Here is a 52,202-nt window from a genome sequence, read left to right as displayed (position 1 = left end):
TCAGATGAAAAACAAAAAAATATTCATAAATACAAGGCTATATCAAAGAATTAAATGCTATTAATTGATTGTATAAGTATTCTAAAAAGTGATTTTTACGGTAAAAAAGCAACATTAAGTTCACAATATTCGATTTTACTTTAATCTAAATAAAATTTATTTTTAAGAATTAAATTTCGAATCAATGTAAGCTGAACAGTATAATAATTTAAAAATTTGAATTTTACAGCTTGAGTGGGTTTTCACCATTTATGAGGATATAAGAAAATACCTCTTTATGGGTGTAATCATTAAAAAATGGGAAGCAGCGAACTACACAAAGCAGTTCGCCTTTAAAGAATAAGCTGGATTAAGAAATCAACTTGATAATTGGATAAGATATAATTTGATTAATTCTGACGTGCTGCTGTTAAATCATTGAACATAATGCCTTGCATTTCATGCCAGATGGTTCCGCTTTCTTTACCATAATTACGTACGCATTCCATGATTTTATCGTAGGCTTCTTCCCGACACAGTACGCTCAGTTGTTGATAGAAATTCAGCGCCAGTTTCCGGGCCTCTGGGTTCGAAAAGTAATAACGGCCCACACGAGTATAAAGCCCTTTTAATCCGTTAATGATCAACCCATAAATAGGATTTCCTGACGCAAATGCTAAGCCACGGAAAATATCATAATCCACAGAACTGAAAGACTCCGCAGTATCTTCTGCTTTATCTTTTTCAGCCAGAACTTCCAGTGCTTTTTCCGGATTATGTCTGAATGCAGTGCGGATAAAGATGGCCGCAATATTTGTACGCACTGACAGTAAATTATCGACCAGCTGAGGCACACGATCATGATCTAAACGTGCCAGGGTTTCCAGAATATTAAGACCTGATGTTTCCCAGAAATTATTGACCTTTGTTGGTTTTCCATGCTGAATAGTCAACCAGCCATCACGAGCAAGACGCTGCAATACTTCACGCAAAGTGGTACGAGTGACACCGATTAATTCAGATAATTCACGCTCTGCTGGCAGAATGGAGCCTGGTGGAAAACGATTATTCCATATACTTTCAATGATATACTCTTCCGCAAAACTCGCAGGACTCTGAGCCTTAATTACCATATTTAAACTATTCCAAAACTGTTTTCTTGGCTAATAATAGGTACTGATCATACCAGAATGCGCCAGATCGACATAGTTACATAATAAATAAACCATGAAAGAGTGAAAGAGGTCATAAAAAAATATAATTATTACCCAATTAATTATGAGATTATCCCCTTAAATTACCACCAGTTAGAGCGTACGATACTCTATGTATTTCGAGTTGCATCAAGACGGTCGGGAAGCGTCTCCCAGAGGGATAATCGCTATATGACTGGATGACTGGAATAAGCGAGCGCAACCAACAGAGAGGTAACTGGAAAAACAACGGGTATGTTGTGCTTTAGAAATGTCCCATGTATCCACAGAAGAGGAATATTAATAATAATGGAAATCAGTATCCGACGTGCAGTGGTGAAAAACTTTCTCGGCAATTCGCCGGATTGGTACAAATTGGCTATCATTGTTTTTCTTATCATCAATCCACTGGTTTTTTTCTATGTCAGCCCCTTCGTTGCAGGCTGGATGCTCGTTGTGGAATTTATCTTCACACTGGCAATGGCGTTAAAATGCTATCCATTGCAACCGGGAGGCTTACTTGCTATTGAGGCGGTGCTTATCGGCATGACCTCACCAAAACAGATAGGGCATGAAATCAGCAATAATCTGGAAGTTATCCTGCTGCTGATTTTCATGGTTGCCGGCATTTACTTCATGAAGCAACTTCTGCTATTTGTTTTCACTAAACTACTCTTGAGCATTCGTTCCAAAAAAATGCTGGCACTGGCCTTCTGTCTGGCGAGTGCATTCTTATCTGCTTTTCTTGATGCCCTGACAGTTATAGCTGTTGTTATCAGCGTATCTGTTGGCTTTTATTCTATTTATCATCGTTATCTTTCCAGCCAGAATAATAGCAGTACAGATCTTAACGATGATCAATTTATTGATAGTGAAGATAAAAGACAAACACTGGATCAATTCCGGGCATTTCTGCGCAGCCTGATGATGCATGCCGGAGTCGGTACAGCATTAGGTGGTGTGATGACGATGGTCGGTGAACCACAGAACCTGATCATCGCAAAACACGTTGGCTGGGATTTCGTGACATTCTTTATCCGTATGTCTCCTGTCACCGTACCTGTTTTTATCTGCGGGCTACTGGTTTGTCTGTTGGTTGAACATTTCAAACTGTTTGGTTACGGTGCCGAACTACCTGAGCGTGTCCGCTCTGTTTTGGAAGACTATGCGAAAAAAGCCGGTGAAAAACGTACCCGTCAGGAAAAAGCTCAGCTTGTTGTTCAGGCTTTAATCGGTATCTGGCTGATTGTGGCTTTGGCATTCCACCTAGCTGAAGTCGGGTTGATTGGCCTGTCAGTGATTATTATGGCTACTGCTTTTTGTGGTATCACTGAAGAACATGCTCTGGGTAAAGCCTTTGAGGAAGCCTTACCGTTTACTGCATTACTGACTGTCTTCTTTTCTGTGGTTGCAGTCATTATTGATCAACAGCTATTTACCCCGTTTATTCAGTTTGTACTGCAATCCTCACCAGCGTCACAGCTTTCCCTGTTTTATCTGTTTAATGGTTTGCTTTCCGCAGTATCTGACAACGTATTTGTAGGTACTGTTTATATCAATGAAGCTCTGACTGCACTTAAAAGTGGTCTTATTTCGCAGCAGCAATATGAATTTTTAGCTGTAGCCATTAATACAGGGACCAACCTGCCATCAGTCGCGACACCAAACGGACAGGCTGCTTTCCTGTTCCTGCTGACATCTGCGCTATCGCCACTGATCCGCCTGTCTTATGGGCGTATGGTGCTCATGGCTCTACCTTACACCATTGTGATGACCCTTGTGGGTCTGCTGTGTGTTGAATTTTGGCTACTGCCTGCTACTGAATATCTGGTAAAACTTGGCTGGGTTATCCCACAATAATCCCTTATATTTATTATTAAGGAATTCTGCCGGATAGGGTGTAAAATCCCCCTATCCGGTTTTTTTATCCCTTCGAATATCTAATCGATTTCATGTTTCCTCCGGCGGCAAAGGAACGAATTTGCACCGTCAACAAAAAAGCAATTTGAAAGAGGAAGGGTATAATTTAAAAAAACAACACAATTGACCTTAAATTGATTCTTTTGTGATTTAAGAAACGGCAGAATAAACGGCTACCTATATATACGATACGGGAAGAAGAAGAATGTTACATTTTCTAAAATGGAGTTCCCAAGGGCGAAGCGCATGGTTGTTAATGGCGTTAACTGCTCTTTTACTGGAGTTTGTTGCTCTTTACTTTCAACATGTTATGCAGTTACAGCCCTGTGTAATGTGTATTTATGAGCGTGTTGCTCTGTTCGGTATTTTCGGGGCTGCTCTGCTGGGAGCTATCGCCCCCAAAACCCCGCTGCGCTGGCTGGCTATTTTACTTTGGCTTTATAGCTCATGGCACGGATTACAACTGGCATGGGATCATACCATGATGCAGTTATACCCCAGCCCTTTTAATACCTGTGAATTTTTTGTCAGATTTCCGTCATGGCTGCCGTTAAATGAATGGCTGCCTTCCGTGTTTCAGGCTTTTGGCGATTGTTCAATAAAACAATGGTCATTTCTGACACTGGATATGCCGCAATGGCTAATTGGTGTTTTTGCTGCTTATTTATTAGTGGGTGTTCTGGTTCTGATCAGCCAGTTTTTCCGGCTGAAATATAAGTATTAAGAACAAAAAGGCTGTCTTTCCTGCGCAGGGAAAGCAGCCTTTTTCGCTAACTCTAATTGATAATCCCTTTCTATCCGCTATTATTGTTTCCTTTTCATGTTCTCCGCCATAAAATCATCGTAATTTTTTAAGGGCCTTTAGTCGAACAGCCATCAGAAACAATAAAGAACAACCAGAAATGAATACTCAAAAAGAACAGTATAATTTTAATAAATTACAAAAGCGCCTGCGTCGTGATGTCGGGCAAGCCATTGCAGATTTTAATATGATCGAAGAAGGCGATCGCATTATGGTCTGCCTTTCTGGTGGCAAAGACAGCTACACCCTGCTGTCTATTTTGCAGAACCTGCAAAAAAGTGCCCCGATTAACTTTTCTCTTATTGCCGTCAATCTGGATCAAAAACAACCGGGTTTTCCTGAGCACATCCTTCCGGCTTATCTGGATGAACTGGGCGTCGAGTATAAGATCGTTGAAGAAAATACCTACGGTATTGTCAAAGAAAAAATTCCGGAAGGAAAAACAACCTGCTCTCTGTGCTCCCGACTGCGCCGTGGTATTTTATACCGCACCGCTACTGAACTGGGCGCAACCAAAATCGCTCTGGGGCATCATCGTGATGATATCCTGCAAACTGTTTTTCTGAATATGTTTTACGGCGGCAAATTAAAAGGTATGCCACCTAAACTGATCAGTGATGATGGTAAACACATTGTTATACGCCCGCTGGCTTACTGCCGGGAAAAAGATATCGAACGCTACGCAGAAGCGAAAGCATTTCCCATTATCCCTTGTAATTTGTGTGGATCACAGCCAAATCTGCAACGTCAGGTTATCAAGGATATGCTACGCGACTGGGACAAACGCTATCCCGGACGCATTGAAACTATGTTCCGGGCGGTACAGAACGTGGTTCCATCACATCTCAGCGATTTTAATCTGTTCGACTTCAAAAGCATTAATCACGACAGCGAAATTATTGCTGGAGGGGATCTGGCTTTTGATCGGGAAGAATTACCCGTACAACCTGCTATTGACCCTGATGAACAAATTGATTTTCAGGCAGATCGGCTGGATGTTATCGAAATAAAGTAATAAAAAAATAGCCGATGCTAAGGATTTTAGTATCGGCATAATGTCAATTTTAATCGGTATAAAACTCAATATGAGAAACACTACAATCATGGAGCACAACGTTCATCGCTCAACGTTGTATTCACCTGCAGAGTTATAGTGCCTCAACTTGAGATACTGATTATTGATATATCTCAAATCCGAATGAAATTAACCATCAGATTCAATGAACATTCGGTTCAGAATTCACGACTATCACAGTTTTCCCTATAACCACTTACTTCGCTTTAACCACCATGCGAACCCCGCTATCAATAACGACAGCAGCAGGCTGAATAAACCAAAGCCAAAGTCATCCTTATTTCCGGGGATCCCACCAAGGTTAACGCCAAATAAGCCGGTTAAAAAAGTACTTGGTAAGAATATCATTGTTAACAATGACATCATGTAAATACGCCGGTTCATCGCATCCGCCATAATGGAAGTAATCTCATCGGCAAGAACCGCTGTCCTTGCGATACAGCTATCCAAATCATCCAGCCCACGCCCCAGACGATCAGAGACTTCCTGAATCAGATGACGAGCCTCATCACTCATCCAGGGTAACTTCTCACTGGACAGCCGTGTCAAAACATCTCGCTGGGGTGCCATATACCGACGAAGAACAATCAATTGTTTACGTAATAACACTAACTCACCTCGTCCGGGGATCTTCTGCTCCAGAATGTTATCCTCAAACTCAATCAGATTGTCATGTAACTCTTCAATAAAATCGTTCACTTCGTCGGTAATAGCATCGGCGATTTCAACCAGCCAGTGCCCTGTATTTTTTGCTCCTACGCCATTATTTAAATCAGCCAGAACCTGCTCAACCGAATAAACTTTTCTATGGCTACTGGAAATAATTATCTTGTCATTAATGTAGATGCGAAATGATACCAAGTGATCAGAGCGGGCATTGTCATTACGATTAATGGTCCGCAACATAATCATCGCCCCTTCACCGGTACGAATGAGTTTGGGCCGAATACTCTCACCCACCAGCCCTTCTTTTACCGGAACTGGTAGTTGGTTAGTTTTCATAATCCATTGATAACTTCCCTGATTTTTATAATCAAGATGCTGCCAGAATGGTTGCCCTGCCGTTGCAGATACATTTTCGCTAAAACCTGTAGTACCACCCTTCCCGTTCAATTGGCAGGCATACACAGCATTTGAATCTTTAAATGCTGAGCCATAAATCGTTTCCACATCCGCTCCTGTTCAACATTTAATGTTTTTTAATGATATACATAGTATGGCTATAAGCCACATCTTCAGGATTGGTGATCGGGTATCCTTTTAACCATTTTTTGATTAACCGACCATTAGTGTACTGATAAATAGGAACAATCGGAGCCTGTTCTTCAATCATTTTTTCAGCCTGATTATAATCCCTGTTTCTGGCGTCATCGTCTGTTTCCAGACTAGCCTCTTTTAACAAAGCGTCATAAGCTGGGTTATAAAATTTGGCCAGATTTCCGCTGTGCGTTGAGGTCAAAAGTGATAAGAAACTTGATGGTTCATTATAATCTCCGGTCCATGATGCCCGGACTACATCAAAATTACCGGTATTTCGATTATCAACGTAAGTTTTCCATTCCTGATTGACTAACTTCACCTCAACGCCCAGTTTTTTCTTCCACTCTGAACTGACTGCAATGGCAATACGTTGATTATTTTCTAAATTATTATAGAGCAAAGAAAGTTTTAACGGATGATCAGGGCCATAACCCGCCTCTTTGAGCAGCAATCTTGCTCTCCTATCTCTTTCCTGCTGAGTTATCATCTGTTGCTGACTTTTTTCCGGATGAAAACCGGCTGTAACGTCAGGTGTAAAATGCCATGCAGGTTTTTCGCCTGTGCCTAATATCTTTTCTGCAACCAGATTCTTATTGATGGTCATGGCAAGTGCCTGCCGGACACGGATATCATTAGTCGGTGCCCGCTGAGTATTAAATGCGTAGTAGTACGTCCCCAGTTGATCCGGAGTGAACACCTCTCCCGGGATATCATGCCGTAACTTGTGGTACATATTCTTAGGGAAAGATTCAGTAATATCCAAATCCCCTGCCAGATAGCGGTTAACCGCATGAGATTCCTGATTGATTGGTACAAACGTCACTTTCTTCAGTACTGTTTTCTCGTGATCCCAGTAATAAGGATTAGGCGACAGAACAATTTTTTCATTGACTACACGCCCCGTCAGCATGAAAGCGCCATTACCCACCAAATGACCTACTTTGGTCCAGTCATTACCGTATTTTTCAACGCTCTGTTTATTCACCGGATAAAGGCTAAAGTGAGTAGTCATATTGGGGAAATAAGGCACTGGGCGATCCAGCGTAACTTTTACTGTATAAGCATCAAGAGCTTCAACACCTAATTTTTCCGGAGGTAATTTACCATCTATAATCTTTTGGGCATTCTGAATTCCTGCCAGAGCAGCAAACCAAGAAAATGAAGAGGCATTTTTAGGATTAACCAGCCTCTGCCAGCTATATACAAAATCAGAGGCTGTGACTTTGTCGCCATTAGACCAGCGGGCATCCTGTCGTAGCGTAAATATCCATGTTTTGTTATCTGTCGTCTTCCAGTTAATCGCAACTCCCGGAACAGGCTTACCATAGGCATCCTGATTGACGAGACCTTCCAGTAAATCACGCAACACCTGCGCTTCTATTAAACCGAAGGACTTAATCGGGTCAAGTGATGCTGGTTCATCTTTCAAATGGCGAACCAGCTCCTGATGAGTGTCTAACTGAGTTCCTACAGGAACATCAGCAGCATAAACAGAAAGAGGTAAGGAAAGCCCTGTCATCAGTAATACAGAAGGGAACGAGGTAAAGTTATACATAAATATTTACTCTTTTGGTCTAATAATTATCCTAAAATAAATTATAAGACACTGTTAATTAAACAATAGATGAGTATTTATAAATATTACAGCTATTTTTGTGGGCAAGATCGCACTATTCCATTACACTGGCACCGCAGTTTACTTATATAGAGGGATAAAACCATGACACAAACCGTCAAGTTCCAAGGTAGCGATATCACCGTAGCTGGGCATTTTCCACAAGCAGGTGAAACAGCAAAAGAATTTACGCTGGTAGCTAAAGATCTTACTGACGTGGCACTGAGCCAGTATGTAGGGAAACGTAAGGTACTCAATATATTCCCAAGTATTGACACCGGCGTTTGTGCAACTTCTGTACGTAAATTTAACCAACATGCCGGTGAACTGAACAATACTGTCGTACTTTGCATTTCAGCAGACCTGCCTTTTGCACAATCCCGTTTTTGTGGCTCTGAAGGCCTTTCGAATGTTGTCACTCTATCAACACTGCGTGGTGGTGAGTTTCAGGAAAATTACGGTGTAGCCATTAGCCAGGGTCCATTAGGTGGATTGACTGCACGTGCTGTCATTGTTCTGGATGAAAACAATAATGTTATTTATAGCCAGCTCGTAGATGAAATTACTAACGAGCCTGATTATGACAGCGCATTAGCAGCACTGAAATAATTCGTTATAAAGAACTTCTGGCGGTAATTATTATGTTGTTACCGCCAATTTTATCTTTCCTTTCCCCACCTTCTCTCTCTATTCTTATTTTAAAATATATTAAATATAACCCAAACAGATAATAGCAGCCTATTACACTCATCGCTCTCGTTGCCTTCAAATTTATCACTTTGTTAACTTTATCTTTTTATTTATTAGATATAACACATTAAGTTAAACGATAAAAAAATTATCAGTAATTTTTCTTTTTAAGATTATCTTAAATATAGATACATCAGCTTAATTTAATTAACCATATTTTATGGTATTAGAAAAAAGTTTACCCCGGTATAACTCATTAATTTAATATAGTTACTTATAATTTCCTATTTAAGTAATATAGGATTATTTTACACAACAAAAACAAAACAATGCATAAAGTGATATCTTTATATCAAGGTAAATTATAAACGCAAGTTATATATTCCTTAAATAAACCATCCTCTGGTGATTACACATTCTGACTATTGTGCTTAACTCAATATCAGAAACCAACAGCTATATACTTATATATCCGAGAATGCCTCACAACAGTAAGTTCCACCAGCTATCATATATTCCCGCATCCAGCCGGAATAGGCGGTAGCTTTGCATAAAAGCGAGTCCATATTATGGAAAGACAGTTTATCGCACATACTTCATCCGGCGAAGAGTTATACTTTAAATCACTTAAAGGAATAGAAAGATTATCGGAACCTTATGAATTTGAGATCGAATTACTGAGTAAAAATAGATTATCTGATCCTATATCTCTTCATAATACTGTACTCACCGTAGAAATAAAAACCCCATCAAAACAAACAAGATATTTAAGTGGTTATATAGAAAAAATTTCTTATTCGCCATTTTATAAATATGATGACAGGCTTTATTTATATACTGCTACAGTAAGACCTAAGCTTTCGGAATTAAAAAAGAAATCCGGTTATAGTATCTGGCAGGAAAAAACTGTACCTGAGATTGTCACTACAGTATTACAGGGTGCCAATGTTAATTTTGAGGATAATCTCATAGAGAACTATCGCCCATGGGAATATTGCGTTAAATATAACGAAACTGATTTCGATTTCATTCATCGTCTAATGGCTCATGAAGGTATTTATTATTACTTTAAACATGAGAATGGTAACCACACTATGGTATTAGTCGATATGCCCCAAATGCATTATCCAATGCCGGGGTATGACACGATTAAATATTTCAGTGTCGGTAGCATATTCAGGAAATTAGACCAAGAATATATCTATACTTGGAATATTAGCAGTTCGACTATCCCCAACAGTTTCAGTACTGATGACTACGATTTTCGTAAGCCCCGGGCCAAATTGCAGTCTCTCACTCAAACATCGCTCAGTTCTGTTGATAGTACAGAGATATTTATGTGGCCGGGACGCTTTATAAAAGGTGATCAGGGGCAATTTTATGTCCGTATACTTCAACAGGCCTCAGAAGCACAAAGTGAGCTGATTAATGGGGAAGGCAATGTATTGGGAATGGCTCCGGGCCACACTTTCACACTCTCTCTGCCTAATAGTATCAAAGGGGATGATTACAATGATTATCTGATTACCGGGGCGCAATATTCATTTTATGAATCCGATTATGGCTCAGTCTTCGAGTATGATAGTGATGACGATGATTGTGATGATGATAACCCTGACAAGAATATTGTTCAGTTTGAAGCTATCCCCTCCAATGTCCATTGGAAACCACAAGCCATCACGCTCTGGCCAAAAGCAACCGGTGTTGAAACTGCGGTCGTAACAGGCCCTAAAAATAAACCGATATGGACTGATAAGTATGGCCGGATAAAAGTGAAATTCCGTTGGGATAAAACCGATAAAAAAGACGATACCAGTTCCTGCTGGATACGTGTGGCAACGCGTTGGGCTGGCTGGCGTTACGGCAGTATCAACGTTCCCCGTGTGGGAGAAGAAGTTGTTATCAGTTTTGTCAATGGCGACCCGGATAAACCTTTTGTTATCGGTAGTACTTATAACAATGAAAATATGCCACCGTGGGAACTTCCCAAACATGAAACTCGCAGTGGTGTGATGTCAAATACCAAAAATGGTAAGCATGATCAGGCTAACTATCTTTTTATGGATGATGAACCGGATAAGGAGTTATTTGATCTGCACGCAGAGCGGGATATGAATATCTCCGTTGAAAAAGATAAGACGGTCAAAATTGATGGGAAGCGTACTACGGAAATTAAAAAAGAACAAACAGATACGGTGACAGGTAAAGCGAATTTCACCTACAAAGATAATCGGGATACGACTGTCAACGGCAAAGATACCTTAACGATTGATAAGGGGCAGCAACGAACCATTAAAAAAGGTCGAAACACCGAAATCGATGGTGGAGATACTTACAAACTCACAGGCAATTTAACTGCCAAAATTGATGGAAACTGGACTCAAAATATTACCGGAACAACGCTAATCAACAGCCCTAGTCTCATTACACTCAAAAGTGATACTAATATTGTGATGGATTGCCCAACGTCTATATTTTCTTCCAGTATAGGCAAAATAAGTGCCACAGGATTTAGTATTTCTGCCACGGGTTTTCAGGCGTCCACCACTCACACTAGTGCCTCAGCTAATGAGCTTGTTACATCCGTCACAGGAATTTCCGTCGGTGTTACTGTAATCAATCTAAGTAAAACAGGAGTAGATATTGCAAAAAATGATGTCAAAGTAGCCGCAAACACACTTGCTGTTGCACAATCAAACATCCGACTCATTGCTTCCTCCCTACATTTGTTTGTCTGATATTTTAACAGTCAATATTTCAATGAAAATCATCAAACCACTACGCTTAAGTATGCTTTATCGGCCTTATCGCTGGATGCAGAAAAATCACCTCGGAGTCGCTGTAATGGCACTGGCTGATATGGGGCCAATCCCCCGTCTGCGTCCTGAACCTGAGCTTTGGCAACTGGCAGAAAAAGAACTGAAAACCTGTAATGGTATTATTGACCTTGCCATGCCTAAATCCTGTGCTGAATTTCTGGCAACTGGGTATGCCTATACCCATCATCAGACTGATAAAACCGCCTGTAATGTGCGTATTAAAGTTGATCAATTAGAAAAAAAACTGGCTGTTTTTGGTGATCGTTACTGGGTGGGTGATACTTCTTCAAAACCTCAGGCTTTTGAACAAATGCGACTGGACTGGAGTCGGGCTTTTGGAGGGGAAAGTTATGATGATAATCCACACGGCATTGGCTTCAAGCCGGAAATACTGGAAAACGGCAATAAAATTCATCGGTTACCTAATATTGAAGCTTTCCATAAACAGTTGTTATCCCCGGAAGATACCCCTGAACCGGCCAGTTTTTGCCCGCTGGATTTTACATGGCCACGCCGGTTTGAACGCATCGGTAAGCAATATGATAAGGAATGGCTGGAAAACGAATTTCCGGGATATGCCCATGATATTGACTGGCGGTTATTTAATGCCGCGCCACAGGATCAGTGGTGGGAGCAACTGCCTGCCCTGCCGGTGAAAGCTGCATGGCGGATTGAGAACATGCACCCGAAAAAACCGGTACAGGAAGGCCACCTGCCAGCATGGAATGCCCGCTGCTTTATCAGACGGTTACGTCTTAATGAAGAGATTGACGAAGAAATTGTCATGCGCCAGACAACCGTGTGGTTTTTCCCTCATCTGGAGCAAATGCTCCTGATATGGCATGGAAGTACACGGATAAATGAAGATGATGCAGCCGATGTCTTACAGATGATATCCGCGCTGGAACAACAGGATAGCCCGCTACCCGCCAGTCATTATCTGGAAGTTGCCAGACAGCGCATGGACAAAGAAAAAGGTGTGTTGTACACGTTCAGGGAAAAAGATCTTATTTCTGAGGACATTATCGGCCCGTGGATAGATACAGAGTCCTCAATAGAAAGCAGCCCGATACAGGAGTCGATACAAAGGCGTCAAAAGCTTCTCCATGAACAGCAAGCAGCACGTTTGGCTGAACAGGGCCATGATATCAATACGATTATCCCATCCACTTCTCCGGTCGCAGTACCTTCAACCAATCCCCGACTGGATGAACTACCAGAATTCGTGGAAAAAATCGAACAGGAGGCCAATCAAAAAAAAGCTGAAGCCGAGCTGAAACAAGCAGAGATAACTACCAAAGCAAAAGAACAGGGTATCGATACGTATTTATCTCTTCCGGAGAGTAATACCAAAGGACCGGAAAGAATTTATTCAACACGGGATATATTGCGTAAGCAACAGCAGCACACCGGATTGAACGATCAAGAACTGGTACAAATTGAACAGTCGCTACGTAATGCGTATTTTTTGACGGTGCAATCCCAGAGTCCTGCTTTGCGACTGAAGGGTGAGTTATCAGAAATCATCCGCAAACGGGCACAAAAAATTATGGCACAAGGTGGAAATTTCAGTGGCATGGATTTTACTGGTGCAGATTTATCCAACATGGATCTACGTGGCGCAAACTTTTCCCGCGCATTATTGGAAAGTGCCTGTTTTAATCACAGCCAACTGGATAAAGCGGATTTCAGTGAAGCAATGCTGGCCAGAGCAGAATTCTGCCATACTTCCCTGTCTGGCGTGAAACTGGATAAAGCGAATCTGGTACTGGCTAAATGTGAGCGGAGTGACTTTTCCAATACCGATTTCAAAGAGGTCCAATTGCAGGAAGCCCTATTTGATCACTGTCAATTCAGCCACTCCACATTCACCGATCTTTTACTGAGACAGGTCTTTATTACACATTGTGATTTTCACTCTTCACAATGGAATAACTGCACACTGACAGAACTGGAATTACCCGCTCTCAGCTTTAATCACGCAACGCTGAATAAAGTCATTTTTCTTAAGTGTAAACTGGAACAAGCCGTTTTTGATGAAGCACAATGTGAAGGTTGTTCATGGGTAGAAACGGAAGTCAATCACATCCGGTTCTGTTCAGCAAGCCTGTTGAATTGTGCTTTTGTGATGAACACTACACTTAATCAGGCGGATTTTACTCAGGCAACACTAACTGAGTGTAATTTGCGCCAGATGCCGTTGGTTCAGGCTCGATTTCATTCTGCGACGCTGAATAACAGCGATTTGAGTGAAGCTGACTGCCGGTCAGCAGATATGCAACATCTGAATGCAACAAAAAGTATTTTCATCAGAACAGATTTTCGGGAAGCTCTGTTAAATAATGCCAGCCTGATGGGTGCTCTGATGCAGAAATGTAGTTTGCATGGTACTGATTTACGCGGTGCGAATTTATTTCGGGCCGATATGTCTCAGTCTGTCATTGATGATTCAACCCAGTTTGAAGGCGCCTATCTGCAAGGTATCAAAACCTTGCCTAAACGCGATAAGGAAGTGATATGAATTCACTGTCAGCAGATGAACTGATCGCAAAAATCAAACAGGGTGACATCATTGAAAAAGTCAGTCTGGCACATATCTCACTAGCTCAGCGGAATTTAACCGACGGAATATTCAAAGAAGTCGATTTCACCGGCGCTGATCTTTCCCACGCTCAACTGAAAGATACCATTTTTACCGCCTGTCAGTTCAAAGAGGCAACATTTGATTCCGCCCTCTTCGAACAAAGTGTTTTTGAACAGTGCAGTCTGGCGAGTGCCACCTTCGATAAAAGTCACATAACCAACAGCCTGTTTAATCAGTGTGATTTAAAGAAAACCCGCTTTACAGAAACAATACAAAACGACTCTCAATTTACCTCAAGTATTCTGCAAGAGGCCGATTTCAGTCACAGCGATCTTAAGCGAATTGCCTTTATTGACTCATCGCTTGATCAGGCACGCATCACTTCCAGCGATCTTTTTCTGGTTACCTTTTTTCGCCAGAATTTACGGAAAACGCACTTTTCTGCCAGTAAATTCACGAAAGCGGTTTTTTTTGAATGTGATCTGCGTGGTCAGGACTATCAACAACAACAATTTCAGGAATGTCAGTTTACCGGTTGTCAGCTTGAAGCCGTGAATTTCAGCCATGCCAGATTAACCAACTGTAACTTCAAAGGAGCGGGTTTACAGGGGGCAGTATTATCCAATGTTAACGCGACCCAATCCCTATTTATCGAAGCGGATTTGACTCGGGCACATTGCAGCAACAGCTTATTTATCCAGTCTATTTTTATCAGTGCCTGTCTCGAATCCGCTGATTTCAGACAAAGCCAGCTAACACAGGCCATTATGCACAAAGTTCATGCCGTCAATGCCCAGTTTACCGGTGCTGACATGACCTATGCCGATCTTTCCTACGCCAATGTCAGCAACAGTGATTTTCGTACCACGCATTTTATGCGAACACTTTTTCATCGTGCTGAACAGGCTGGGGCATTGTTCTCCGATCGTAATGGCATTCTGGAAAATGATCCTGAACTGTTTGCCGCCGAAGAGTGGGAGCAACAACGCAAGATTTAATCAGGAGAACTAAAATGTCAGAACTTTCTTACGCGTCCTATACACTTTCTTCGCCTTTACTTACGGATGAACCTTCACAACAGGTTGCCGGACAGGTTATCAACCGCCTTCAGGATGGTAGCTTGATGGTGGAAAGCCACAGCCGGGGATGGCATTGCCGACGGGCTGCCAGTTGTTTACTGACACCTGAACTGGGTGATACCGTATTACTCACAAAAGTAGAGGGACAACTCTGGGTGCTGGCTATATTAGAACGCCCTGAACAACAACAATCGGCAGAAATCAGCGTATCCGGTGATTTGACTATTGCGCCTCAGGGCAATTTACATTTAAACAGCGAAGGATTGCATATTGATGCCAACGATGGGCAATGCCATATCAAGAAAATGCAATACACGGGTGAATCTCTCTCTGCATGGGTGTCAGTGACCCAATTGATTGGCAATAAACTTGAGTCAGTCTGGCAGACCGTCACGCAACTCAGTCACCGCCTGTTTCGTCATACCACACAGACAGAGCAAGTACGGGCGGGTCAGTTAGATATGCAGGCTGAAAACTACTTGCGCATGCATGCCCAAAATACCATGATGTCAGCAAAAGCCATTACCAAAATAGATGCTGAACAAATTCATATTGGTTAAGGAGATATTATGTTTGCCAATACTCAAAGCGGGGGAATGGATCTGGCTACCCCTGATGTCTGTATGACTCCCCCTTTTTCCACACCTATACCGTATCCCAATATGGCTCAGGGACCTACCGGTATTACAAATGCCATGAACATCTTATTTGCAGGAGCACCAGCCCATAATCTGATGACAATCTATCCCATGACTATGGGCGATAACGCCGGCGTTAATACTGGTGTGGCTTCCGGTACGGTGATGGGACCAGCACGGCATACATTAGGGGCGAATACTCTGTTAATCAAAGGCGCTCCCGTGACGCGGCTAACCAGCATGTCAATGCAGAACTCGACCAACTCTGTCGGCTGTCGTATTACGCCAAGCCAAACCAAGGTGCTGATTTTATCAGCCTGATACCCAACTTTTCTTTTATTCCATACTGACTATACTAAAAATATTAATAATTCATGAAATTTATTACCTTATATTTTGTACTGAAAAAACGAAAGATTTTAATAAAAAATTTGTATTCAATTGGTTGTATTCAATTAACTGTTGGGTGATAACTGCTGGATGACGAAAAGAATTTTATTAACGTTTCTATTAATCATGGCAGGCTGCTCATCACAGCAGCCAGAAAAATTACCTCCTTACCAATTAGTTTTTAATATTGCACCAAATGTTAATGATTCAGCTCCACTGAAGATTGACGTTATGCTATTGAAATCAAAAGAAGAGTTTATGTCGGCAGACTTTTTTTCGCTTCAGGGCAACGCGAAAGCAGCGCTGGGTGATAAATTAGTCAATGAGGATCGGTTTTTTATCCTCCCTACCGAACATGTCCGTCATCTACTGGAACAGAATCAGCCAGAAATTCAATACATTGGAATTGTTGCCGAATACAGGCAACTAGATGGAAAGAAATGGCGTATTGCTCTTCCGGTATCGGTACCAGCAAAGCCTCCGTTTTACAAATTCTGGCGTTCTGCACCTGACAAACTACAGGTGTGCATTAAAGTTACTGGCTCTGGTTTAACTCCTGACTTAACTTGTGCTGCATGAACTGAAGAAAATCATGAATAAATCTGAAAAAGTCATTTGGACAGAAGGGATGTTCTTACGCCCTCATCACTTCCAGCAAGCTGAAAGCTATCTGGAAGCCTATGTCCGTGATTGGGGGAAAGCCCAACTGCCTTATTATTGGGGTTTTCTGACTCTCGAACTGAATCAGGAATTTCTCAATCAGGGGAAAATTATGCTTTCCTCTGCGAGCGGTATTTTTCCGGATGGAACTCCGTTCAGTTTTGATGGCGCTGACGCACCAGAACCTTTACAACTCTCTGAAAATCAGACCGATATTAATGTCATGCTGGCGCTTCCCCACTTTCGGCGGGGCAGAGAAGAAGTCATTTTCAGTGAGCAGAAAAATTCGCTGGCGCGTTTCATCAGTTTTGAAACCGAAGTCAATGACTTTAATGCTATGTCAGTGGGCAGTGCTGCTTTACAATTCGGCAAAATGCGCCTGCGCCTGATGGCGGAATCTGATTTAACACCAGAATGGACGGCATTGAAGATTGTTCACGTAGTGAATAGAACCAGTGATAATAAAATATATCTTGATCAACAGTTCATTCCTCCCTTACTCAACTGTTATGCCAGCCCGCAGGTGGCCGGGTTTGTAACCGATATTCAGGGGTTACTGGAACAGCGCCGCCAGCAGATAAGCCAGCGTTTATTACAACTGGGACGACATAATGACTCGGAAATCATGGATTTTCTCTTACTGTCCCTTGTCAATCGCTACAGTGGTCAGGTAAACCACGCACACAATTTATCATTATTGCATCCGGAAAGATTATTCAGCGAATGGCTGCAATTTGCCACTGAACTGGCGACATTCTCCCAAAGTCGTGTTCCTGATGAAAATCTTCCTCTCTATGATCATGACAATCTGACCCTGAGTTTTAATCAGCTTATGTTCCATCTGCGTCAGGGGCTGTCCATCATTCTGGAAGAACACGCTATTCAGTTACCACTCACCGAATACTCTCATGGTCTGAATATCGCCACACTACCTCATGCCAATATGGTGAATACATTCAGCTTTATTCTGGCTGTCCATGCTGAAACCACTAATGAAACCCTGATGAGTCACTTCCCGGCTCAGATGAAAATTGCCCCTGTCGGGCGTATCCGTGAATTAGTGCAGTTGCAGTTACCCGGTATTGCAATACGAGCCTTGCCATCCGTACCGAGGCAAATTCCCTGGCACTCAGGATATGTCTATTTCGAACTAGAAAAAGAGGGTGATTTGTGGAAACAAATGGATAAAGCCGGTGGCTTTGCATTGCACCTGGCGGGTGAGTTTCCCGGTTTAAATATGGAGTTTTGGGCTGTCCGTAACCAGCCTAAACAACCTAAACAGAGGTAACGACGCCTATGATGAGACAAGAAGCTCTTCATACTGATCAGATATGGCTTGCTGATGACACCCGTGAGAATCCGTTGGTGGCTGCGGCCAATCCTCTGCTGAATACGATCCCCAAAATCCGGCATACCACCTCCCACCCGGATCCCGCAAATTTACGGCAGCATCTGATCGATGAAATACGACGCTTTGAAGTCGCATGTCAACAGGCAAACCAGCCCTATGAAGTTATTATCGGGGCGCGTTACTGTTTGTGCACCGCCTTAGATGAAGCGGCCGCACTGACTCCATGGGGAAGCCGTAGTGTCTGGTCAGGTAGTGGGTTACTGGTCACGTTTCATAATGAAACCTGGGGAGGTGAAAAATTCTTTCAGCTTCTGGCTAAACTATCACAAAACCCCAAAGAGAATTTATTTCTGCTGGAATTGATTAATTTTTGTCTCCAGCTCGGGTTTGAAGGGCGCTACCGCATCATGGATAACGGTCGTTCTCAGCTGGAAACACTAAAACAACGTCTGTACCAGTTGATCCATTCAATCCGGGGCAATTATCCGGCCGAGCTGTCACCTAATTTGCAGTTGCTCAAAAAGCCCAATAAAGCCTGGAAACCTTTTTTACCTATGTGGGTTTGTCTGCTATTTCTGTGTTTTTTGGGCTGTATCCTGTATATCAGCCTGAACTGGCGACTGGGTAATATCACTACCCCGGTTTTATCCTCTATCTACCAGACCAGTCTGCCCAATGTGCCCGACAGAAAAATATCACCGCCACCACCTCCTGCGCCAGTACCAGTAAAAGAGGAAAAGCTGAATCTAAGAAGCCGATTACAACCTGAAATATCTGCCGGACTGTTAACCGTATCCGTGAATGATAAGAATGTGATTACACTGAAGGGTGATGGTGTATTCAGATCTGGTTCATCTCGCATCAAGAAAAACTATTTATATGTTATCAAACGTATTGCAGAAGAGATGAATCATTACAAAGGTGAAATTCTGGTGGTCGGATATACCGACAATATACCCATTTATTCATCATCTTTTGCCTCTAATTACGCGTTATCGCTGGCCAGAGCCAAATCTGTCCAAAAAGAACTCCAGCGCTATCTGGATCAGCCGGGACGCGTCAAAACAGAGGGAAAAGGTGCAAGCGATCCTCTGGTACCCAATAACACCCCCGCTAACCGGGCTAAAAACAGACGAGTAGAAATCACGCTGTTAGTTTCTCCTGATGCTCAAATAAAGTGAGGAAACTAAGATGTTGAATGTGCTCCTTTCCATTATCACCAGCAGACTGACATGGAGTTTTATCGGAATAACGATACTTGCTTGCATTATCGGTTTCTGGGGGCCCATTATTTCTGTTGGTGATGTTGTACCATTTAAATCATTTATAATACGGGTAGCCACCATTATCGCTCTTTACTTTTTTTGGGTTTTTAGTTTACTCGTCCCTCACTTATACCGGACTTGGCTGAATAAAAAACTGGCTAATCAGCTGAATATTATCAAAGGCAGCGAATCCGAAAAAGCGCAGGAAAAACAACAAAATGAACAACACCTGTCCCTGTCAGAACGTTTTTCTGATGCTGTAAAATTATTAAGAAAGGCTTATTTTTCCGGCCTGAATGGTAAAAATAAACCCACCCTGAGAAGTTTTTTCAGCCGCCAGTATCTGTACCAATTACCCTGGTATCTGGTCATCGGGGCGCCGGGTTCAGGTAAAACAACTGCGCTATCGAATTCCGGTCTGAATTTTCCACTATTAGATTATTTCGGCAGAGCTGCCCTGCACAGCATGCAGGACAGTAATAGCTGTAACTGGTGGTTCACGACTAATGCCGTTCTGCTGGATACCGCCGGGCGCTATACGATTCAGGATAACACTGTCCAAAAATCCAATTTCAGGGAATGGAAAACATTTATCAAGCTGTTGAAGAAATACCGCACACGTCAGCCTATTAATGGAGTTATCCTGACCCTCAGTGTGGAGGATCTGCTGAATCCATCGACAGAAGCCCGTGATAACCACGCCTATATGCTTCGCAAGCGCTTATCGGAATTACATGAAAAATTTAAGATCCAATTTCCTGTCTATCTTTTTATTACTAAAACCGACTTGTTAAAAGGCTTCACTGCCTATTTTACGCACCTTGATAAAGCATCACGCCAGCAAATTTGGGGACTGACCTTTCCACAGAACGAAAAAATGGATTGGAACATCAATGCTACCTTTGACGAACAATTCCGTCAGTTACAACGGCGGCTGGATGCTGAATTACCCTATATTCTGCTGAATGAATCCAATCCACAACAATCTGCTGAAAGTTATCTGTTTCCCCAAGAGTTTGCTGCCCTGCATCCGTATATTGCCCAGTATCTTGAGATAATTTTCGCCCGATCCGGATTTGAAGCTCCCAGTTATCCCAGAGGGCTTTATTTCACCAGCGGTAAACAGGAAGGAATTCCGTTTGATTCTGTGATGGAAAAATTTAATCAAAATGTCCAGTTACCGACTGATAACAACAGTATTTCGATGTCATGGGGCAATGGTGAAGATAAAGGAATGCACTATCCCTCTCAGGCCCAGCAGCCGTACTTTCTGAAAAACTTACTGGAAGGCATTTTTCAGGAAGCCGGGCTTGCCAGTTATAACCGTTGGTGGATATACAAGAATCGTCTGGTTAACTGGTTAGGTTATATGACACTGATAGCGATCCTGATCGCGGTAACCACCTTATTTCTGACCAGTTATCACAATAATGAAAATTATCTTGCTGAAATTCAGGCAAAAATGCCGTCGATTACGAAACTGGGCGATGAGTTAAAGCAAAACACGAATAATGCTAATGAAGCAAATAATATCTATAACTTATTACCGATGTTGAACACGCTGGCCAATCTGGCCCAAAGTCAGCATTTTTCGCTGGACGATCCGCCGATATCTTATCGCATGGGCTTGTACACAGGTGAACTGGTCAACGATGCCGGACATGACCTGTATACGAAAGCACTACAATCATTACTGCTGCCACATGTAGCAAGGCTTATCACCGATCAGCTAAAACAGGTCAGTAATAATGATATCGATAAAACATATAGTGCATTAAAGGCCTATCAGATGTTATATCAACCCGACCATTATGATGGTAAGTTTCTGCGTAACTGGGTAATGCAGTATCTGGAGGCACAATTAGCACCCGATACTCCTGAGATACAATTCAAACAGCTGGACTGGCACCTCGGCCAGCTACTGGATAATCAGCCGGTTACATCACCCTATGTCTTTGATAGCTCACTGGTTGAAAGCAGGCAGGCGTTCATCAGCAGTACACCTCTCGCAGTACGAACCTACGCCAGACTACAAAGCACTCTGCTGAACAATCCCGATTTAGAACCGGTCAATTTAGTTACCCTCGCCGGTCCACAGGCTGATCTGGCTTTTTCTCATATCAGTAATGAACCAATAACCATTGGAGTTCCTGGGCTGTTTACGCCAGCAGGTTATCATAAAATCATCAAAGATATGGAACCGTTGATTGCCAATTCCTATATACAAGACAGTTGGGTGCTGGGTTCTTACGCCAAAAAACAGCCAGTTAAACTAGTTGAACAATCTGTCCGGCAAATTTATGTTAATGACTATATTTATCAATGGGATAAATTTCTGGGTGATATTCGTTTAAACCATATCGATGATTTAACGCAGCGGGCTAACACTGCGCGCTTACTTTCATCTTCAGTTTCACCCTTGCGTCTTCTTCTGATCAATATCAGTAAAAATCTAACCTTGAATGATCCGCTCAATAGCCTGATGAATAAAGGCAAGAATATTGCAAAACTGGGTAGCCTAAGCAGTAAGACCAGTAATTTAGCTAATAAAGCCAATAGGTTGGCTAACCTGGCTCCCCAACAGATGATTTTGCAAAATAACGGGCAACCCTCACCGGAAAATATGTTAGAAGCACATTTTGCGCAAATTACCGATTTAGCGAAAAATCCGGATGGAAAAAACCCGCAAATACCTTTCGATGATATTTTGAAAAAAATCGGTGACTTATACCAATACCTGACTTCAGTACAAAATGCCGTGAATACCGGTTCAACTTTTCCTCCCAATAATATTATCACTCAACTACAGACCGCATCAGAGCGACTGCCTATGCCGTTCAGGGATATGATCACCTCACTGGCAATCGGTGCCAGCAGTGATGCACAAATCAGCGATATGAGAAGTGTCGGTAAACAGCTCAGCTCTGAAATCGGCGGGTTTTGCAACCAAGCCATCACAAACCGTTATCCGCTGGTCGCTACGGCACATGTCGATATTAAACCAGATGATATGGCTCGCATGTTTGCCCCCGAAAAAGGGATGATGGACAGTTTTTACAAAAAGAACTTAGAGGGAAAAGTCGATACATCCCAGCCCCAATGGCGCTTTATGCCGGGTGTGGATGGCAAACCTCTGCCGGGAGGAACAAGATTACTCCGGCCTTTCCAACAGGCTAAGATCATCAGTGATACGTTCTTTGGGAACGGTACTCCTACCCCGTCATTTACTGTCATGGTTCAGCCGATCAGTATGGGTAACCAAATATTGAGCATGGTTCTGAATGTCGGAGGGCAACAATTGCAGTACAGCCACGGCCCTCAGGTCTCACAACTCATCAACTGGCCGGGGTCTACCGGGGTTAATCAGGCCAGTATTCAACTAAACCTAGTTGATGGCACAACCGCCACCTTATCCGCTTCCGGACCCTGGGCACTGAACCGATTGCTGGATAAAGCAAAACAAGTCTCGCATAGCAGCTCTGCCCATCATGATGATTCGGCTCTACAGGCCACGTTTAATATCCAAGGCCATACTGTTGTACTGGCATTTACACCAAGCAGTATTTTCAGTCCGTTTAAACTGCCTGCATTCTCCTGCCCGAATATGAAGAGCATATAAACGCCATGAGCCATGAAAACAGTACGAATATCGATGCGTTACTTGCGCCAATAAGCAGCGAGTCTCCTTGCGGAGAGAATCTCGAATACGATGATGATTTTCTGCTATTAGAACAAAGTCTCGTTGGCAAAACAGAGCAGCAGTTTGGTGATTTCCTGATCCCGGCTGAACCCCCTAACTGGCTGGAAGTAGAAAAACAGGCCACAAACCTACTGCTGTCCCGGACGAAAGATCTGCGTATTATCATCGCCCTGATGCATTCATGGGTAGAAGCGCGGGGATTATCCGGGTATGCAGATGGTCTGTCTCTCCTTAGACAAACACTGGAACGCTATTGGGATGAGGTGTGGCCAAAACTGGAGTTTGACGGTGAATACGACCCTTTATTCCGTCTCAATACGCTGGCAGACATTGAAGATGGCTCTCCTCTGACCCTGAAAGTACAGAATTCCATTCTGCTGAAAAACGTTTTGCAGGAGTTATCATTCCGTGATGTCTACTCACTGCTCGACGGGTCAATAACCGAAATTAGTGGCTATACAGGAGGGCGTACACGTTTATTAAAGGAGTTAAAACAAGAATCGAGCAGCCCGGAAATATCTATACTGGTGGTTATTCGTGATCACGTCACAGCCCTGACTGAACTGATTAACCAGCACTTATCTGCCAGCCATTCACCTGAATTTTCGCTGCTGTTAAAACACCTGAATACAGTTATTGAGTTCAGTCTGTTAAAACCACCAGCCTCAGCAGAAGCACCTATGACTGATGGCGATAAAGCCGCTTCTGAATCTGAATCAGTGAGTAAACCGGCATCCACTTCAGTAAAAAATACAGTAATCCCCGTATCATCAGCAGACTTATCCTCATTCGACTGGTACGAAGTGGAAGCTCACAATCGTGAAGAAGTACGTATGCTGTTGGAAAAAGTGAAACTTTATTTCATCACACATGAACCGAGCCACCCTGCTCCGATGATGATTGACCGCATTCAACAGCTGATTGATCGTAATTTTGTCGACATTATTTCTAATCTTGCACCAGAAGGGTTACATCAGCTCGCCATCATTTTTGGCTATGCTGATAATCCCGGTACAGATACAGATGATATCCACTAACCGCTTATAACCTCTATTCAGAGATTCAACGCATTATTTACTCACCCCTTAATCTATCTAGCCAGTATTGGAGAATTTGTCATGAAATCCAGCGGACAAAAATTTATAGCTCGAAATCGCGCTCCCCGTGTCCAGATTGAATACGATGTCGAGCTTTATGGCTCAGAAAAAGTGGTTCAACTGCCGTTTGTCATGGGGGTTATGGCTGATTTGGCAGGGAAATCCACAGAAGCCCAGCCAGAAATTCCTGATCGGAAATTTCTGGAAATCGATGTTGATAACTTTGACGAACGCATGAAGTCAATCAAACCCCGGGCTGCCTTTCAGGTTGATAACACCCTGACAGGTGATGGCAAACTGAATGTTGAACTGGTTTTTGAAAGAATGGAGGATTTTCAGCCAGATGCTATCGCTAAAAAGGTAGAGCCTTTGGCTAATCTGTTGGAAGCACGTACCCAACTGGCGAACCTGCTGTCTTATATGGATGGCAAAACGGGTGCAGAACAACTGATTGCCGAAATACTGCAAAACCCGGCCCTGTTGAAATCACTGGCGGAAGCGCCAAAACCTGAAGACAGCATTTCATCTGAAGACAACACGCCAGGATCAGATGAAAACGCTGAAAATAAGGAGTAATTGATGAGCACGACCGAACAAGAAACCTTGTCTCAACAAGAGCAGACGCTGAAAGAATACACGGCTGATGAGTTAAGTGTATTGCTCGGTAAGGAATTCCGTCCGCAAAGTGATCAGACCCGTAGTGCCGTTGAAAATGCGGTCAAAACACTGGCGCAGCAGGCACTGGAAAATACAGTGACGCTCTCTGGTGATACCTATCGTACCATCCAGTCACTGATAGCCGAAATTGATACCAAAATCTCACAGCAAATGAACCATATCCTGCACCATGATGAGTTCCAGACTCTGGAAGGCGCATGGCGGGGGCTGCATTATCTGATTAATAACACGGAAACGGATGAAATGCTGAAAATCCGTGTGATGTGTCTGTCCAAAAAAGAACTCCGTAACACCTTAAAACGCTTTAAGGGTATCAGCTGGGATCAAAGCCCACTGTTTAAGAAAATCTATGAAGCGGAATATGGCCAGTTTGGTGGTGAACCTTTCGGCTGTCTGGTGGGAGATTACTATTTTGACCACACGGCACCGGACGTTGAACTATTGCGCCAAATATCGCAAATCAGCGCCTCAGCACACTGCCCGTTTATTGCCGGAGCCGCACCCAGTGTGATGCAGATGAACTCCTGGCAGGAGCTGGCTAATCCACGGGATCTCACCAAAATCTTCCAGAATACGGAATACGCCCCCTGGCGGAGTTTACGTGAATCAGAAGACGTCCGTTACATCGGATTAGCATTACCGCGTTTTCTGTCCCGTTTACCTTATGGTGCTCTGACAAATCCCGTTGATAACTTCAATTTTGAAGAGAATACCGATGGGCCTACCCACGAAAATTATACCTGGGCGAATGCAGCTTATGCGATGGCCGTTAATATCAACCGCTCATTTAAACTGTATGGCTGGTGTACCTCTATCCGTGGCGTAGAATCCGGCGGCATTGTGGAAAACCTGCCCTGTTATACTTTCCCCTCTGATGACGGCGGTGTGGATATGAAATGCCCCACCGAAATTGCCATCAGTGACCGCCGTGAGGCTGAATTAGCCAAAAATGGCTTTATTCCGCTCCTGCACCGCAAAAACACCGATATGGCCGCCTTTATTGGAGCGCAATCACTACAAAAACCCTCAGAATATTATGATCCTGATGCAACTGCGAATGCCAACCTTTCGGCTCGTCTGCCCTATTTGTTTGCTTGCTGCCGCTTTGCCCATTATCTGAAATGTATCGTCCGTGACAAGATCGGGACATTTCAGGAGCGCAGTGATATGGAACGCTGGCTGAATGAGTGGATCACAAATTATGTCGATGGTGACCCAGTCAATTCAACACCGTTCACTAAAGCCAAGAAACCACTGGCAGCCGCAGAAGTTCAGGTCGAAGAGATTGAGAGCAACCCGGGATACTATCAGGCTAAATTTTTCCTGCGGCCTCACTATCAATTAGAAGGCCTGACAGTTTCTCTACGCCTGGTTTCAAAATTACCCTCACTAAAAGGAGCATGATACTAATCAATTATTTTTCAACACAAAACCCAATATCACTACTTTAGTTATCTTTATGTAGCAGTACCCTTCCCTCTATATGTGTATCCCAATAAACATCGATGGGATGCCAATGTTACATACAATTCCTTCATTAAACTTTAATTAAGATTAAGGCGAAAAATTATGTCTACTCTTCCAACGCCCGATGCGTATATTTTCTTCACTGATATTAAAGGTGAATCAGGTGATGAAAAACATAAAGACTGGACAGCCGTCCATTCCTTTAAAATAGATCTGATGAACGATGTCACTAAATCTAATCAAGGGACTGGTTTGGGTGCAGGCATCGTTCAAGTTAGCCAACTCCATTTAAATCTTCTGTTTGATAAATCATCCATAACCTTGCGCAAATACGTTGCTTCAGGGAAACATATTAAGGAAGTTAAACTCAATGTTCGTCGGCAAGGCGGAACACAAGAGTCCTGGTATGAACTGACCCTGACACAAGCTGTGGTCGCAGACGCCAGACTTGTATACGGAGATGGTAATTTCTATTGTGACGTTCAGCTTGCCTTCCAAAAACATAAAGAAAGCTACTTCCCACAAGACTTCCAGGGTAAAAAAGGTGCTGAAATTACCTACACCTGGGATTCCTACACTAATAAACTGGAATAATACACCGTGGATTTTACTGATAACCTCCTTGAAACAAGGAGGTTATCCTCATCCACATTATCCTTATCAACAATAAGGATCCACGCTTATGCGATTCACCATTGTTAAAAACAACAGTACAAGCCAGCCAACACAACTGAGTTATGAATTCTCTCCTCCGGGAGGAACTATCGGCCACTGTAAAGATAATAGTTGGGTTTTACCTGATGCTGAGCAGGGCATTGCCCGTGTTCAGGCTATTGTATCCATCAATACAGATGGCAAATGTCGGATCACCAATCTGGGTTCTGCAACTGAGCTTTTGCTGAATACAATCCCTGTGGCTCCGAATCGTCAGGTTGAAATCCGCGATGGTGACGTACTGAATATTGGCAGTTATCAGATTCAGGTCATTGATCCCTACCAAAATGCACAATTACAAACTGATATTTCCGCTACCAGTGTACCCTCTGAATCGGATACGCAGGGTATTCCCAGTGAAGTCTGGGATGGCCTTGAAAAAATTTTCACGATCCCTGATACTCCGACATCCTCTGACAAGCATCAGGTATCATCAGATGGAAATGACCATAACCCGCTGTTTCCCTCCAGCCAACAAGAAAACGATGAACGTAATCCCATTGATCCATTAGCAAAAATCAAAACAACTGCTGATCTGGATACACTACAGCTACGAGCGAAAGATCCTGTGACTATGTTCAACACGGATCCCCTCTTCCGGCAGGAAGATATTCTTAATAACAATACGCCGACAACCTTATTCCAGAATGATAAAGAATATGAACTTGAGCACAATGATAAGGAAGGTGAAGTCGATCCACTGGCGTTATTTTCTGACCATAATGTTAGACAGAAACAAAATACTAAAAATGAAGACCCTCTGGATTTGATGTTAGGCACTGCCGCGCCACTAACATCTCCTGATCATCCCAAAATTGCCGAACCTAAATCGGTTTCTGTCACACAATCTGCATCTGATCATAATACACAATCAGAAGCTCAATTCTCTCCTTTACCTCCGCTCTTCACAACAGAAGAGCTATCCAGAGAAATAAACCAAGATTTAGTCACAAACCAGTTCGACACAGAAACAGAAGAAACAGAGGGAGAAGATATCTTCTTTATCCCGCCCGATAGGCAGACTGATCAGCCTTATATTAATCAGCAGATTAAGCAACTTAACACACCACCACATATCAGCGATGATGACCCTATTTATGAACGACTGAATATCGATCCAATCAGCTATAAGTCCGATGAACATGTCACAGAGGGTGTCAAGCTCGAAGGAAAATTACTGGCAGCCCTACTAGAAGGTATGGGACTCAAAAATCTTCGCCAGCCACAGTTTGATGAACACCGTATGTATCAGTTAGGCCAACTTATCAGCCAGTTATCTCAGGGACTTGTTGCACTTAATACTTCACGTACCCTACTGAAACGGGAAGCCGAAGCCGGAATAACCCAAATGTTACCAGATACCAATAATCCCTTTAAATTATTACCTTCTGGTCAATCGGTACTGGTTCAGATGTTCGGTGATCATATGCCGGGATTTATGTCTATTGAGCAGGCAACCCGCGATATTTTAATCGAATTACAAGCGCATCAACTGGGAATGATTGCCGGGATGCGAGCCATTACGGTAGATATCCTGCAACTCTTCCACCCCACTATTCTTGAGCAAAAAGCACGGGACGAAGGCGGCATGCCGCGTTTGTCATTATCATCAACCTACAAAGCATCATTATGGGAGTTTCTTACTAAGCATTATCAAAAAACAGCCAGTGAATTTGAGCACAATTCCGGTCTGTTTGGTAAGAACTTCCTGTTGGCCTATGAAAACGAAGTAAATAGCTATAAAAATTCCCAGAAAAAAATAAAAAAACAGACCGGATAAAACCATCACCCCCTCAGATACAAATACCCGTGAATTTCAGCTTATAACCTGAAAGACAGCGGGAACAAACCTTTCAGCATATCGACCCTATTGCCCATAGTGATCTTAGTTATCTATATATCATCACTGCTAATAATTAATAGGCTTCTCATGAATAACAATACAACTTTGATAAATAGTGGTTATCATCGTCCGGGTAATACCAGACACATCACTGCCAGAGACAAAATGCGGCCTTCCCTACTGGACAGGCTCACCGATAATGAACCCGATAAGAAAAAAGAGGCAACCAGTAATCATCTGATATCACATAGTATATTACGCCAGAATCTTCTGCGGGATTTACAGTGGCTACTCAATAGTATCAACGGCGAATCCGAACAGAATCTTTCCCCTTTCCCGGAAATCCGTCGCTCCGTCTATAACTTTGGCCTGGAGCCTCTGGCTGGTAAGCTCATGTCTGAAATCGAATGGGAGGATATCCAGCATAAGATCATTAAAGCGATACATATCTTTGAACCCCGCATTATTCCCGACGGTCTTGAAGTTAATTGTGTTTCGGATACCCACTCACTGACTTTATATAACAGATTATCCATCGAGATCAGAGGGTTTTTATGGTGTGTTCCCTGGCCACTTGAGTTCCTGTTTCACAGTGATATTGATTTAGAAAACGGCTATTTCACTATTAAAGAAGCTGGGTAAGCCGGCAAAAAACGGGAGAATACATTTTGGATAGCAAACTGCTTGAATACTACAATCGTGAACTGATCTATTTACGTGAGATGGGCAAAGAATTTGCCGAGCGTTATCCGAAAGTCGCCAACCGGTTGGGGATGCATGGCATTGATGTGACCGACCCTTACGTTGAACGGCTGATGGAAGGTTTCGCTTTTCTGACCTCCCGTATTCAGTTGAAAATGGATGCGGAGTTTCCGAACTTTTCCCAACAATTACTGGAGATGCTGTGCCCCAATTATCTGGCTCCCACACCGTCAATGTCGATTGCCGAACTCCAGCCCGATACCAGTAAAGGGGATATCAGCCACGGATTTTTAGTACCACGCGGGACTATCATGCATTGTCAGTCGCTGAAAAAAGACGGCATTACGCTTCAGTACAGCACGGCACAGGATGTTATTCTACAACCCCTGCACTTACAAAAAGTTGAACTGGGAAAAATTCCGGCCAATATTCCGCTGGCATCTTTAAATCTTCATCAGTGCGGTGCAGTGAGTGCGTTACGTATTCATCTCACCTGCCAAGGAAAATTCTTCCTCAGTGAGCTGGAACTCAATAAACTGATCTTTTTTCTTTCCGGGCCAGATATTCAGGCTCAGCAATTGCAGGAACTGCTGATGGAACATTGCGTCGGAATGATCTGTCAGACTCTCGGTGATACCCCCCAGTATCAGGTATTACCTGATATCTCCCCGCATCACGAAGGGTTTGATGATGAACAGTCATTATTACCCAATGATCCACGCACGTTCAGCGGTTACCGACAGTTGCATGAATATTTTGCTTTTCCGGCTCGTTTTCAGTTCTTCAGCATTAGTGGTATGCAATCTTTGCTGGAAGAGACTAAAAAAGAGAGTGAGTTTGAACTGATCCTACTTTTGGACAAAATTGATGAGGATTTAGAGCATCTGGTTGATGCCTCTTACTTAGCCCTGAACAGTACTCCTGTCATTAACCTGTTTCCTAAACTGACTGAACGGGTCACGCTAAAAGAGAGCACTAATGAGTACCATTTAGTGGTTGATAATACCCGACCACTGGATTACGAAATTTTTTCAGTACAACGCCTGCACGGTGCAGATATTAAGCGACGGGAAACTCAGATCTTCCGACCTTTTTGGTCAACTTTCAGTGATGATAAAGGAAATTATGGCGCCTATTTTTCCCTTCGTCGTGATCCCCGTATTCTGTCTGAGCACTCCCTGCATTATGGAACCCGAACCAGCTACCTCGGTACGGAATCATTTGTTTCCATTGTTGATGAACAACACTCACCCTGGCCGAATGAACTCAAATTTCTGACTGCGGATGTGATGTGCACCAACCGTGATTTATCTGCGATGTTGCGGCAACAGGATATAGACAGTTTTGTCATGCTTGATTCCATTCCAATCAACCAGATTGTATTTCTTAAAAGGCCGACCATACCACATCCGGCTCTGGCACAGGGTTCAGCTTCCTGGAAATTAATCAGTCAGTTACAGCTCAATTACCTGAATTTCATGGATAAGGATGATGAACAGGGCACTCAGGCATTACGGCAATTGCTGAGCCTTTATGCCAATCTTTCAGAACCGGCCACCGCCCGTCAGATTAATGGTATTCGCCATTGTTCACTGAAGACAATTCATCGCAGAGTACCAGAACCCGGCCCAATCGTTTTTGCCCGTGGTGTCGGAATTGAGCTGGAAGTCGATGAGCAGGAGTTTGCCGGAACCAGCCCTTGGTTACTGGGTAGTGTTCTGGAACGACTCTTCTCTCATTTGGTTACCATGAACTCCTTCACTGAAATGACGCTCTATAGCCAGCAACGCGGCAAAATCGGTTACTGGCCGGCCCGAATGGGTAAAAAACAGCTGTTATAATGGGGGAAATGACGATGAGTGAAACAGGTGCCGTTGCTATTCACAGCATAAGCCGTCTACCTGATAATTTCTGGCAAGAACTCACCCAGACGCCGTGGCAGTTCGATCTGTTCCAGACCCTGCGGCGAATAGATGCACAGTCCGGGGAATATTATATGCTGGGTTCATCCCCATTACCGCGATACGACCTACTGCGGTTAGGGCAAAAGGCATCAATGATATTCGCCCCTTGTACTATCTCTGAAGCCAAACAACGGAAAAACTCAAAACAGTATGACGTACTGATTTACAGTTTTGGTCTATTCGGGCCAAACGGACCACTACCCACTCACATTACCGAATATACCTATGCCCGACAGTATAACTATCAGGATCCAACGCTGACCGCGTTCGCTAATTTATTTCACAATAGGTTAATACAATTATTTTATCGGGCCTGGGCAAATGCGCAGTCTACAGTATCGCTGGATCGTCAGGATAATCAGCGTTTCTGCCATTATCTGGCCTGTCTGGTTGGTATGGGTTTACCTGCCCAGAAAAACGCAGATTCTATTAATGAACATGCCCGCTATTTATTATCAGGCCATTTGTCCCGTCAGGGACATAGTGCAGAAGGTCTGGAAAAAATACTGTTCACCTACTTCAATATTCCGTTAAAAATCAAACAAAATATTCCGCAATGGCTGGATGTTGAGATTCAGGATCAGGCCCGGTTAAAAGCCGGACGTAACATGCCACGTTTAGGACAGTCAGCCTTTTTGGGGACTGCGTTATATGATGTTCAGTATAAATTCCGCATCAAACTTGGCCCACTGACAATATCAGAGTATGAAGACTTCCTGCCAAACCAGCCAAAGTCACAACAATTACGTGACTGGGTACGTCAATATCTTGGGATTGAATATGCATGGGATATCCAGCTGGTACTTCATCGTACAGATATACAGAGTATCCATCTGTCTGATCCGGTAAAACTAGGGCTAAGTAGTTGGCTTGGGAAGATGGAACAGAAAATCCATCGTGATGATTTAATCTACAATCCCTAGTTTTGCTCACATGCTCCCGACCAGCATACCTCTTCCTGCCTTTTGCTCTCTAATAACGGGTTGTTATCTAACCACTCGTTATTACTTACGTACCTAAACATTATCAACGACAACATCACGGATTACATGCTATGTCAGAAATCAGCCGTTCCGTACTTTTTGGTAAGCTCAACCCGACCCTGTTCACATCATTAGAAGGTGCCACTGCTTTCTGTAAGTTACGTGGTAACCCTTATGTTGAACTGGTTCATTGGCTACACCAAATCATGCAACAACAAAACAGTGATTTACAGAAACTTATCCACCATTTAGGGCTGGATGAATCTGCATTGACCAAAGATATTGTTGCTGCGCTGGATCGCCTGCCCCGTGGTGCCAGTGCCATTTCTGATCTCTCAGAACATATTGACAATGCCGTAGAGCGAGCCTGGGTTTACGGCTCGCTGAAATTTGGTGTTGCTCAGATCCGTAGTTCGCATTTACTGATAGGTATATTAAAAACTTTCAATCTTCGCAATGCACTGAAAGCTATTTCTCCCCTGTTTGATCATATCAATGCCGATACCCTGATCGATAATTTCAACAATATATTTGATGGCAGTGATGAAGCTCAGGAAAGCATAATATCATCAACCGAAACTCAGGGAGCAGCCCCACAGACTGCAACAGGCTCAGCTTTGCAACAATACGGACAGGAGTTAACAGCCCGGGCCCGTAATGGTGAAATTGACCCTGTATCAGGACGCGATGAAGAAATCCGCCAGATTATCGATATTCTGATGCGCCGCCGGCAAAACAATCCATTACTGACTGGTGAGGCTGGTGTTGGTAAGACTGCGGTCATTGAAGGTCTGGCTTTGAGAATTGTGGCCGGTGAAGTTCCTCCCCCGCTGAAGAACGTTCAGCTTTGGCTGCTGGATATCGGTATGTTACAGGCCGGTGCGGGCATTAAAGGAGAGTTTGAATCCCGTCTGCGGAAAGTTATTGAAGAAGTCCAGTCCAGCCCGACACCCATCATTTTGTTTATCGATGAAATTCACACTCTGATTGGAGCCGGTGGACAACAAGGTACAGGCGATGCCGCTAACTTATTAAAACCAGCACTAGCACGGGGGCAGTTGCGGACACTGGGCGCTACAACCTGGTCAGAATATAAAAAATATATCGAAAAAGATCCGGCCCTGACCCGCCGTTTTCAGGTTGTTCAGGTGCATGAACCTGATGAAACCAAGGCTCTGATAATGCTGCGTAGTCTGGTCAATACGCTGGAAAAACACCATCGTATTCTTTTACTGGATGAAGCGGTTGATGCAGCAGTACACCTCTCCCATCGCTATATTCCTGCCCGTCAGTTACCGGACAAAGCCATCGCATTACTGGACACCGCCTGTGCCAGAGTTGCAGTCAGCCAGCATGCAGAACCCCCGCAGCTGGAAAACTGCCGTCATAAGATAGATTCGTTGAATGTTGAACTGGGAATAGTGGAACGGGAATCCAAAGTTGGTCTGGGCGATCCTCAGCGGGCAGAAAATATCCTCAGCCAGTTGGCAACGCTGGCAGAGCAACAAAAACAGCTAGAAGCGCGCTGGCAACAGGAACTGTTACTGACAGACAAAATTATTCAGCTACGCCTTCAGTTACATGAAGAACAAGCCGATGAAGAACAAAACAATAATGATAAAATCACTCTTCATACGGAGCTGGCTGAGCTGCAACAACAACTGGAAATGTTACAGGGTGAAGAACCTCTTATCTTTGCCGCAGTAGACAGTAATGTTGTTTCCGCTGTTGTCTCAGACTGGACTGGCATTCCTTTAAGCCGCATGATGAAAGATGAAATTGAGGCTGTATTGCAATTAGCCGATACCCTTAACCAGCGCGTCATTGGTCAGTATCATGCGTTAGAAACCATCGCAAACCGGGTACGTACTTCACGGGCAAAACTGGACGACCCTAATAAACCGGTAGGGGTCTTTATGCTGTGTGGGCCTTCTGGTGTCGGTAAAACTGAAACCGCACTTGCTCTGGCGGAAACGCTGTACGGTGGCGAGCAAAACCTGATCACTATCAATATGAGTGAATTTCAGGAAGCACATACTGTATCAACATTAAAAGGTGCTCCTCCCGGCTACGTCGGCTACGGCGAAGGGGGTGTCCTGACCGAAGCCGTTCGTCGTCGTCCATACAGTGTCGTATTGCTGGATGAAATTGAAAAAGCGCACCCTGATGTCCATGAAATTTTCTTTCAGGTATTCGATAAGGGATGGATGGAAGATGGTGAAGGCCGCCATATTGACTTCCGTAATACGATTATTATTCTGACATCGAATGTCGGCGCTGATTTAGTCAACTCAATGTGCTACCAGCATTACCAACAGAGTAATACACTACCTGAGCCGGAGCAGCTCAGTTCAGCACTGCGCAAACCGCTATTAAACACATTCCCTGCCGCTTTACTGGGGCGTTTATTAGTCATTCCATACTATCCGTTAGATGACGAAGTCATGACCAGCATCGTTTATTTGCAGTTGGGACGCATACAGAAACGATTGTTGGAAAACCACGGTATTACTGCCACGTTCGATGAAGCCATGATTGAAAATATTGTCAGTCGTTGTACCGAAGTTGAGTCGGGTGGTCGTACGGTAGATGCTATTTTAACCAACACTCTATTGCCTCAGATAAGCCAGCGGCTGCTATCTGCCTGTGCTCATGGTGAACAATTTAACCAATTACAGGTGTCGCTCGAACAGGGAGAACTTAAATTCCAGTTTTCGAATGATATATAGATCCTGCATGATATCCGTGTGTAATTTGTCATGATTTCATACTAACCACGTCACACTCCCACATAATTTAACAGGAGGACTAAATGTTCGGAGTAAATAAACACAGCCAATAAAGAGGCAACTTGAAAATTCGACAAAAAATAGAACATGAGGTTCAAGAGGCCATCTATTATGCAGAATTCTTACAATAACTCTCTTAAGACCAAGCATCCATTATTACAGGCATTACCCATTGGATACTGTTTCAATGAGTTGGAAATTGAAAAAGTTGTGGGTAAAGGAGGATTTGGTATCGTATACCGAGCCTGGGATCACAGCAAACAGTGTGCAGTTGCCATAAAAGAATATCTGCCATCCATGATTGTGGTTCGCCGTAATGATTTGAAACTAAAATTACGCCACCCAAATTTACAGGAAAGATTCAGAATCGGGCTTCACAGTTTTATGCGTGAAGCCCATATCATGACTTGCTTTAACCATCCGTGCCTACCCCGCTTCATACGTTTCTGGCAACAGAACAGCACCGCTTATATCGCCACTCCCTTTTACCATGGCATCACCCTGAAAGTATTACAGGTAAAGTATGCAAAGATAGTTACACAAAATTGGCTGTGCCATATTTTGTCTCCTCTGCTTGATGCCATCAACACCCTTCACCAGGCTGGCTATCTACACTGTGATATTTCGCTGGATAATATTTTACTCCAGAATGATCGATTACCTGTTTTGCTGGATTTAGGGTCTGCCCGGAAAATAGCAGAACGTTTATCTGACGAAGAAGAAATAACGGTCAGGCCGGGGTTCACACCCTGTGAACAATACACGGCCAATGAAGAGGGGCAACAAGGCCCCTGGAGTGATATTTATGCGCTGGGGGCAGTATTGCATACTTTGATTGTCGGGAGGCCACCACCGGTAAGCATAGTACGCAATATTGAAGATCGTTATCAGCCCTTAACGGAACGGTGTCTTACCGGTTATTCTTTATCATTTCTACATGCCATAGATTGTATGTTGGCAATAAAAATAGCAGAACGGCCATCCTCTATTTCTAAATTAATCCCGATGATAAAATCCCCTATCATCCAAACCTGTTTCCCTCCTAACTTCTCCTCATCTCTACAAAATATCCTTACCACCTGCCCACCTTCAGAAGGTTCAGAGCAAGAATAAAAGGGGAAATTTATGCCACCAGAAATCTGTCTACTTTATTACCAAAAAATTATTCGTCACCCGATTCAGCATGTTTCTTTCCACTCAACCCATATTCACGCAATTTATTCGCAATTGCAGTATGAGAAACCCCAAGCCGTTTTGCCAGCTTACGAGTACTGGGATAGTGACGATAAAGGCGGGTCAGGACAGAGCGTTCAAAACGTTTGCTGATTTCATCCAAAGAACCAACCAGAATATCCTCGCTGATAAATGAAGTTTCGGCTTCTAAATGCGGTAACTGAATATCCTGTGAACTTAACTGATTATCTTCAAGCTGCGTCAATGCCCGGTAGATGGCATTGCGCAGCTGCCTTACGTTTCCGGGCCAGTAATAACTGCATAGGAATTGTTCCAGATCAGGGGCAAACTTTGGTTTTTCTACACCCTGTTCTTCGGCAAAACGGGTCACGAAATAATCCGTCAGTGGCATAATATCCGCCTGACGTTCCCGTAAAGGCGGTAATGTGATGGTCAATACATTAAGCCGATAGTAGAGATCTTCCCTGAATTCCCCTTTTCGTACCAACTCAACCAGATTCTTCTGCGTGGCACAGATGATCCTGACGTCCACTTTTACTTCATTATCTTCCCCCACCCGACGAAATGTTCCATCGTTAAGGAAACGCAATAATTTAATCTGCATCTGGGGTGACATTTCACCAATTTCATCCAGCAGAACCGTACCGCCATTTGCTTGCTCAAAAAAGCCTTTTTTACTTTCCGTTGCGTTAGGATAAGCGCCTGCCGCATAGCCAAACAATTCACTTTCGACTACGTCATCCGGCATAGAGGCACAATTTAAGCCAAGAAAAGGCTGTTTTCCTCTTGAACTGCGTAAATGACAGGCTTTGGCAAATTCATCTTTCCCTGTCCCTGTATCACCAATCAGCAACAACGGCACATCCAGCATAGCCATTTTACGAGCCTGCTCAACGACATGAACCATCTTCGGGCTAACAGCAACAATATTTTCAAAAGCCTGATCATCATTGACGATACGTTTTTTCTGGGCAGGCTCTGCCTGCGTGAAGACACGCAGCATAATGACTGCCCCGACACATTTAATTTCCTGATTTTCATCAGTCAGCGGCATCGGGATCACATCCATCAAATAGGTTTTCTCTTTGATGGTTAACGTGACTGAATGAGGTTCGGGATGATCACTTTCCAGCCAACGAAGAAAATTATAATTACTGATAAGCTGGCTGATATTTTTCTGGCTGATTTTTTCTTTACTGATGCCAAATAATGACTGTGATGCCAGATTGGCTAAATCAATATTTCCTTTCATATCAACGGACAGAATCGGATCCGGTACAGACTCCAGTAATGTACGCATCGCCCGGTGTTCTTTTTCTGATGGCATAAAAGCCACCGTCCTGACATCCATCACGCCATTAATACGGCGGATTTCCGCCATTAACAAGCGAAAGGTATTGAAATCAATTTGAGTAAAATTAAGGTAAATACGACGAGCAGGAGAAATCTCAATTCCTTTCAGGTCAATATTTCTTAAAACCAATAAATCAAGTAACTCGCGAGTCAGTCCGATTCGATCCTGACAGGTAACTTCCAATCGCATTTATTCCGACCTTATTTACACAATGTTCGTAACTGCCTGAAATATTACTCGTTACTGTGCGATAGATGAAGCCCCCTGTCAGTTAAAGTTGACAGTAAGACAGAGTGTCAAATTTAACTGACAATATCATCCTGAGTTATGAGCCTGACTTTTTGGCTTCATTTCTCGTTTTCGGCTTAGTCGCCAGTGTACTTTTTAGCTGGCTAATTAACTGATACCGGAAATCACCTAATTTAGGTTTATCGCCATCAATCCAGGGTAAAGGGCGGCACAACTCCATCGACTTAATTCCCAGCCGGGCAGTCAGCAACCCAGCGCCAATGCCTTGTGCAGCACGGGCTGAAAGCCGAGCGGCAATATCCTGTGACAGCCAGTCCATACCCACTTCCCTGACCAACTCTGATGCCCCAGCAAAAGCAATATTCAACAATACCAGCCGAAATAAACGAATTCGGCTGAAATAACCCAATTCAATCCCATATATTGCCGCAATTCGATTAATAAGACGAATATTTCTCCATGCAATAAAAGCCATATCGACCACAGCAAGCGGACTGACTGCGATCATCAGTGCAGATTCTGCGGCTGATCGGCGGATCTCTTTTTTAGCCTGTTCATCCAGCACAGGCTGAACCAGTTTGCTGTATAATATGACCATTTCCCGATCATTGTGCGTTTCATGTATAGCACTCTGCCAACGCTGTAACGCCGGATGCTGCTGGCCTATACCTGCCTGATCAGCCAGTTTTTCACAAAACTGCCGTCCTTTACCAATACCATGACTCTGCAATAATGTTTTTGCGATATCACGTTCTTCTGTCCGCTGGCGCAAACGATAAAGACGACGCCATTCGCCGATAACAGCACCTATTCCGGCAAAAACAATCATACTGCCTGCGGCTGCTACACCCAGAGCAATCCAGTCCTGATTCTGCCATGACTGATATATCCATTGAATAAACTGAGCGATAACACTGAAACCCAATAACAGTAAAGCTCCTGAAAATATTTTCCGCCACGGGCCGCGTTTAGGTTTCAGGGCCGCATTCACTGCACCTTCAAGCTCACTTTCCTGCTCTTCCGTATTTAATTCTGGCAGAACCGGATAAAATTTGCTGTCCTGTGCATTAAATTCTTGCTGGGATTTCAGGGAAGGTTCTGAAGGTGCTGATAACATGTCATCAAAATCCACTCTTGGTTTTAAAGGAGCAGAATCTTTATCCTCTGTTTTTAAAGAGTCCGTCATGTCAGTTTGTCTCCCAATAAAAACTCCATCGCGCTGTCCATACGGATATGGGGTAATGGTGCATCAATACTGACCTGCCGTGGCCGGAATGATTCAAAATTAAAACCCTGTTTCTGCCAGAAATCATTACTGGGCAGACGCTGTGGCACCTCCCCCGGAAAGAATGTCAGTAGTTTGTCATCTGACAGGCGATTTCCTTTGATAGCCGGGATCTGTTCCCCCTCGTGCATCACAATGCCACTTTCAGTTGCCTGAACAGACGCCAGACCAACACAATCCATGCTGATCCCTTCAAATGCTGCATTCTGCCACGCTTCCTGCACAAGCTGTTGAAGCAACGAAACAAGATTCGCGTGCTGATCTGCTGTGACATGATCTGCCTTACTCGCCGCAAACATCAATTTATCAATGCAAGGGGAAAATAAACGGCGAAATAGCGTCCGTTTACCATAATGAAAGCTTTGCATCAGTTGAGTCAGTGCCAGGCGCATATCATTAAAAGCGTGCGGGCCGCTGTTTAATGGCTGTAGGCAATCAACCAGAACGATTTGCCGATCAAAACGCAGAAAATGCTCTTTATAAAAGCCCTTTACGATGTGATTACAATAATAACTAAATCGTTCTCGTAACATACCGATATTAGTCTGTTTATCCGCTTTCAGTAATTGAGGTTCTCCGATTCCGTCAATGTCCGGCCACGGAAAAAATTGCAGGGCGGGCGCTCCCGTCAGATCTCCCGGCAGAATAAAACGCCCCGGCTGAATGAAATGCAAACCTTCTGTTTTACATTGGTGTAAATAATCTGTGTAGGCCTGTGCAATTCTGCTCAGCAGATTTTCATCCGCAGGCGCCAATGGATCACACTGTTTACATAATTCCAGCCACGGCTTCGCCCACTCAGCCCTGTTTCCTTTCAGTAAGCCATTCATTTGCCGTGACCATGCCAGATAACTCTGTTCCAGCATAGGTAAATCTAGCAGCCACTCTCCGGGATAATCGACAATTTCCAGATAAAGTGTTGAGGTGTCTTTGAGATAGCTGAGTAAAGAATCTTCTGAGCGATAACGCAGTGCAAGGCGGATTTCGCTCACGCCTCTGGTCGGTATCGGCCAATACGGAGGGGTATTGTACAAAGCAGCAATGTTTTCATCATAGGCAAAACGGGGAACACCCAAATCCCGCTGTGGTACACGTTTCACACCTAATAAACGACCGTCACGGACGGTAGAAAACAGTGGTAATCTGGCACCAGTATGAACATTCAGCAACTGATTGACCAAAGAAGTAATAAATGCTGTTTTCCCGCTACGGCTTAACCCTGTTACTGCCAGCCGTAAATGACGATCTATTCCACGATTAACAAGTGACGTCAGCTCATTTTGCAACCGTTTCATATTTCTCCTGAATCGGACACTATAATGTTGTAATTTCAAACCGGTTTCCCCTCACCCAACCGGGCAAGGGGCCAGCAGTTTCTGTGGTATTCCGCCGTTCTTATTTAAATCTGTTCTGGCTTAGAGCTGGCGAAAACGACTACGTACATTATAGGTGTCAGAAGTAATATAGCGTTCCATTTGACGCAGGCGTTCTTCCCCTGCCCTCAATTGGTAATCAACTTCATCCAGTATTTTCCGGGTTGATGGTGCTCTTGTTTCTTCTGGCTGATATCCTACAGGTGCGGGATCCATCACAAAAGACAAAATAATGTAGGCAACTACCGTTATGGCAGATAACCCAAAGAATATCGACAATATGGTAATGGTACGGATAAGGGCAACAGGGACATCAAAATAGTTCGCTAACCCGGCACAAACACCTTTGATCACGCCCTGTTCCGGTAAACGATAAAGTTTCCCCCGGTAAGAACTGCTCATTATGACTGCCTCCAGTTTGGATGCTCGGCATCAAGAATATCTTCCAGCGTTTTGATACGTTCCTGCATACGCCGGGCGTTTTCTGACAACTGCTCCAAACGTTGAATTTCATTGCTCTCCAGTTTCCCTCTGTTCTGGTTGTTATAATGCAGCCATAACCAGACAGGTAACACGAAGAGTACAAACAGGATCAGCGGGATCCCCAGAAATATATAAGCCATTACCTTTCCTTAGTTGTGAACGGGTATACGAATAACCTTCTCTACACTTCGTCTTTCAAGCTGCCTCTTTGTTGGCTGCGCTCGCTCACCCCAGTCACATAGTTATCTATGCTTCTGGGGACTCTCTCCCTTGCCGCTGCGATGCAACTTGAAATCCATTGTGTATATCATTGTGGATCTTTAGCACTCATTTTAGCTTTGAGAGCAGCAAGTTGTGCACTAATTTCATCATCCGCTTTCAGTTCTGCAAACTGCTGTTCCAGAGATTTCTTTTTCCCCAGACCCACTGATTCCGCTTCTGCTTCCATATGGTCAATCCGGCGCTCAAACTGTTCAAAACGAGCCATCGCCTCATCGATTTTACCGCTGTCCAAATGACGACGAACTTCACGGGAAGAAGCCGCAGCCTGATGACGCAGTGTCAGAGACTGCTGTCGTGCACGCGCTTCTATCAGTTTATTTTCCAGCTCAGTCACCTCCCCTTTAATGCGATCAAGGGTTTCATCCAGAATCGATAGCTCATTTTTCAGTGTTTCAACTAACTGGCTGACTTTCTGTTTTTCAATCAGAGCTGCCCGAGCAAGATCTTCTTTGTCTTTGCTCAATGCCAGTTCAGCTTTTTCCTGCCAGCCTTCAATCTGGCTTTCTCCGGTGTTGATACGGCGCAGAAGCTGTTTTTTCTCAGCCAGTGTACGCGCAGATGTTGAGCGTATTTCCACCAGCGTATCTTCCATCTCCTGAATCATCAAGCGGATCATTTTCTGCGGATCTTCTGCTTTATCCAGCAGAGAAGAAATATTAGCGTTAACGATATCAGCAAAACGAGAAAAAATACCCATAGTCATAAACCTCTTTCATTAGAATGTATGTATGTTATGCCTGTGTACTGTTAAATAATGTATAAGATACAAGGTAAGGCATTCAATTAAATACAAGATACATGCCAACTTTTTATTTCTTATTATCACATTGAAATATATAAATTAATTTTTATTTGCTTTTTTATTACAATATCTTAATGTAGTTAAATCAACCAATAATTGGCGAAAAATACGATTTGTTAGTGGAGAAATCATGAGTCAGTACACTGATAACCTATTAGGGGAAGCAAACAATTTTATTGAGGTTCTGGAACAGGTTTCTGCGCTGGCTAAATTAAATAAACCTGTTTTAGTGTTAGGGGAACGGGGGACAGGTAAAGAGTTAATTGCCCACCGTTTGCACTATCTTTCTCCCAGATGGCAAGGCCCTTTCATTTCCCTGAACTGCGCTGCTCTCAACGAAAATTTGCTTGATTCAGAGCTATTTGGCCATGAAGCAGGCGCATTTACCGGAGCACGCTCAAAACATCAGGGGCGTTTTGAGCGAGCGGATGGCGGAACCCTGTTTCTTGATGAGCTGGCAACTGCACCAATGCAGGTACAGGAAAAACTCTTAAGAGTAATTGAATATGGATACCTTGAACGTGTAGGAGGTAACCAGTCTTTACAGATCGATGTTCGGCTGATTTGTGCCACCAATGAAGATTTACCGGCTATGGCCGCCAATGGGAAATTCCGGGCAGACCTGCTGGACAGGCTGGCATTTGATGTTGTTCAGATACCCCCTCTACGCCAGAGACAGCAGGATATTATGGTACTGGCTCAACACTTTGCTGTTCAGATGTGTCAGGAGCTGAACCTTCCTTTCTTCCCCGGATTGACTGAAAAAGCAAAACGGCAGTTACTTGCTTACTCTTGGCCCGGCAATGTCCGTGAACTGAAAAATGTGATAGAGCGCTCCATCTACCGTCATGGGGATAATCAAAATGCCTTAGACACCATCATTATTAATCCCTTTGCCGTATCTTCAGAAACTCATGCACAAAAGTCAGCCAACGATTCATCCATCAAACATAAGACTGATCATCGCTCTCTGCCTGATTTACCACTCGATTTAAGGCAATGGCAGAATGACTGTGAAAAGCAATTAATTATACAGGCAATAGCAGAAAGCCAATTCAATCAGAAAAAAGCAGCAGCAAAACTCAGCCTGACATACCATCAATTACGCGGATTAATAAAAAAACACAGCATCAGTGTGACGGATTAAAAAATTCAATAAATGATATACCCAGTGGATTTCGGGCTGGAGCACTGCGGCAAGGGAATAACAGATAAAAAAATAGCCAGCACCCGAGCTGGCTAATAAAAAATACTGGAAGCAATGTGAGCAATGTCATGCGTATTGAGATCTCAGACTGGGGTCATAAAATACATATCTCAACAGCACGATGAGAATGATAATGCTTATCACTTATGTTTGTAAAGCGTTTTATTGAGAATTTTTCTCACTCGCGTGATCTGGTTGTTGTTTTTGAGCAAAAAGGGCTAATTAAGTTACAATAGCCAGACTTTTCCCATAATTGATGTTTTATATGCGCTATTTGATTTACTGGATCATATTATTGCTTTCAACTCCCGCTCTGGCTATTGAGAAAGCAATTCCAGAAACGACTAAAGCCACAGCCAAAGTTGCTTACAGACAGTCGTCGGAAAGCCTATCCTATGCTCCGGCAACTATACGGCAGCATGGCTTTATTTATTGCGTCAACGGCAATCTGAGTACGTTTAACCCACAGATGGCTATCAGCGGCCTGACCGTGGATACTCTGGCTGCCCAGATTTACGACCGTCTGTTGGGAGTAGATCCCCTGACCTATCGGCTAATTCCTGAATTAGCTTCCCGTTGGGAAATTCGGGATAACGGAGCAACATATCGCTTTTATTTGCGCCATAATGTCGCGTTCCAGTCAACGGCGTGGTTTACTCCGACCCGCACCATGAACGCCGATGATGTTGTTTTCAGCTTCCGCCGGTTATTCGATAACAAACATGACTATCACTATGTTAATGGTGGGCATTATCCCTATTTTGATAGTTTACAATTTGGTGATTCCATTCAGGATATCCGAAAAATTGATAAATACACTGTTGAGTTCCGCCTGAACGCCCCTGATGCCTCCTTTCTCTGGCATCTGGCGACGCATTATTCGCCTATACTGTCTGAAGAATACGGACAAAAACTGCATAGCATAAACAAAGAGGAACAAATTGACTGGAATCCGGTAGGAACCGGGCCATTCATGCTGGAAGATTATCAAATGGGGCAATTTGTCCGTCTTATCCGACATGATAACTACTGGAAAGGCAAGCCGCTGATGGAACAAGTTGTTGTAGATATCGGAGCAGGTGGTACTGGCAGGATCTCCAAACTGCTCACGGGTGAGTGTGATGTATTAGCCTATCCTACAGCCAACCAATGGGACATACTCCACAATGATCCCAATCTGCGCTTGACCCTGCGTTCAGGAATGAATATTGCCTATCTTGCTTTCAACACCAGTAAGCCACCTCTGGATAAACTGGAAGTTCGTCAGGCCATTGCCTATGCCATTAATAATCAAAGACTAATGCGAGCCATCTATTATGGTACGGCTGAAACTGCCGCCTCCATTTTACCAAGGGCATCATGGGCTTATGATAACCGGGCAGAAATTACCGAATACAATCCTGAAAAATCCCGCCAGATACTGAACAAACTGGGGTTAGATGGTCTGGAACTGGCATTGTGGGTTCCCACCACGTCGAAACCCTATAACCCAAGCCCTTTGAAAATGGCAGAGCTGATTCAGGCAGATTTAGCGCATGTTGGGATTAAAATGACTATCCGCCCCCTTGAAGGCCGTTTTCAGGAAAGCCAGCTCATGGATAAATCTCATGACATGACATTAGCAGGCTGGTCTACTGACAGTAACGATCCCGATAGTTTTTTCCGCCCGTTGTTTAGCTGCGCAGCTATCGCATCTCAGACAAACCTGAGCCGCTGGTGTGACGCGACTTTTGATAATGCAATCCATCAAGCGCTGTTAGATCAACAGTTAGCGGCACGTATAAAAAGTTATCATATTGCTCAGCAGATCCTTGCTCAGCAGTTACCTGTACTGCCACTGGCTTACCCAATGCGATCACAGATATTTCGTTATAACATTAAAGGATTAGTTCTGAGTCCGTTTGGAAATAGCTCATTCGCCGGTGTTCATCGGGAACAGGAACACTCTATTTCTTCTGAAAAAACATCCACCGGAAATACACCCGCTGAAAATAAAAAAGGAAGCAAATGATTATTTATATATTGCGCCGTTTGCTACTGCTGATTGTGACACTGTTTTTTCTCTCACTGATCAGCTTCAGCCTGATGTATTTTACGCCTCACGGCCCTTTAAGCGGCGCATCTCTGCTTGATGCTTACCTTTTCTATTTTCATGGATTACTGCAATGGGACTTTGGCATTTCCAGCATCAATGGTGAGAGAATTGTTGACCAACTCTATGAGGTATTTCCGGCAACGCTTGAGCTCTGTCTGCTCTCATTCACTCTGGCATTATTAATTGGTATTCCATTAGGGATTGTTGCCGGCGTATGGCGTAATAAAAAAGCAGATAAAATTATCAGCACACTTGCTCTGTTTGGTTTTTCCATTCCGGTATTCTGGTTAGCTCTGTTACTTACTCTCTTGTTCTCACTGCATCTGGGCTGGTTGCCGGTATCAGGACGGATTGATTTACTGTACCGAATGGAGCCTGTGACAGGCTCTGCCCTGATTGATGCATGGTTGTCAAAAAGCCCTTATCGCAACGAGATGATCATGAATGTAATACTGCACATGATATTGCCTGTCATCACGTTGTCTGTCGCACCAATGACTGATGTTATTCGTTTAATGCGTAACAGCGCAGAAGAGATTTCAGCATCAAACTACATAAGATCAGCAGCAACTCGCGGGCTATCAAAATTAACTATTATACGTCGCCACTTATTGCATAACGCCCTGCCCCCTATTATCCCCAAGCTGGGGCTACAGTTCTCAACCATGCTGACCTTAGCTATGGTGACAGAACAGGTGTTTAACTGGCCGGGGCTGGGACAATGGCTTATCAGTGCCATCCGCCAGCAGGATTACTCCGCAATTTCAGCTGGTGTCATGGTAGTAGGCACTTTAGTTATTTCGGTCAACGTGCTGACTAATATTATTGGCGCGATGGCTAATCCTTTAAAACATAAGGAATGGTATGCCATTAGATAATTTTTACCGTGAAAAGAAAGCGCCATCGCCTCTGAGAGTCATTTGGCGTCTTTTCTATGCCGACGCACTGGCAATGACGGGTTTTTACGGCGTACTGATTTTAATTATATTAAGTCTTTTTGGTAGCCATCTTGCACCCTATCAGCTTGATCAACAATTTATTGACCAGCTGTTGCCCCCTTCATGGTCACACTACGGTAATGTCGCCTTCTTTCTCGGGACAGATGATCTGGGGCGGGATATATTCAGTCGGTTACTGATTGGTACTTCCTCCACATTTGGTGCTGCGCTGGTTGTGACTAGCGCGGCAGCAATTGTCGGATTAGTTATCGGCAGCCTTGCCGGTATTACACACGGGCTGAAATCTGCGATCCTGAATCACATTCTTGACACCCTGCTTTCCATACCTTCACTGTTATTAGCCATCATTGTCGTTGCTTTTATGGGAGCCAGCCTGCAACACGCAATGATCGCCATTGGGCTGGCATTACTGCCAAGAATTGTACGGGCAGCCTATACCGCTGTGCATGATGAACTGGATAAAGAATATATTATCTCTGCCCGTCTGGATGGCGCTTCAAATTATCATATTTTACGTTATGCTGTTTTTCCGAACATTACCGCTGTGATAGTGAACGAGTTAACCCGTACTTTCTCGATTGCCATCCTTGATATCGCGGCTCTGGGGTTTCTCAACCTTGGCGCACAATTGCCCTCACCTGAATGGGGCGCTATGCTCGGCGGATCACTGGAGCTTATCTACACGGCTCCGTGGACTGTGATGCTGCCGGGAGCAGCCATTATGCTGAGTGTTCTGCTGGTGAATTTACTGGGCGATGGCCTGCACCGTGCTATTAATGCAGGAGTCGAATAATGCCACTACTCGATATTCGTAACCTCACCATTGAATTCATGACGTCAGAAGGCCCCGTTAAAGCCGTTGATCGATTAAGTATTTCATTAACAGAAGGTGAAATCCTCGGGCTGGCTGGTGAATCCGGTTCTGGTAAAAGCCTTATCGCCAAGGCAATTTGTGGGGTTGCAAAAGATAATATTACCGTTACCGCAGACCGCTTCCGGTTCAATGATATTGATTTATTACGCCTGACGCCGAGGCAGCGCCGTAAAGTCATTGGTCACAATATTTCGATGATATTTCAGGAACCTCAGTTATGTCTCGACCCGTCAGAAAGTATTGGTAAGCAACTCATTCAGTCTATTCCCGGCTGGACGTTTAAAGGCCACTGGTGGCAACGTTTCAACTGGAGAAAACGTCGGGCTATTGAACTGCTCCACCGGGTGGGTATTAAGGATCATCACGACATCATGAACTCTTATCCTTATGAATTAACTGATGGAGAGTGTCAAAAAGTGATGATTGCCATTGCGCTTGCTAATCAGCCAAGACTGCTGATCGCTGATGAGCCGACCAATGCAATGGAGCCAACAACACAAGCCCAGATATTCCGCCTGCTATCGAGCCTGAACCAGAACAACAATATGACAATTTTGCTGATTAGCCATGACCTGCAAATGATGAGTAAATTAGTGAAACGCATCAACGTGTTATATTGCGGACAAACCGTGGAAAGCTCTACACCGGATGATCTGCTGGTTACCCCTCACCATCCTTATACACAGGCACTGATCCGGTCTATTCCTGATTTCGGCAGCCCTCTGCCCCATAAAAGCCGCCTTAATACACTGCCGGGCGTCATTCCGTCACTGGAACATTTGCCTATCGGGTGCCGTCTCGGGCCTCGTTGCCCTTATGCCCAGAAAACCTGTATCGAAGCACCTCGGTTACGGGGCAGCAAAAGTCATACCTTCGCCTGTCACTTCCCCCTGAACATGGAGGAACAATAAATGGTCGAGACATTACTGGAAGTTAAAAACCTGACGAAAACTTTCCGTTACCGTACAGGCTTGTTCCGGCGTCACCATCTTGATGCCGTGAAGCCAGTCAGTTTTACCTTGCAACCACGAAAAACACTGGCAATTATTGGTGCAAACGGTTCTGGCAAATCCACACTGGCCAGAATGCTGTCAGGTGTAATAGAACCGACATCAGGTGAAATATTAATTAATCATCACAAGCTGATTTATGGCGATTATAGTTATCGCAGCCAGCTCATTCGCATGATTTTTCAGGATCCGAGCACATCATTAAATCCCCGCCAGCGTATTGGTCAGATTCTGGATATGCCCTTAATTCTGAATACAGAGCTGCCACCTTCTGAACGGGAAAAACGCATCAATCAGACACTACGTCAGGTTGGTCTGCTGCCAGATCATGCCAACTATTACCCACACATGCTGGCATCTGGTCAGAAACAGAGAGTAGCACTGGCGCGGGCACTGATATTACAGCCTCAGGTTATTGTTGCTGATGAAGCACTCGCTTCTCTTGATATGTCGATGCGTTCCCAGATTATTAATCTGATGCTGGAATTACAGGAGAAACATGGTATTGCTTATATTTATGTCACTCAACATCTTGGTATGGTGAAACACATCAGTGATCAGGTGTTGGTGATGCATCAGGGGGAAGTCGTAGAACGCGGTAATACTGCTGAAGTGCTAGCTTCTCCGTTACACGATATCACCCGCAAACTGATATCCAGCCATTTTGGTGAACCTCTATCTACAGAAGCCTGGAGACAGGATATCACTTGATTTTTACTGAGCAGATTTTATTCACTCATCGGAACAGCCGCTAAACGGGAAAGCTTGGGCTTTCCCATATCCTTTGGTATTACATTGAATTAATTCATTTTTGCATCTGTATATTTTAGTGCATTTAAGGACGTGTTAGGCTATTTTTGAATTATCAGCACTTCAAATTGATATGGGGATCAAGATAAAAGAATATGAATAGTGGCTTACTATAGTATAGAAAAACGCCCTCGCGCAGATGGCACAATTCGTTACCGATGTCCCCTCAATCACTGCACGAAAAATTTAATAAACTCATGCAACAGAAAACAGAGTGACTCATAAAGAGCAGATTTCTGGGTTCTGTCACATTAACAGTGCGCTAGCGAGAGAATGTGATTTTTTATGCCGTCAATTGATATAAAAGGAAACACTCTGGTCCTTGCGGATATTGTCCTTTGCACTGTAATAGTCAAAAGCTTTCGGACACACTACGGATAATATCGGTAGAATAGTGTAGAAATTTGAAGGCGTTTCAGATTAAAGATACTAGCAATTCACTCTGTAATAACCGATCTAGTATTAATTCGCAAAGCCACATATATTACTATGCGGCTAGACTATATGTAGCAAACGTAAAAATCGTTTGAAAAATAAATCATTTATATATCCACATTAACAAAATTCAGTGATTATCACTGGTATCTGTATCTTCTCCTATCATAAGCTCAGGAACATTAATTTCTGTAATACGCCAATAATTTTCACTCTGATCCTGTCTCAATATATACTGGCGTTCATCAATAAAAAACGGGATCTGATATTGATAAAATCTATCCCAAGGGCCTATATTCTCATTATATGTTTGAGGGTCTTCATCTTTTCTATAAATATGATCAGTAAACCAATAATTATCATATGCTCTTTGCCCCGCATAATAATGATGTATTCCAGAAAAATACGTAAACTGTGGATAATAATAATATGCCCACGTATGTTCATGAGTCTTATCACCTATACTTCCATCTTGATTGAATTTATAAGTACGAATGTCTCTACTATCTTCCGTGTGAATATATATATATTGATTACCTTCCATTGAATAGAAGAATGTGGCTCCGTAGAAACTATTCCAGTTTCTTTTTTCTATTGGTTCCCTAAACATTACTCCATTGTTCGATATTAAATAGATCGCATAAGGATATTCACCTTCAGCATTTTCATCCTTACTATGAAGATAAATAAATTGATTGCCATTTATTGAGTATGCAAACCCTACATCATAAGAGTTGTCCCAATATCCTTTATCCACTATCGTTTTATTTCCTTCCTCATCTAATTTAGCAATGATCCAATATGATTTAGCTGTATCTTGTGACACATTAATAAAATTCTTAGCTAAACCAAAAATATATTGATCTTCTCCAAGCACGAATGGAAATATTAAATCATAATAGTTTACCCATTTCTGCCCGGTAGACGTTTGATCTCCCTGTAACCCGCCAGCAAGCAATTTATTTACAGTAACCAAATGATCAGGTTGACGCTGACGGAAAAGATACAGCTGATCATTAATAGAATAAGTAAATATTGTTTTAAAATATTTTCCTGGAGAATTGATGATTTTGACATGTGCTGGATCAGATTTAGCATGATTATTATAATGATCAGTGACTGTATATGTAACGTCATAGCTGCCATCAGGTATCTCAGTGAAAGGTATTGTCACATGAATACTATCAGGCAGGGGATATTCAACATGAAAAGTCCTAAACACAATTCCCCCCACAGATATAACCACAATATCTTTGGGGTGTTCATGTGGAAAGTTATTAATAACAATCAGCATAAAGCTTTCTACTTGGCCTACTTGGCTTACGTCAATAACACCATTTACTGCCTGAGGAAGTTCAGGTTTTGCATAATTAGAATTCATTTTAATGATGTTCATTATTTTTCTCCGTTGGTATCCGCGTTAGAAGGGTTAGGATAAAAAACAGAAAAATTTTCTTTATATTTTTTGGAATAAAGAATAAATTTCATCTCGATTAAATTTTTTAATCCCTCTATTAATCCATCAGCTATTTTATTTTTCATTACATCTTTATTTTATAATTCCACCCCACAACGTGAGATGAAATATCTGTATCCAGATTATTTATTTGACAAATAGTAATGAAATTATCAGCACTTAATTAGCTCCTAAAGTGATAGTATCAATACGCCTTTTCCATACTTTTGACTTTTCTTTCTTATTAGTGAGATAGTAAATGATATAAATATACCCTGCATCACCATAACTGTTCTCATCATAATTTGATAAATACGATTTAGGAATAGGTACCATAAATTTATCAACTTCCTTTATCTGTTGTTTTGTTATAAGGTTTTTATTAAATGGAGGACGAAGTTCACCTGTGTCAGGATCATAGCCATTTATTTTAACATTTACAGTAATCAAATCATTTAATTGTGGCTGATTTTTACCACCAACAGGTATTTCACAATTTAAACCATTATCAGCAATACTGTCTGCATTAACATAATCATCTTCATCGATCAGTTCTCCATTTCCGTTAAAAACTGAGACTTTATCTAAGGTGCCATTTAACGGTGGCATGTTCGGGTTATGTCCAGCCAAAGAATAATAAAGTGATCCGGATTTATAAGTCAGTCCTGACCTGTTAACATAGTAATACATCTCATTATTTCCAATTTGAGTGATAGATGTATAAGGTGCCTCAAGATCTGAACTATATTCCCCCGATGTACATACCGCATCTCCGTCCGTATTATTATTCATGACAAATATAATGTCTTCAGGATTAGCATGAGCATATTCGGGTATTGTAATATGAAAAACACTTTCATCCTCACCATCATTTCCTCGCGGAGGAGAAAGCACACCTCCGACTAAGTCAGGAATTCTGGGATAGCCTATTCCATCAGTAGGAGGGAGATGTTCCGTGACAAATAACATATTGTCCCCAGTAAATACAGTCTCACCCATCGTTGTCTTTAAACTTATTATCTTTGTATAACCGTTATTCACCTTTTTAGCATAAAATTTAACATCAATATTTCCTGA

41 protein-coding genes are annotated in these 52,202 nt (G+C 43.2%); 29 read left to right on the top strand and 12 right to left on the bottom strand.

Going from position 1 to position 52,202, the window contains the following annotated elements:
• Positions 1–389 precede the first annotated feature (389 nt).
• Positions 390–1,112, bottom strand: a complete 723-nt coding sequence (gene fadR, locus AACX68_RS06245; RefSeq protein ID WP_099108105.1) for a fatty acid metabolism transcriptional regulator FadR — start codon at positions 1,110–1,112, stop codon at positions 390–392.
• 369 nt (positions 1,113–1,481) lie between these two features.
• Between fadR and nhaB the strand changes: the two genes are divergently transcribed.
• From nhaB to ttcA, 3 genes are all read left to right on the top strand, one after another.
• Positions 1,482–3,032: a sodium/proton antiporter NhaB gene (gene nhaB / locus AACX68_RS06240; RefSeq protein WP_228858597.1), complete on the top strand. Its 1,551-nt coding sequence runs from the start codon at positions 1,482–1,484 to the stop codon at positions 3,030–3,032.
• 265 nt (positions 3,033–3,297) lie between these two features.
• Positions 3,298–3,816, top strand: coding sequence for a disulfide bond formation protein DsbB (dsbB, locus tag AACX68_RS06235; protein WP_099108107.1), 519 nt, complete (start codon positions 3,298–3,300; stop codon positions 3,814–3,816).
• A 151-nt stretch (positions 3,817–3,967) separates the two neighbouring features.
• Entirely contained in the window at positions 3,968–4,909 is a 942-nt protein-coding gene (ttcA, locus tag AACX68_RS06230; RefSeq protein ID WP_339389295.1) for a tRNA 2-thiocytidine(32) synthetase TtcA, read from the top strand.
• A gap of 246 nt (positions 4,910–5,155) precedes the next feature.
• Here the strand turns inward: ttcA and zntB are convergent, their stop codons facing one another.
• Both zntB and AACX68_RS06220 read right to left on the bottom strand, forming a co-directional pair.
• Entirely contained in the window at positions 5,156–6,139 is a 984-nt protein-coding gene (gene zntB / locus AACX68_RS06225) for a zinc transporter ZntB (protein ID WP_228858596.1), read from the bottom strand.
• A 19-nt stretch (positions 6,140–6,158) separates the two neighbouring features.
• A complete protein-coding gene (locus AACX68_RS06220) occupies positions 6,159–7,784 on the bottom strand; it encodes a peptide ABC transporter substrate-binding protein (RefSeq protein WP_370630279.1) in 1,626 nt (541 codons plus the stop codon).
• Positions 7,785–7,949: 165 nt separating this feature from the next.
• Between AACX68_RS06220 and tpx the strand changes: the two genes are divergently transcribed.
• The 20 genes from tpx to AACX68_RS06120 all read left to right on the top strand — a co-directional run bounded on the left by tpx (position 7,950) and on the right by AACX68_RS06120 (position 36,370).
• Positions 7,950–8,453, top strand: coding sequence for a thiol peroxidase (gene tpx / locus AACX68_RS06215; RefSeq protein WP_099108111.1), 504 nt, complete (start codon positions 7,950–7,952; stop codon positions 8,451–8,453).
• Positions 8,454–9,103: 650 nt separating this feature from the next.
• Entirely contained in the window at positions 9,104–11,272 is a 2,169-nt protein-coding gene (locus AACX68_RS06210) for a type VI secretion system Vgr family protein (protein WP_228858595.1), read from the top strand.
• A gap of 22 nt (positions 11,273–11,294) precedes the next feature.
• The gene (locus AACX68_RS06205) at positions 11,295–13,874 is read left to right on the top strand and encodes a DUF2169 family type VI secretion system accessory protein (protein ID WP_228858594.1); all 2,580 of its coding nucleotides are present in this window, start codon (positions 11,295–11,297) and stop codon (positions 13,872–13,874) included.
• A complete protein-coding gene (locus tag AACX68_RS06200; protein WP_228858593.1) occupies positions 13,871–14,935 on the top strand; it encodes a pentapeptide repeat-containing protein in 1,065 nt (354 codons plus the stop codon). Before AACX68_RS06205 ends, AACX68_RS06200 begins: the two co-directional genes overlap by 4 nt.
• Before the next feature lie 14 nt (positions 14,936–14,949).
• Positions 14,950–15,576 (top strand): DUF3540 domain-containing protein, encoded by a 627-nt coding sequence (locus tag AACX68_RS06195; protein ID WP_228858592.1) that lies wholly within the window; start codon positions 14,950–14,952, stop codon positions 15,574–15,576.
• A 9-nt stretch (positions 15,577–15,585) separates the two neighbouring features.
• Positions 15,586–15,975, top strand: a complete 390-nt coding sequence (locus tag AACX68_RS06190) for a DUF4150 domain-containing protein (RefSeq protein ID WP_099108116.1) — start codon at positions 15,586–15,588, stop codon at positions 15,973–15,975.
• Positions 15,976–16,134: 159 nt separating this feature from the next.
• Positions 16,135–16,623: a type VI secretion system lipoprotein TssJ gene (gene tssJ, locus AACX68_RS06185; RefSeq protein ID WP_228858591.1), complete on the top strand. Its 489-nt coding sequence runs from the start codon at positions 16,135–16,137 to the stop codon at positions 16,621–16,623.
• A 13-nt stretch (positions 16,624–16,636) separates the two neighbouring features.
• On the top strand, positions 16,637–17,992 hold the full coding sequence (gene tssK, locus AACX68_RS06180; protein WP_228858590.1) for a type VI secretion system baseplate subunit TssK: 1,356 nt from the start codon (positions 16,637–16,639) through the stop codon (positions 17,990–17,992).
• A gap of 11 nt (positions 17,993–18,003) precedes the next feature.
• Entirely contained in the window at positions 18,004–19,236 is a 1,233-nt protein-coding gene (locus AACX68_RS06175; protein ID WP_228858598.1) for a DotU family type VI secretion system protein, read from the top strand.
• 10 nt (positions 19,237–19,246) lie between these two features.
• Complete coding sequence (gene tssM / locus AACX68_RS06170; protein ID WP_228858589.1) at positions 19,247–22,939, top strand: type VI secretion system membrane subunit TssM; 3,693 nt, start codon at positions 19,247–19,249, stop codon at positions 22,937–22,939.
• 5 nt (positions 22,940–22,944) lie between these two features.
• Positions 22,945–24,057, top strand: coding sequence for a type VI secretion system protein TssA (gene tssA, locus AACX68_RS06165; protein ID WP_228858588.1), 1,113 nt, complete (start codon positions 22,945–22,947; stop codon positions 24,055–24,057).
• An 81-nt stretch (positions 24,058–24,138) separates the two neighbouring features.
• Entirely contained in the window at positions 24,139–24,693 is a 555-nt protein-coding gene (tssB, locus tag AACX68_RS06160) for a type VI secretion system contractile sheath small subunit (RefSeq protein WP_228858587.1), read from the top strand.
• 3 nt (positions 24,694–24,696) lie between these two features.
• Entirely contained in the window at positions 24,697–26,199 is a 1,503-nt protein-coding gene (gene tssC, locus AACX68_RS06155) for a type VI secretion system contractile sheath large subunit (protein ID WP_099108122.1), read from the top strand.
• Between the two features lie 165 nt (positions 26,200–26,364).
• Positions 26,365–26,856 carry an Hcp family type VI secretion system effector gene (locus tag AACX68_RS06150; protein ID WP_099108123.1) on the top strand — a complete coding sequence of 164 codons (492 nt, stop codon included), beginning with the start codon at positions 26,365–26,367 and terminating at the stop codon, positions 26,854–26,856.
• A gap of 88 nt (positions 26,857–26,944) precedes the next feature.
• Entirely contained in the window at positions 26,945–28,756 is a 1,812-nt protein-coding gene (locus tag AACX68_RS06145) for a type VI secretion system-associated FHA domain protein (protein WP_228858586.1), read from the top strand.
• Between the two features lie 150 nt (positions 28,757–28,906).
• Positions 28,907–29,461, top strand: coding sequence for a type VI secretion system baseplate subunit TssE (gene tssE / locus AACX68_RS06140; protein ID WP_228858585.1), 555 nt, complete (start codon positions 28,907–28,909; stop codon positions 29,459–29,461).
• 26 nt (positions 29,462–29,487) lie between these two features.
• Positions 29,488–31,362 carry a type VI secretion system baseplate subunit TssF gene (gene tssF / locus AACX68_RS06135; protein ID WP_228858584.1) on the top strand — a complete coding sequence of 625 codons (1,875 nt, stop codon included), beginning with the start codon at positions 29,488–29,490 and terminating at the stop codon, positions 31,360–31,362.
• A 14-nt stretch (positions 31,363–31,376) separates the two neighbouring features.
• Positions 31,377–32,408, top strand: coding sequence for a type VI secretion system baseplate subunit TssG (gene tssG, locus AACX68_RS06130; RefSeq protein WP_228858583.1), 1,032 nt, complete (start codon positions 31,377–31,379; stop codon positions 32,406–32,408).
• A gap of 131 nt (positions 32,409–32,539) precedes the next feature.
• Positions 32,540–35,197, top strand: a complete 2,658-nt coding sequence (gene tssH, locus AACX68_RS06125) for a type VI secretion system ATPase TssH (protein WP_228858582.1) — start codon at positions 32,540–32,542, stop codon at positions 35,195–35,197.
• 171 nt (positions 35,198–35,368) lie between these two features.
• The gene (locus AACX68_RS06120) at positions 35,369–36,370 is read left to right on the top strand and encodes a serine/threonine protein kinase (RefSeq protein ID WP_228858581.1); all 1,002 of its coding nucleotides are present in this window, start codon (positions 35,369–35,371) and stop codon (positions 36,368–36,370) included.
• 49 nt (positions 36,371–36,419) lie between these two features.
• On the opposite strand, the gene tyrR is transcribed toward AACX68_RS06120, so the two are convergent.
• The 6 genes from tyrR to pspA all read right to left on the bottom strand — a co-directional run bounded on the left by tyrR (position 36,420) and on the right by pspA (position 42,174).
• On the bottom strand, positions 36,420–37,994 hold the full coding sequence (gene tyrR, locus AACX68_RS06115; RefSeq protein WP_228858580.1) for a transcriptional regulator TyrR: 1,575 nt from the start codon (positions 37,992–37,994) through the stop codon (positions 36,420–36,422).
• Positions 37,995–38,130: 136 nt separating this feature from the next.
• Positions 38,131–39,240, bottom strand: a complete 1,110-nt coding sequence (locus AACX68_RS06110; RefSeq protein ID WP_228858579.1) for a YcjF family protein — start codon at positions 39,238–39,240, stop codon at positions 38,131–38,133.
• Positions 39,237–40,634, bottom strand: a complete 1,398-nt coding sequence (locus AACX68_RS06105) for a YcjX family protein (RefSeq protein WP_228858578.1) — start codon at positions 40,632–40,634, stop codon at positions 39,237–39,239. Before AACX68_RS06105 ends, AACX68_RS06110 begins: the two co-directional genes overlap by 4 nt.
• A 120-nt stretch (positions 40,635–40,754) precedes the next feature.
• Entirely contained in the window at positions 40,755–41,114 is a 360-nt protein-coding gene (gene pspC / locus AACX68_RS06100) for an envelope stress response membrane protein PspC (protein ID WP_228858577.1), read from the bottom strand.
• Positions 41,114–41,335 carry an envelope stress response membrane protein PspB gene (pspB, locus tag AACX68_RS06095; RefSeq protein ID WP_099108134.1) on the bottom strand — a complete coding sequence of 74 codons (222 nt, stop codon included), beginning with the start codon at positions 41,333–41,335 and terminating at the stop codon, positions 41,114–41,116. The genes pspC and pspB overlap by 1 nt, the downstream gene beginning before the upstream one ends.
• Positions 41,336–41,502: 167 nt before the next feature.
• A complete protein-coding gene (pspA, locus tag AACX68_RS06090; RefSeq protein ID WP_228858576.1) occupies positions 41,503–42,174 on the bottom strand; it encodes a phage shock protein PspA in 672 nt (223 codons plus the stop codon).
• A gap of 235 nt (positions 42,175–42,409) precedes the next feature.
• Here pspA and pspF point away from each other — a divergent pair, with 235 nt between their 5' ends.
• The 6 genes from pspF (at position 42,410) to sapF (ending at position 49,135) form a co-directional block, all read left to right on the top strand.
• Positions 42,410–43,426, top strand: coding sequence for a phage shock protein operon transcriptional activator (gene pspF, locus AACX68_RS06085; RefSeq protein WP_228858575.1), 1,017 nt, complete (start codon positions 42,410–42,412; stop codon positions 43,424–43,426).
• Positions 43,427–43,751: 325 nt separating this feature from the next.
• Positions 43,752–45,497 (top strand): ABC transporter substrate-binding protein SapA, encoded by a 1,746-nt coding sequence (sapA, locus tag AACX68_RS06080; protein ID WP_228858574.1) that lies wholly within the window; start codon positions 43,752–43,754, stop codon positions 45,495–45,497.
• Positions 45,494–46,459 (top strand): putrescine export ABC transporter permease SapB, encoded by a 966-nt coding sequence (sapB, locus tag AACX68_RS06075; RefSeq protein WP_099108138.1) that lies wholly within the window; start codon positions 45,494–45,496, stop codon positions 46,457–46,459. Before sapA ends, sapB begins: the two co-directional genes overlap by 4 nt.
• Positions 46,446–47,333, top strand: a complete 888-nt coding sequence (gene sapC, locus AACX68_RS06070; protein ID WP_228858573.1) for a putrescine export ABC transporter permease SapC — start codon at positions 46,446–46,448, stop codon at positions 47,331–47,333. The genes sapB and sapC overlap by 14 nt, the downstream gene beginning before the upstream one ends.
• Complete coding sequence (gene sapD, locus AACX68_RS06065; protein ID WP_228858572.1) at positions 47,333–48,325, top strand: putrescine export ABC transporter ATP-binding protein SapD; 993 nt, start codon at positions 47,333–47,335, stop codon at positions 48,323–48,325. The genes sapC and sapD overlap by 1 nt, the downstream gene beginning before the upstream one ends.
• The gene (gene sapF / locus AACX68_RS06060; protein WP_228858571.1) at positions 48,326–49,135 is read left to right on the top strand and encodes a putrescine export ABC transporter ATP-binding protein SapF; all 810 of its coding nucleotides are present in this window, start codon (positions 48,326–48,328) and stop codon (positions 49,133–49,135) included.
• A 664-nt stretch (positions 49,136–49,799) separates the two neighbouring features.
• On the opposite strand, the gene AACX68_RS06055 is transcribed toward sapF, so the two are convergent.
• The 3 genes from AACX68_RS06055 to AACX68_RS06045 form a co-directional block, all read right to left on the bottom strand.
• A complete protein-coding gene (locus AACX68_RS06055) occupies positions 49,800–51,065 on the bottom strand; it encodes a hypothetical protein (RefSeq protein ID WP_228858570.1) in 1,266 nt (421 codons plus the stop codon).
• Entirely contained in the window at positions 51,065–51,211 is a 147-nt protein-coding gene (locus tag AACX68_RS06050; RefSeq protein ID WP_228858569.1) for a hypothetical protein, read from the bottom strand. Before AACX68_RS06050 ends, AACX68_RS06055 begins: the two co-directional genes overlap by 1 nt.
• 94 nt (positions 51,212–51,305) lie before the next feature.
• A partial coding sequence (locus tag AACX68_RS06045; protein WP_228858568.1) for a hypothetical protein occupies positions 51,306–52,202 on the bottom strand: 897 nt, incomplete at its 5' end.

The sequence above is a fragment of the Xenorhabdus sp. PB61.4 genome (assembly GCF_963894935.1).
GTDB lineage: Bacteria > Pseudomonadota > Gammaproteobacteria > Enterobacterales > Enterobacteriaceae > Xenorhabdus > Xenorhabdus stockiae.
This window is presented reverse-complemented; position numbering and strand designations above follow the sequence as displayed.

What these genes read in the sequence shown, in the direction of transcription:
- fadR (WP_099108105.1), bottom strand. Translation starts at nt 1,112, where the DNA reads ATGGTAATTAAGGCTCAGAGTCCTGCGAGTTTTGCGGAAGAGTATATC.
- nhaB (WP_228858597.1), top strand. Translation starts at nt 1,482, where the DNA reads ATGGAAATCAGTATCCGACGTGCAGTGGTGAAAAACTTTCTCGGCAAT.
- dsbB (WP_099108107.1), top strand. Translation starts at nt 3,298, where the DNA reads ATGTTACATTTTCTAAAATGGAGTTCCCAAGGGCGAAGCGCATGGTTG.
- AACX68_RS06220 (WP_370630279.1), bottom strand. Translation starts at nt 7,784, where the DNA reads ATGTATAACTTTACCTCGTTCCCTTCTGTATTACTGATGACAGGGCTT.
- tpx (WP_099108111.1), top strand. Translation starts at nt 7,950, where the DNA reads ATGACACAAACCGTCAAGTTCCAAGGTAGCGATATCACCGTAGCTGGG.
- AACX68_RS06210 (WP_228858595.1), top strand. Translation starts at nt 9,104, where the DNA reads ATGGAAAGACAGTTTATCGCACATACTTCATCCGGCGAAGAGTTATAC.
- AACX68_RS06205 (WP_228858594.1), top strand. Translation starts at nt 11,295, where the DNA reads ATGAAAATCATCAAACCACTACGCTTAAGTATGCTTTATCGGCCTTAT.
- AACX68_RS06200 (WP_228858593.1), top strand. Translation starts at nt 13,871, where the DNA reads ATGAATTCACTGTCAGCAGATGAACTGATCGCAAAAATCAAACAGGGT.
- AACX68_RS06195 (WP_228858592.1), top strand. Translation starts at nt 14,950, where the DNA reads ATGTCAGAACTTTCTTACGCGTCCTATACACTTTCTTCGCCTTTACTT.
- AACX68_RS06190 (WP_099108116.1), top strand. Translation starts at nt 15,586, where the DNA reads ATGTTTGCCAATACTCAAAGCGGGGGAATGGATCTGGCTACCCCTGAT.
- tssJ (WP_228858591.1), top strand. Translation starts at nt 16,135, where the DNA reads ATGACGAAAAGAATTTTATTAACGTTTCTATTAATCATGGCAGGCTGC.
- tssK (WP_228858590.1), top strand. Translation starts at nt 16,637, where the DNA reads ATGAATAAATCTGAAAAAGTCATTTGGACAGAAGGGATGTTCTTACGC.
- AACX68_RS06175 (WP_228858598.1), top strand. Translation starts at nt 18,004, where the DNA reads ATGAGACAAGAAGCTCTTCATACTGATCAGATATGGCTTGCTGATGAC.
- tssM (WP_228858589.1), top strand. Translation starts at nt 19,247, where the DNA reads ATGTTGAATGTGCTCCTTTCCATTATCACCAGCAGACTGACATGGAGT.
- tssA (WP_228858588.1), top strand. Translation starts at nt 22,945, where the DNA reads ATGAGCCATGAAAACAGTACGAATATCGATGCGTTACTTGCGCCAATA.
- tssB (WP_228858587.1), top strand. Translation starts at nt 24,139, where the DNA reads ATGAAATCCAGCGGACAAAAATTTATAGCTCGAAATCGCGCTCCCCGT.
- tssC (WP_099108122.1), top strand. Translation starts at nt 24,697, where the DNA reads ATGAGCACGACCGAACAAGAAACCTTGTCTCAACAAGAGCAGACGCTG.
- AACX68_RS06150 (WP_099108123.1), top strand. Translation starts at nt 26,365, where the DNA reads ATGTCTACTCTTCCAACGCCCGATGCGTATATTTTCTTCACTGATATT.
- AACX68_RS06145 (WP_228858586.1), top strand. Translation starts at nt 26,945, where the DNA reads ATGCGATTCACCATTGTTAAAAACAACAGTACAAGCCAGCCAACACAA.
- tssE (WP_228858585.1), top strand. Translation starts at nt 28,907, where the DNA reads ATGAATAACAATACAACTTTGATAAATAGTGGTTATCATCGTCCGGGT.
- tssG (WP_228858583.1), top strand. Translation starts at nt 31,377, where the DNA reads ATGAGTGAAACAGGTGCCGTTGCTATTCACAGCATAAGCCGTCTACCT.
- tssH (WP_228858582.1), top strand. Translation starts at nt 32,540, where the DNA reads ATGTCAGAAATCAGCCGTTCCGTACTTTTTGGTAAGCTCAACCCGACC.
- AACX68_RS06120 (WP_228858581.1), top strand. Translation starts at nt 35,369, where the DNA reads ATGCAGAATTCTTACAATAACTCTCTTAAGACCAAGCATCCATTATTA.
- tyrR (WP_228858580.1), bottom strand. Translation starts at nt 37,994, where the DNA reads ATGCGATTGGAAGTTACCTGTCAGGATCGAATCGGACTGACTCGCGAG.
- AACX68_RS06110 (WP_228858579.1), bottom strand. Translation starts at nt 39,240, where the DNA reads ATGACGGACTCTTTAAAAACAGAGGATAAAGATTCTGCTCCTTTAAAA.
- AACX68_RS06105 (WP_228858578.1), bottom strand. Translation starts at nt 40,634, where the DNA reads ATGAAACGGTTGCAAAATGAGCTGACGTCACTTGTTAATCGTGGAATA.
- pspC (WP_228858577.1), bottom strand. Translation starts at nt 41,114, where the DNA reads ATGAGCAGTTCTTACCGGGGGAAACTTTATCGTTTACCGGAACAGGGC.
- pspB (WP_099108134.1), bottom strand. Translation starts at nt 41,335, where the DNA reads ATGGCTTATATATTTCTGGGGATCCCGCTGATCCTGTTTGTACTCTTC.
- pspA (WP_228858576.1), bottom strand. Translation starts at nt 42,174, where the DNA reads ATGGGTATTTTTTCTCGTTTTGCTGATATCGTTAACGCTAATATTTCT.
- pspF (WP_228858575.1), top strand. Translation starts at nt 42,410, where the DNA reads ATGAGTCAGTACACTGATAACCTATTAGGGGAAGCAAACAATTTTATT.
- sapA (WP_228858574.1), top strand. Translation starts at nt 43,752, where the DNA reads ATGCGCTATTTGATTTACTGGATCATATTATTGCTTTCAACTCCCGCT.
- sapB (WP_099108138.1), top strand. Translation starts at nt 45,494, where the DNA reads ATGATTATTTATATATTGCGCCGTTTGCTACTGCTGATTGTGACACTG.
- sapC (WP_228858573.1), top strand. Translation starts at nt 46,446, where the DNA reads ATGCCATTAGATAATTTTTACCGTGAAAAGAAAGCGCCATCGCCTCTG.
- sapD (WP_228858572.1), top strand. Translation starts at nt 47,333, where the DNA reads ATGCCACTACTCGATATTCGTAACCTCACCATTGAATTCATGACGTCA.
- sapF (WP_228858571.1), top strand. Translation starts at nt 48,326, where the DNA reads ATGGTCGAGACATTACTGGAAGTTAAAAACCTGACGAAAACTTTCCGT.
- AACX68_RS06055 (WP_228858570.1), bottom strand. Translation starts at nt 51,065, where the DNA reads ATGAACATCATTAAAATGAATTCTAATTATGCAAAACCTGAACTTCCT.
- AACX68_RS06050 (WP_228858569.1), bottom strand. Translation starts at nt 51,211, where the DNA reads ATGAAAAATAAAATAGCTGATGGATTAATAGAGGGATTAAAAAATTTA.